The sequence below is a fragment of the Streptomyces sp. NPDC057280 genome, assembly GCF_042668605.1.
In the GTDB taxonomy this organism is placed as follows: Bacteria; Actinomycetota; Actinomycetes; order Streptomycetales; family Streptomycetaceae; genus Streptomyces.
Map to the genome: position 1 here is coordinate 415,902 of NZ_JBHUYR010000004.1, position 56,592 is coordinate 472,493.

At 72.9% G+C, this 56,592-nt stretch carries 48 protein-coding genes (2 of these 48 running past the window's edge); 22 read left to right on the forward strand and 26 right to left on the reverse strand.

The window, feature by feature from the left end; translation table 11 throughout:
- Positions 1–769: the 5' portion of a molybdate ABC transporter substrate-binding protein gene (gene modA, locus ACFUO4_RS25800; protein ID WP_383488824.1), read on the reverse strand. 59 nt of this gene lie to the left of the window's left edge; the window shows 769 of its 828 coding nt (coding positions 1–769); the start codon lies at positions 767–769; the stop codon falls past the left edge of the window.
- Between the two features lie 202 nt (positions 770–971).
- A complete protein-coding gene (locus tag ACFUO4_RS25805) occupies positions 972–4,175 on the reverse strand; it encodes a CHAT domain-containing protein (RefSeq protein WP_383488827.1) in 3,204 nt (1,067 codons plus the stop codon).
- 113 nt (positions 4,176–4,288) lie between these two features.
- Between ACFUO4_RS25805 and ACFUO4_RS25810 the strand changes: the two genes are divergently transcribed.
- Entirely contained in the window at positions 4,289–4,771 is a 483-nt protein-coding gene (locus ACFUO4_RS25810; RefSeq protein ID WP_079310208.1) for a hypothetical protein, read from the forward strand.
- 35 nt (positions 4,772–4,806) lie between these two features.
- On the opposite strand, the gene ACFUO4_RS25815 is transcribed toward ACFUO4_RS25810, so the two are convergent.
- Together ACFUO4_RS25815 and ACFUO4_RS25820 are read right to left on the reverse strand one after the other, a co-directional pair.
- Positions 4,807–5,661, reverse strand: coding sequence for a hypothetical protein (locus ACFUO4_RS25815; protein ID WP_383488830.1), 855 nt, complete (start codon positions 5,659–5,661; stop codon positions 4,807–4,809).
- Positions 5,662–5,786: 125 nt separating this feature from the next.
- Positions 5,787–7,838, reverse strand: a complete 2,052-nt coding sequence (locus ACFUO4_RS25820) for a helix-turn-helix domain-containing protein (RefSeq protein WP_383488833.1) — start codon at positions 7,836–7,838, stop codon at positions 5,787–5,789.
- Between the two features lie 304 nt (positions 7,839–8,142).
- Between ACFUO4_RS25820 and ACFUO4_RS25825 the strand changes: the two genes are divergently transcribed.
- The gene (locus tag ACFUO4_RS25825; protein ID WP_383488836.1) at positions 8,143–9,054 is read left to right on the forward strand and encodes a YceI family protein; all 912 of its coding nucleotides are present in this window, start codon (positions 8,143–8,145) and stop codon (positions 9,052–9,054) included.
- Between the two features lie 6 nt (positions 9,055–9,060).
- Here ACFUO4_RS25825 and ACFUO4_RS25830 read toward each other — a convergent pair whose 3' ends face one another.
- The 3 genes from ACFUO4_RS25830 to ACFUO4_RS25840 form a co-directional block, all read right to left on the reverse strand.
- Positions 9,061–10,269 carry an MFS transporter gene (locus ACFUO4_RS25830; protein WP_383488838.1) on the reverse strand — a complete coding sequence of 403 codons (1,209 nt, stop codon included), beginning with the start codon at positions 10,267–10,269 and terminating at the stop codon, positions 9,061–9,063.
- A gap of 75 nt (positions 10,270–10,344) precedes the next feature.
- Positions 10,345–11,802, reverse strand: a complete 1,458-nt coding sequence (locus ACFUO4_RS25835; RefSeq protein ID WP_383488841.1) for a tryptophan 7-halogenase — start codon at positions 11,800–11,802, stop codon at positions 10,345–10,347.
- A 37-nt stretch (positions 11,803–11,839) separates the two neighbouring features.
- A complete protein-coding gene (locus tag ACFUO4_RS25840) occupies positions 11,840–19,471 on the reverse strand; it encodes an SDR family NAD(P)-dependent oxidoreductase (protein ID WP_383488844.1) in 7,632 nt (2,543 codons plus the stop codon).
- 256 nt (positions 19,472–19,727) lie between these two features.
- On the opposite strand from ACFUO4_RS25840, the gene ACFUO4_RS25845 reads away from it, so the two are divergent.
- Together ACFUO4_RS25845 and ACFUO4_RS25850 are read left to right on the forward strand one after the other, a co-directional pair.
- A complete protein-coding gene (locus tag ACFUO4_RS25845; protein ID WP_383488847.1) occupies positions 19,728–20,888 on the forward strand; it encodes a S1 family peptidase in 1,161 nt (386 codons plus the stop codon).
- 153 nt (positions 20,889–21,041) lie between these two features.
- Positions 21,042–22,097 carry a glycoside hydrolase family 5 protein gene (locus ACFUO4_RS25850; RefSeq protein ID WP_383488850.1) on the forward strand — a complete coding sequence of 352 codons (1,056 nt, stop codon included), beginning with the start codon at positions 21,042–21,044 and terminating at the stop codon, positions 22,095–22,097.
- Between the two features lie 23 nt (positions 22,098–22,120).
- Here the strand turns inward: ACFUO4_RS25850 and ACFUO4_RS25855 are convergent, their stop codons facing one another.
- Positions 22,121–22,651 carry a CGNR zinc finger domain-containing protein gene (locus ACFUO4_RS25855; protein ID WP_383488853.1) on the reverse strand — a complete coding sequence of 177 codons (531 nt, stop codon included), beginning with the start codon at positions 22,649–22,651 and terminating at the stop codon, positions 22,121–22,123.
- Between the two features lie 26 nt (positions 22,652–22,677).
- On the opposite strand from ACFUO4_RS25855, the gene ACFUO4_RS25860 reads away from it, so the two are divergent.
- A complete protein-coding gene (locus tag ACFUO4_RS25860) occupies positions 22,678–23,172 on the forward strand; it encodes a GNAT family N-acetyltransferase (RefSeq protein WP_383488857.1) in 495 nt (164 codons plus the stop codon).
- Positions 23,173–23,213: 41 nt separating this feature from the next.
- Here ACFUO4_RS25860 and ACFUO4_RS25865 read toward each other — a convergent pair whose 3' ends face one another.
- The 6 genes from ACFUO4_RS25865 to ACFUO4_RS25890 form a co-directional block, all read right to left on the reverse strand.
- Positions 23,214–24,305 carry an acyltransferase family protein gene (locus tag ACFUO4_RS25865; protein ID WP_383488860.1) on the reverse strand — a complete coding sequence of 364 codons (1,092 nt, stop codon included), beginning with the start codon at positions 24,303–24,305 and terminating at the stop codon, positions 23,214–23,216.
- Between the two features lie 145 nt (positions 24,306–24,450).
- Complete coding sequence (locus ACFUO4_RS25870) at positions 24,451–25,149, reverse strand: LuxR C-terminal-related transcriptional regulator (RefSeq protein WP_383488863.1); 699 nt, start codon at positions 25,147–25,149, stop codon at positions 24,451–24,453.
- Between the two features lie 128 nt (positions 25,150–25,277).
- Positions 25,278–26,450: an acyl-CoA dehydrogenase family protein gene (locus tag ACFUO4_RS25875; protein ID WP_383488866.1), complete on the reverse strand. Its 1,173-nt coding sequence runs from the start codon at positions 26,448–26,450 to the stop codon at positions 25,278–25,280.
- A 30-nt stretch (positions 26,451–26,480) separates the two neighbouring features.
- Positions 26,481–27,029, reverse strand: coding sequence for a DUF2269 family protein (locus ACFUO4_RS25880; RefSeq protein WP_383488869.1), 549 nt, complete (start codon positions 27,027–27,029; stop codon positions 26,481–26,483).
- A 112-nt stretch (positions 27,030–27,141) separates the two neighbouring features.
- The gene (locus ACFUO4_RS25885) at positions 27,142–27,681 is read right to left on the reverse strand and encodes a hypothetical protein (protein WP_383488871.1); all 540 of its coding nucleotides are present in this window, start codon (positions 27,679–27,681) and stop codon (positions 27,142–27,144) included.
- On the reverse strand, positions 27,671–28,006 hold the full coding sequence (locus tag ACFUO4_RS25890) for a hypothetical protein (RefSeq protein ID WP_383488874.1): 336 nt from the start codon (positions 28,004–28,006) through the stop codon (positions 27,671–27,673). Before ACFUO4_RS25890 ends, ACFUO4_RS25885 begins: the two co-directional genes overlap by 11 nt.
- A gap of 200 nt (positions 28,007–28,206) precedes the next feature.
- Between ACFUO4_RS25890 and ACFUO4_RS25895 the strand changes: the two genes are divergently transcribed.
- Entirely contained in the window at positions 28,207–29,163 is a 957-nt protein-coding gene (locus ACFUO4_RS25895) for a zinc metalloprotease (protein ID WP_383488877.1), read from the forward strand.
- 47 nt (positions 29,164–29,210) lie between these two features.
- On the opposite strand, the gene ACFUO4_RS25900 is transcribed toward ACFUO4_RS25895, so the two are convergent.
- The gene (locus tag ACFUO4_RS25900; protein WP_383488880.1) at positions 29,211–30,140 is read right to left on the reverse strand and encodes a LysR family transcriptional regulator; all 930 of its coding nucleotides are present in this window, start codon (positions 30,138–30,140) and stop codon (positions 29,211–29,213) included.
- A 50-nt stretch (positions 30,141–30,190) separates the two neighbouring features.
- Between ACFUO4_RS25900 and ACFUO4_RS25905 the strand changes: the two genes are divergently transcribed.
- Entirely contained in the window at positions 30,191–30,886 is a 696-nt protein-coding gene (locus ACFUO4_RS25905; protein ID WP_383488883.1) for a type 1 glutamine amidotransferase domain-containing protein, read from the forward strand.
- A gap of 67 nt (positions 30,887–30,953) precedes the next feature.
- On the opposite strand, the gene ACFUO4_RS25910 is transcribed toward ACFUO4_RS25905, so the two are convergent.
- Complete coding sequence (locus ACFUO4_RS25910) at positions 30,954–33,206, reverse strand: heavy metal translocating P-type ATPase (protein ID WP_383488886.1); 2,253 nt, start codon at positions 33,204–33,206, stop codon at positions 30,954–30,956.
- 182 nt (positions 33,207–33,388) lie between these two features.
- Between ACFUO4_RS25910 and ACFUO4_RS25915 the strand changes: the two genes are divergently transcribed.
- A complete protein-coding gene (locus ACFUO4_RS25915; protein WP_383488889.1) occupies positions 33,389–34,318 on the forward strand; it encodes a hypothetical protein in 930 nt (309 codons plus the stop codon).
- Between the two features lie 62 nt (positions 34,319–34,380).
- Here the strand turns inward: ACFUO4_RS25915 and ACFUO4_RS25920 are convergent, their stop codons facing one another.
- The 3 genes from ACFUO4_RS25920 to ACFUO4_RS25930 all read right to left on the reverse strand — a co-directional run bounded on the left by ACFUO4_RS25920 (position 34,381) and on the right by ACFUO4_RS25930 (position 38,196).
- Positions 34,381–35,469: an alpha/beta hydrolase-fold protein gene (locus ACFUO4_RS25920; protein ID WP_383488892.1), complete on the reverse strand. Its 1,089-nt coding sequence runs from the start codon at positions 35,467–35,469 to the stop codon at positions 34,381–34,383.
- 36 nt (positions 35,470–35,505) lie between these two features.
- A complete protein-coding gene (locus ACFUO4_RS25925; RefSeq protein ID WP_383488895.1) occupies positions 35,506–37,323 on the reverse strand; it encodes a glycoside hydrolase family 15 protein in 1,818 nt (605 codons plus the stop codon).
- 93 nt (positions 37,324–37,416) lie between these two features.
- Positions 37,417–38,196, reverse strand: coding sequence for a DeoR/GlpR family DNA-binding transcription regulator (locus ACFUO4_RS25930; protein ID WP_383488899.1), 780 nt, complete (start codon positions 38,194–38,196; stop codon positions 37,417–37,419).
- Between the two features lie 130 nt (positions 38,197–38,326).
- Here ACFUO4_RS25930 and ACFUO4_RS25935 point away from each other — a divergent pair, with 130 nt between their 5' ends.
- Together ACFUO4_RS25935 and ACFUO4_RS25940 are read left to right on the forward strand one after the other, a co-directional pair.
- Positions 38,327–39,217 (forward strand): SIS domain-containing protein, encoded by an 891-nt coding sequence (locus tag ACFUO4_RS25935; protein WP_383488902.1) that lies wholly within the window; start codon positions 38,327–38,329, stop codon positions 39,215–39,217.
- A 2-nt stretch (positions 39,218–39,219) separates the two neighbouring features.
- Positions 39,220–40,080 carry a ketose-bisphosphate aldolase gene (locus ACFUO4_RS25940; protein WP_383488905.1) on the forward strand — a complete coding sequence of 287 codons (861 nt, stop codon included), beginning with the start codon at positions 39,220–39,222 and terminating at the stop codon, positions 40,078–40,080.
- Here the strand turns inward: ACFUO4_RS25940 and ACFUO4_RS25945 are convergent.
- Positions 40,070–41,197, reverse strand: a complete 1,128-nt coding sequence (locus ACFUO4_RS25945; RefSeq protein ID WP_383488908.1) for a methyltransferase — start codon at positions 41,195–41,197, stop codon at positions 40,070–40,072. The genes ACFUO4_RS25940 and ACFUO4_RS25945 overlap by 11 nt on opposite strands.
- Positions 41,198–41,247: 50 nt before the next feature.
- Between ACFUO4_RS25945 and ACFUO4_RS25950 the strand changes: the two genes are divergently transcribed.
- Together ACFUO4_RS25950 and ACFUO4_RS25955 are read left to right on the forward strand one after the other, a co-directional pair.
- Complete coding sequence (locus ACFUO4_RS25950) at positions 41,248–41,889, forward strand: alpha-ketoglutarate-dependent dioxygenase AlkB family protein (protein WP_383488910.1); 642 nt, start codon at positions 41,248–41,250, stop codon at positions 41,887–41,889.
- 36 nt (positions 41,890–41,925) lie between these two features.
- Positions 41,926–43,170 carry an ROK family protein gene (locus ACFUO4_RS25955; RefSeq protein WP_383488913.1) on the forward strand — a complete coding sequence of 415 codons (1,245 nt, stop codon included), beginning with the start codon at positions 41,926–41,928 and terminating at the stop codon, positions 43,168–43,170.
- Positions 43,171–43,204: 34 nt separating this feature from the next.
- Here the strand turns inward: ACFUO4_RS25955 and ACFUO4_RS25960 are convergent, their stop codons facing one another.
- A complete protein-coding gene (locus ACFUO4_RS25960) occupies positions 43,205–44,044 on the reverse strand; it encodes a helix-turn-helix transcriptional regulator (RefSeq protein WP_383488916.1) in 840 nt (279 codons plus the stop codon).
- 101 nt (positions 44,045–44,145) lie between these two features.
- Here ACFUO4_RS25960 and ACFUO4_RS25965 point away from each other — a divergent pair, with 101 nt between their 5' ends.
- Both ACFUO4_RS25965 and ACFUO4_RS25970 read left to right on the forward strand, forming a co-directional pair.
- A complete protein-coding gene (locus ACFUO4_RS25965; protein ID WP_383488919.1) occupies positions 44,146–44,853 on the forward strand; it encodes an SDR family oxidoreductase in 708 nt (235 codons plus the stop codon).
- Positions 44,854–44,895: 42 nt separating this feature from the next.
- Positions 44,896–45,330: an RpiB/LacA/LacB family sugar-phosphate isomerase gene (locus ACFUO4_RS25970; protein ID WP_383488922.1), complete on the forward strand. Its 435-nt coding sequence runs from the start codon at positions 44,896–44,898 to the stop codon at positions 45,328–45,330.
- Here the strand turns inward: ACFUO4_RS25970 and ilvY are convergent.
- Entirely contained in the window at positions 45,317–46,168 is an 852-nt protein-coding gene (ilvY, locus tag ACFUO4_RS25975) for an HTH-type transcriptional activator IlvY (protein ID WP_383489785.1), read from the reverse strand. The genes ACFUO4_RS25970 and ilvY overlap by 14 nt on opposite strands.
- An 88-nt stretch (positions 46,169–46,256) precedes the next feature.
- Between ilvY and ACFUO4_RS25980 the strand changes: the two genes are divergently transcribed.
- The gene (locus ACFUO4_RS25980; RefSeq protein ID WP_383488925.1) at positions 46,257–47,726 is read left to right on the forward strand and encodes a ketol-acid reductoisomerase; all 1,470 of its coding nucleotides are present in this window, start codon (positions 46,257–46,259) and stop codon (positions 47,724–47,726) included.
- 10 nt (positions 47,727–47,736) lie between these two features.
- Here the strand turns inward: ACFUO4_RS25980 and ACFUO4_RS25985 are convergent, their stop codons facing one another.
- The 4 genes from ACFUO4_RS25985 to ACFUO4_RS26000 are packed head-to-tail and all read right to left on the reverse strand — an operon-like array spanning position 47,737 to position 50,056.
- Entirely contained in the window at positions 47,737–47,928 is a 192-nt protein-coding gene (locus ACFUO4_RS25985) for a DUF1272 domain-containing protein (RefSeq protein ID WP_383488929.1), read from the reverse strand.
- A 40-nt stretch (positions 47,929–47,968) separates the two neighbouring features.
- The gene (locus ACFUO4_RS25990) at positions 47,969–48,880 is read right to left on the reverse strand and encodes a phosphotriesterase (RefSeq protein WP_383488932.1); all 912 of its coding nucleotides are present in this window, start codon (positions 48,878–48,880) and stop codon (positions 47,969–47,971) included.
- Positions 48,877–49,461: a DUF4865 family protein gene (locus ACFUO4_RS25995; RefSeq protein ID WP_383488935.1), complete on the reverse strand. Its 585-nt coding sequence runs from the start codon at positions 49,459–49,461 to the stop codon at positions 48,877–48,879. The genes ACFUO4_RS25990 and ACFUO4_RS25995 overlap by 4 nt, the downstream gene beginning before the upstream one ends.
- Before the next feature lie 16 nt (positions 49,462–49,477).
- Positions 49,478–50,056: a TetR/AcrR family transcriptional regulator gene (locus ACFUO4_RS26000; protein WP_383488939.1), complete on the reverse strand. Its 579-nt coding sequence runs from the start codon at positions 50,054–50,056 to the stop codon at positions 49,478–49,480.
- Positions 50,057–50,220: 164 nt separating this feature from the next.
- Between ACFUO4_RS26000 and ACFUO4_RS26005 the strand changes: the two genes are divergently transcribed.
- The 7 genes from ACFUO4_RS26005 to ACFUO4_RS26035 form a co-directional block, all read left to right on the forward strand.
- A complete protein-coding gene (locus ACFUO4_RS26005; RefSeq protein WP_383488942.1) occupies positions 50,221–50,502 on the forward strand; it encodes an SHOCT domain-containing protein in 282 nt (93 codons plus the stop codon).
- The gene (locus ACFUO4_RS26010; protein WP_383488944.1) at positions 50,499–51,302 is read left to right on the forward strand and encodes an ABC transporter ATP-binding protein; all 804 of its coding nucleotides are present in this window, start codon (positions 50,499–50,501) and stop codon (positions 51,300–51,302) included. The genes ACFUO4_RS26005 and ACFUO4_RS26010 overlap by 4 nt, the downstream gene beginning before the upstream one ends.
- On the forward strand, positions 51,299–53,860 hold the full coding sequence (locus tag ACFUO4_RS26015) for an ABC transporter permease (RefSeq protein ID WP_383488947.1): 2,562 nt from the start codon (positions 51,299–51,301) through the stop codon (positions 53,858–53,860). Before ACFUO4_RS26010 ends, ACFUO4_RS26015 begins: the two co-directional genes overlap by 4 nt.
- Before the next feature lie 148 nt (positions 53,861–54,008).
- Positions 54,009–55,097 carry an S-(hydroxymethyl)mycothiol dehydrogenase gene (locus ACFUO4_RS26020; protein WP_383488949.1) on the forward strand — a complete coding sequence of 363 codons (1,089 nt, stop codon included), beginning with the start codon at positions 54,009–54,011 and terminating at the stop codon, positions 55,095–55,097.
- Positions 55,097–55,726, forward strand: a complete 630-nt coding sequence (locus ACFUO4_RS26025) for an MBL fold metallo-hydrolase (protein ID WP_383488952.1) — start codon at positions 55,097–55,099, stop codon at positions 55,724–55,726. Before ACFUO4_RS26020 ends, ACFUO4_RS26025 begins: the two co-directional genes overlap by 1 nt.
- Positions 55,727–55,922: 196 nt before the next feature.
- Positions 55,923–56,285, forward strand: coding sequence for a bifunctional 3-phenylpropionate/cinnamic acid dioxygenase ferredoxin subunit (locus tag ACFUO4_RS26030; protein WP_059196854.1), 363 nt, complete (start codon positions 55,923–55,925; stop codon positions 56,283–56,285).
- Positions 56,282–56,592, forward strand: the 5' end (the start) of a protein-coding gene (locus ACFUO4_RS26035) for an NAD(P)/FAD-dependent oxidoreductase (RefSeq protein ID WP_383488955.1). The gene runs 850 nt beyond the window's last position; the window shows 311 of its 1,161 coding nt (coding positions 1–311); its start codon is at positions 56,282–56,284; the stop codon falls past the right edge of the window. Before ACFUO4_RS26030 ends, ACFUO4_RS26035 begins: the two co-directional genes overlap by 4 nt.

Here is a 56,592-nt window from a genome sequence, read left to right on the forward strand (position 1 = left end):
GCGCGATGAACGCCTTGGCGGTGGCGGTGTTCTGCGACTCCTTCAGCAGGGTGATCGGATAGTCGTTGATCGCGTCGGCGGACTCGGGGAACTCCACGCCCTCCACCTTGTCACCCGCGGCCTTCACATCGGTCTTGTAGACGAGCGCGGCGTCGGCCTCCTTCAGCACCACCTTGTTGAGCGCGGACTTGACGTCCTCCTCGTAGGACACCGGGGTGAGCTTCAGCCTGCTCGCCGTCAGGGCCTTCTCGGCGGCCGCGCCGCACGGCACCGTCCGGTCGCACAGGACGACCTTCAGGTCCGAGCCGGTGAGGTCCTTGAGGGAGGCGACCTTGTCGGGGTTGCCCGGCAGGGTGGCGATCTCCAGTTGGTTGCGGACGAACGTGGCCGGCTCGCCGGCGTTGTCGCCCGCGTCCGTCACGATCTTCATGGTCTTGGGGCTGGCGGAGGCGAAGACGTCCGCCGGGGCGCCACCGGTGATGCTCGCGGCGAGCGCGTCGCTGCCGCCGAAGCTGAAGGTGACCTTCGTACCGGGGTGTGCCTTCTCGAACTGCTTGCCCAGCGTCTCGAAGCTCTCCTTCAGCGAGGCCGCCGCGAACACGGTGACCTCGCCGGACAGCTTGCCGGAGGCCGAGGCGGAGCCGGAGGGGTCGGACGAGCCGGCGGAGTCGTCGTCGGAGGACGAACAGGCGGTCAGGGCCAGCAGGGCGGCGGCGCCGACGCCGGTCACCTGCATCATCCGACGGGTCCGACGCACGGAACGGGTCATCACGGGTCCAACTCCCTCTGGTCCTCATGAACACGATCGCACCGGCCCTGGCGGACCGGTCACGGTGTGCATACGCCGATCATAGTGCCGCAGGTGCAAGGTGAAAGTCTCCTGTCACATCGCATGAGCAGGCCCTACTCCGCGATGGCGTGGCATGTGCGTTCGTACGGGGAGGATGGTGGCGCTGTGCCCCCCTCACCCTCTAGCCGCCGAAGTGAACATGTGCCGCCCAGCGGGACGGCCTGGCGGGATCGTCCTCGCGGAGGTCCAGCACCGCGCGGTGCAGGGTTCTCGCCACGTCACCCGTATCGAGGGATGCGGCCAGGCCCGTGTAGAAGTCGTCCGCGATGCGCCCGGCGGCGCTGTCGGCGACGGGCCAGAGCGTGCCGATGACATGGCGGTAGCCGGCCAGCTGGAAGGCGGTGGCGATGTGGATCGCCTCGTCGGCGAGACGCTCGTCGGACGTGGCCGTCTCGCAGGCCGACAGGTAGGCCAGCGTGCCGTTCGGGACGCGCACCGACGACAGCTCGACGGCGGTGAGGGGGGCCGACCCGTGGTCGTGCAGCAGCAGCCGGGCCAGGGACGGGGAGCGGGGGTCGGTCACGGCGTGGCAGGCGAAGTGGGCGAGGGCATGGGCGGGCAGCTCCCGCAGGACGGCCTCCCGGGTGGCCGCGCGACCGGACAGGACGGTCGGGTGCGCGGCCAGCTCGGCCAGCCGCTCGGCCTCGAGACGGGCACCGGGCAGCGGACCCGCCCCGGGAGTCTCGCTCATCTCGACCACCAGCAGGCCGTTCAGAGACCTCCCGGGCGGCGGCCCGTGGAGTTGCTTGCCCGGGAACGCCCCGTGGTGGTCCGTCGCGCCCGTGCCGGCCCGGCCGAGCGCGTGCACGGTCGAGGTGTACGACGACACCACGTGATCCATGACCGCGGAGGCCCCGGCCGGATCGGCGGCGTACTGGCCCGCCGCATGCAGGGGCAGGGACGCGGCCACGCCGATCGGACACCACCAGATCCTGGGCGCCGACTCCGCGGGGAGCGGCACCGGGGACAGCAGACCCAGCTCCGACAGGACCGGCCTGCCGATGCAGTCCCACAGCCAGGCCAGGTGGCCCAGCAGCTCGGCCTCGTCCGGCGGCACGCCCGCCGCGGAGCGCGGCAGCCGCCGGAACGCTCGCGCCCGCTCGCGCAGCTCGGCGTGGTCGCAGTCGAGGCGCAGGGCGCGGACGTCACCGTCCGGCGTGAGCATCAGCGCGTCGCACCGGGACGGGCCGGGGTTGACCAGGACGACCGGACCGTCCACGGTACGGCGCCGCAGCGACTCGATCGTCGGCGGCAGCAGAAAGCCCTCCAGCCCGGGACGCGAGCGGATACGGGCGAGCAACTGCTCCCACTCCATGGCCAGTTCACGGTGCCGTCGGGTCCTTGTGCCGTGCCGGGCCCCTGGCACGGGCACGCTCCCCACTTGGTTTCCGCCCCCGCGATAGAGGTCCACCCCTCCCTGATCGGAGGCGTCGAGCAGGTCTCTGAGGCGTACGACATCCTCGGCGGCCCCCGGGTCGGCGCGGCGCACCTCGGCGAGGTCGTCGCGGCCGCTCATGCCCTCCCGCAGGAGCAGGCCCCGGGCGTGTTCCAGCAACACCAGCGCGTGCTCGGGGCGGCCGAGGTGCAGGGCGGCGGAGGCGGCCTCGGCGGGCAGACCGGCCAGCTCGCCCAGGCCGTACTCCCGGTCGGGGCGCAGCAGTTGGCGCGGGGCGATCTCCGGAAGCCACGCCACGGCCTTCTCGTACGCCGCGAGGGCGGTCCCGGCTTCGGGAGGGGCGGCCGACATCGCGGTACGGCCGAGGAGCAGGTGGGCGATGACCCGGGTGCGGGGCGTGGTCGTGGCCGTCGCGAGGTCCGTGCAGCGGTTCTGCATCTCGCGCAGGACGTCCGGTGCGGCGGGGCGCTGGGCGAGGGCCCGTACCAGGGCCATGAGCGCCGTCGCACGGTTCGTGGTGTCCGCCGCCGAGGCGGCGACGCCCGCGCGGGCGGCCCGGACTGCTTCGTCCAACGCCGCGCTTTCGCCGGTCAGTTCGTACAGGGTGCGGGTGGCCACGCTGAGATTGCTGAGCCGTCCGCCGAGGTCGGGGTCGTCGCGGGCGCCCGCCACGGCGGCCCGGGCCACCTCGACCGCCTCCCGCAGATACGGCAGGTCGCCGGGCCGGGCGGCTCCCGTGGCCGTCGTGAGGACCTCCTCGTCCCCCGGCGCGGCGAAGTACAGGCCCGTGGACAGGATGTGCAGTGCGTTGCCGAGGTCGCTCAGCCGGCCGGCCCGCTGCGGAGTGTCGTGGGGGCTCAGCCGTACGGCCTCCCGGGAGGCCTCCACGGCCGACCGGATCGCCGGCATCTCCCCGGTCCGCTTGAACAGTTCCTGCTGCACGGCACTGAGGTTGCCGAGGTAACGGGCGCGGCGGGCGGGCTCGTCCGGGCGGACCTCGGTGACGGCCTCCTTGAGGACCTGCGCCGCCTCGTGCAGGGCGTCGAGCTCCCGGGCCTCCTCGAACACCGAACGCAGGCCGATACCGAGGCCGTTGAGGGCGGCGGGCCGGTCCGGGTGCCCGGGCGGCGCCGCCGCGACCGCCTGCCGTGCGACCGTGACCGACTCGCGCAGCGTCTGCATCGACCGGTCCAGCTGGACGAACCGGGCGTGCAGCGAGTTGGCGAGCAGGGCGAGGCAGGAGGCCCGGTTCTCATGGCCGTCCGGGCACTTCTCGACGGCCTGCCGACCGACGTCGACGGCCTCCGGCAGGTCTTCCGGGCGGTCCCGCAGCAGGGCGAGCGTGCGCAGCCCGGCGCCCAGGTCGGCGAGGATCGGCCCCACTTCGGGGTCGTCGGGGTGGCGCGCGGCCACCCGTTCCCGGTCCAGCGCGATCAGTTCGACCATGACGTCCTCGTCCTCGGTCTGCTCGAACAGCTCGTCCAGGCAGGCGACGAGCGCCTCCAGGAACAGCGTCCGCTCGCCCGGGTCGGCCGCGGCCTCCCTGGCGAGCGGGACCGCCCGCGCGGGCAGGCCCGGCCGGCGCGGGCCGGTCATGAGGTGCACCATGACGTTCCGCAGGTTGTGCCGGTGCAGGCCGCGCTGCGGATGGTCCGGGCCGAGGCTCCATCGGATCGACTCGTCGACCTCGACGAGCCGTTCGACGGCCGAGACGTCGTGAGTCCATTCGTACTGGAGGCGCAGGGCGGTGCTCAGATTGCCGAGGCAGGCGGGCCGGTCCGGGTGCGCGGGTGACATGACGTCCAGGACGTCCGTGAACGCGTCCCTGGCCGCCGCCAGCCTCTTCACGTTGCGCTTCTTGACCGCCCGTTGCAGCTGCCACAGGGCCCGGCGAGCGAGTTGATGGTGTTTCAGGAATCCGTCGCTCACCGGCACTCCCTACCCTGCGGGCTGCCGCGGCCGTACGCGCGCCGCCTTGCGGTGATCGCGTCCTCGGTGCACGCTGACGCGACGATCCCGGCCGTCCCGCGAGCGAGGTGAGGATGACAGGCGACCTGGCGAAGTTCCCGTGCCCGGTCTGCGGCCACCGCAGAACGGCCGCGCGCTGCTGGGAATGCGATGTGCGCGACCCCGGCGCGCGTATCGGGCTGCTCGACCTGGTGACGACGGTCGTGGTCACCGCGGCGGTGCAGCCCTTCGTGCAGGCCATCGCGAGCAAGGCCGGCGAGGAGGTCTGGCCCAAGATCGCGGGCCTGGTCCGGCCGGGCCGGCGCGAGGAGCTCGGACAGGGCGTCGAGGAGACCGACCTCCTCGAAATCGCCGCGCTCGACGGCCGGTTGGCCATCAGCATGCCCAAACGGCTGCCTCCGGAGGCCGCCCGCGACCTGCGGGACGTGGTGGCCACCTTGCAGGAGGCCGACGGGCGCTATCGGATCTCGTACGACGCCCCGTCCCGGTCGTGGCAGATAACTCAGGCCGATCCGGACCAGGCTCCCCGCACCGAGGACCGGCCGCCGGACACCTGACCGCTGCTGCCGCCGTCGCACCGACGCGCCCTCGGTCAGACCACGCCGGCGATCCGGCGCGCGAGCCGGCCCGAGACCACCGACCCGACGACGATCCCCACCGTCAACAGCACCGGACCGCTCCACAGGGCATGCGCGGCCCAGGCGAACCCGCCCACGACCAACGGCCCGAACCAGACCACCGACCGCTGCCGGAACGGCTCCATGCTGAACCGCGTGGCCAGGAGGGCCAGGACGAACGCCGCCGACGCCGTGCCCAGGAAGACGCCACGCGCTCGCTCGAAGCCCCCGTCGCCGATCGCGTAACCGCCGACGGCTCCCGCGACCGTTCCCGCGGCGAGCAGCAGGATCGCCCAAGTGTCGTGGATCTCCACATAGTTGCGGGGGCTGTCGCGGTGCACGAGCTGCCAACCGCCCATGAACAGGTCCGGGAACGTGGACACCCCGACGAACGCCCCGATCACCGCGCCGGACCAGCCCGCCAGCAGCAGTCCGACGAGCAGCCCGCTCACCAGCCCCACGACGACACCGGGCCCGATCATGCCGGTGCCGCCCTGTTCCTCCTCCGGGGCCGTGGCCGGGAAGAGCGCCGGGCCGGTGGAGCCGGGGCCGCCGCCCAGTGAGAGGTGGTCGGCTGAGTGCACGATGCGCTGCGCCTCACGGGGCGGCACCTGGAGCGTGGTCAGCACCTTCATCAGGAACGTGTCGCGCTCCTCGGCCGTGTCCGGACCGGTGTGCGTCATGCCGTTCCAGGCGGTCACGCCCCGCAGTCGGACGTAGCCCAGGGTCTGGAAGGTGCCGGATTCCGGCAGATACAGGTAGTTCAGCGGCAGGTCGGCGTCGCGGTCGATGTGCAGCACCGATATCCGGTGCAGATCCCCGAACGGCATGCGGCACCACCCCCTCCGACAGCCTCAGGCGCCCACCCGGTCCTTGTACCCATCCCCTGACAGAACCTCAAACCCCGCCCGCCGCACGGATGTTCGCGTGCGCGTCCCCTCCGGTCTCCCCGGTCTCAGTCTCGGTAACCCCGCAGTTTCCGGTAGAGCGTGGCGCGGGCGATGCCCAGGGAGGCCGCCGCTCGCGCCTTGTTGCCGCCGTGGAGGTGGAGGGCGTCGAGGATGGCGGACCGTTCGGCACGTTCCATCGGGGTCAGGGGCCGGGGCGCCGGGCCCTCACGTACGGCGTCCGGGAGTTCACCGCGGCGGACGGGACCGGTCGTGCGGCGGTGCTCGGCCAACGTCCCCACCAGGTGGGCGAGTTCGGTCACGTTGCCGGGCCAGGGGTGCCGTTCCAGGGCGCGCAGTGCGTCGAGGGACCAGGTGAGCGGAGGGTGCCCGGGCTGCGGGCTCGGGGTCAGGGAGGTGAGCAACTCCCGGATGTCCTCGGGGCGTTCGCGGAGGGCGGGGAGCGTGACCGAGCGGGCGGCGAGGGTGTCCAGCAGACGCTGGAGGCAGGGGCCCGGCGATGCTCCGGGGGTGTAGGTGAGGAGGAGCGGGGCGTTCGGGTGAGCCGCGAGCAGGGAGTTGAGGGTCGCCGTGTCGGGCGGGGCGAGCCGTTCGACGTGGCGGACCAGAAGGGGGCGGCCGGTGCGCAACACGTCCGCATGGGTGCCCAGTTCGGCCTCGGCCGCGTCCACGAGCAGGGCGTCGGCGACCAGTGCGCGGGCCAGCGAGGTCTTCCCGGTGCCGCGTTCGCCGACCAGCAGCAGCGGCTCACCGGACGCGGTCAGCTCCAGCGCACGCCCGACCGCATGCCGCCACGGCACGGACCCTCCGGCCAGACCGAGGTCACGCCGGTCGGCCGCGACCGGCGCCGGCCCCGCAGACGACTCCAGCACCGCGACCACACCGATGACGGAACCCTGGTGAGAGACGGGGGTGAGGGAGGCGGCGCTGTCGGGGTGGGCGGGGTGTGTTGTCTGGTGCGGGGTGTCGTGGGGGTGGGCGGGGTGTGTTGTCTGGTGCGCGGTGCCGTCGGGGTGGGCGGGGAGCGTTGTCTGGTGCGCGGTGCCGTCCGGGCCAGTGGGGAGCGTTGTCTGGTGCGCGGTGCCGTCCGGGCCAGTGGGGAGCGTTGCCGGAGGCACGGAACCGTCCGGGCCGTCCGCGGGCTCTGCCGGATGCCCGGAATCGGACTCCCGTATCAGCGCGACCGCCCGCCGCTCCAGCGCCTCCAACGCCTCCGGCGACAGCATCCGCCCCGCGGCCTCGCTGACGAGCCGGTTGCGGCCGTCCAGGGCGACGACGGCGCGCCCCCGCTCTCCCGCGGCCCGGGCGTACGCGTCCAGCAGCACCCGCTCGGCCGTCCGCGACCGTGAGAGAAGCTCGGCCTCGACAGCCGTCGCGACGGCCTCGACCAGCGGAGCCCCGGGATGCGGCCCGCCCCCGGCCCCTTTCCCGCACCCAGCCCCTTCGCGGAGCCCGGCCCCTTTCCCGCACCCAGCCCCCTCGCGGAGCCCGGCCCCTTCCCCTGACCCGCCCCTCTCGCGGAGCCCGGCCCCCGCCGCGCACCCGCCACCGTCCCCACACGCCACCCGCTCCCCGCCCCCGCCGCACAGCCCGGTAGCCACCGTCACCGTCCCCACCGGCTGCCCCGTCTCCGGCGCACGTACCGGCACGCTCACCGCCGATACGTCCTGCCAGCGGTCGAGGAAGTGCTCGGGGCCGTGCACCTCGGCCCGGCGGTGCGTGTGCAGGGCGAGGGCCGCGCTGTTGTGGCCGACCAGTTCCTCGGAGAGGTCACGGCAGCGGTGGTCCGGCGTGGACCCGGCCGCCCACAGCACCCGCAGCCGCGCGTCGGTGAGCACGAGGGCGGTGTCCGCGCTGCCGAGCGTCCCGGCGATCCGGTCGAGCACCGGGCGGGCCGCGGTCAGCAGGGGGGAGTCGACCGGCCCGGCCGCCTCCGGCGTGGGGGCGCCCACGTCGTGGCGTACGCCGAAGAACCGGGCACGCTTCCACGCGGCGAGGACGTCGTCCGGCACTCCGTCCGGCAGTTGCTGTCCGCGCAGGAACTGCTCCCGGGCGCGGCGCAGCGAGGTGAGGGCGGTGGGGCGCTGTGCGGTGGTCATGGCATCGCTCAGCCTACGGGGAACGGTTGAACGCAAAACAACCGACCTTCTGTCATGCTTTGACCCATTTCCGTGCTCCGACTGCCGCATTGCGAGGCACCTCGCGCTTCGGGTGTCGCATTTTGAGACACCCGCGCTTCGGCCACTCCGTTCATGATCTTGAGGAGGCAGTGCCTGTTCCCCTTCCCTGGAGCGTCCTCCGTGTCCCGCGTCCCCACGGCGGATTCGCGGGCATCGCTGCCCCCCTTGCTCCCCTCACACGCACACCTCCCCCCGACTTGACCCCCACTGAAAGGTGAGACCCATGCCCCTCGGACTGCTCCGGCGGCGACTCAGGAGTGCCTCCGGAGGCGCCGCGGGCCACACGCTTCCCGTGCCGGCCGGTGCCGGTGTCCTCGTCCGCGAGGTCCTCGACCCGGTGAACCAGCCCCTGGGTGCCGCCGAGGTGACCGTGACCGAACTCCGCAGCCACCAGGTCGTGGCGCGCGGCACCACGGACCCGTACGGAACGTTCCTCGCCGTGCTGCCGCCCGCCAGCTACAGCCTCATGGTCATGGCGGAGGGTCTGGAGCCGCACCGCGAGACCGTCGAGGTCGTCGCCGACGCCGGGGTGTCCTCGCAGCGCGTCTGGCTCCAGCCCGCCCGCCAGGCCGAGCTCCCGGTCCCCGGCACCTGGCTCTTCGACCCGCCGCACACCGCGATCCGTTTCATCGCCAAGCACGTCGGCATGGCCCATGTGCACGGCCGGTTCGAACGCTTCGAGGGCGGCATCCAGGTCACCCAGGACATCGCCGACTCCCGCGTCCATGTCCGCATCGACGCCGCCAGCATCACCACCGGCAACAACACCCGTGACGCTCACCTGCGTTCGGCCGACTTCCTGGACGTCGAGAACTTCCCGTACATCGACTTCCGCAGCACCCGCTTCGCCTACCGAGGTGGCAGCAAGTGGTCCCTGCTGGGCACCCTGACCATGCACGGGGTGAGCCGTTCGGTGTCGCTGGACACGACCTATCTGGGCATGGTCAACGGCGGTTACGGCGAGGAACTGCGCTGCGCCGCCCTGGCGAAGGCGGAGCTGCACCGGGAGGACTTCACGCTCAACTGGCGTTCGATGCTGGCCCGGGGCATCGCGGTCGTCGGCCCCACGGTCCAGCTGGAGTTGGACGTCCAGGCCATGTACCGCACCCACGACACACCGACTCCGCCGGAGTAACGGCCCTCACGCTGCCCGGTGTCGCCTGAAGGCGGGGAAGAACAGCAGCAGCGCCAGCCCGGCCGTCACCGTCAGCACCCCGCCGCCGGTGACGGCCCAGGTCGCCCCGAAGGACGCGCCGGCCACGCCGTGCACGAGGTCGCCCAGCCGGGGGCCGCCCGCGGCGATCACGGTGTCGACGCCCTGGAGACGGCCCCGCATCCCGTCCGGCACCGCGGACTGCAGGACGGACTTGCGGAACACCCCCAGCGTCAGCAGCGCACCGCCCGCCACCACCAGCCAACCGGCCGCCACCGCGAGCGAGTCGGCCACCCCGAACGCGGTGAGTGCGAGCCCCCACACGCACACCGACACCGCGACCGCGACACCGTGGCGGGAGGCGCGGGTGAAGCCGCCGGAGAACAGCGCAGCGAGCACGCCCCCGGCGGAGACCGCCGCGTACAGCACCCCGACGTTCGCCCCCGGGTACGTCTCCCTCGCCATCTGGGGGAACAGTGCGGCGGGCATGCCCAGGAACAGCGCCGCGAAGTCGGCGAGGTAGACGACCAGCAGCACCTGCCGGGTGGCGAGCAGCCGGAGGCCGGCGGCGAACTGCCGCGCTCCGGGGCCCTGTTCGGTGGTGGGCGGGAGCGACGGCAGGCGCCACACGGCCCACAGCGTGGCGCCGAGCGTCGCCGCGTCCGCGAGATACAGCGACTCGGCCCCGACCGCCGGCAGCAGTGCCCCGGCCAGGAGCGGGCCGGCGATCCCGGCCGACCAGGACACCAGCGACTGCAACGTGTTCGCGGCGGGCAGCAACTCGCGCGGCACGAGGCGCGGGACGACCGCACCGCTCACCGCCGCGTGGGCGCCGAACAGGGCCTGCTGCACCCCCACCAGCGCCAGCAGCGCCCCCGCCGACTCCAGCCGCACCCACGCCTGCGCCCACAGCAGCAGCGACGTCAGGGCGATCCCGGCCGTGGTCGCCAGCAGCACCCGCCGCCGGTCCCGTACGTCCGCCAGCGTGCCGCCCCACAGCGCCGCGAGGGCCATCGGCGCGAAGCCCACGAACCCGGCCAGCCCCACGTACGCCGAGGAGCCGGTGAGGTCGTACAGCTGCATCGGCACGGCGATCGCGGTCAGCTGGGCGCCCAGCGTGGTCACCGTGCCGCTCGCCCACAGCCGCCGGAACTCGGCCCGCCGCAACGGCCGTACGTCGATCATCAGCCCGCGCACCCTCGCCCCTCCCGCAGCCATCGGTACGCCGATGCTGCGGGTTCCCCTTCGGGCAAGGTCAACAGGCCGCGGCGGTCACTCCTTGACCCAGGACAGGCCGTCCGGCGTGACGGCCAGCCCGCCCGGGGCCGCCGGGCCGGGGTCGTCGAGCGGGCCGCCGTAAAGGGCCTGCTCCTGAAGGTCGTTGCCGGTGCGGAAGGTCTCGCCGACGACCGGGGCGGACAGGAGGGGGTTCATGCGGCCGTCCGATGCCGCCAACTCGCCTATTGCACCGTCCAGTTGCGCGGCGGCCGTGTGCCAGTCCATGCGGACCACCGCCGCGTCCCGGGAGGCCAGCCCGCCCGCCAGCTCGGCGAACGCGGCCGCCTCGCCGAGATCCACATGGGTGATCTTCTTCGCGGCCCAGAAGTACGAGTCCTCGTTGCGCTCCATGTCGTAGAAGGCGATGAGGAACTCGTAGAACACGCGGTACTCGCGCCGGTAGCGCGCCTCGAACTCGGCGAAGCCCCGCTCCTCGGACACACTGCCGTCCAGGGCCGCGTTCACCGAGCGGGCCGCCAACAGGGCGCCGTAGGTGGCCAGATGGACACCGGAGGACAGCACCGGGTCCACGAAGCATGCCGCGTCGCCGACCAGCGCCATGCCCGGTTTCCAGAAGGACTGCTTCCAGTACGACCAGTCCCTGCGCACCCGTACCTGGTCGTACGGCGCCTCGGTCGCCTCGGGGACGCCCGCCACCAGCCGGCTCACCTCCGGGCACGCCTCGATCATGTCCCGCCAGGCGCCCGGCGCGTCCCGCTGCACCGCCTGCGTGTGCTCGGGCGAGATCACCGCGCCGACACTCGTCAGGTCGTCGCGCAGCGGGATGTACCAGAGCCAGCCCGCGTCGAACGCGGCGCAGAAGATGTTGCCGCTGTTGGGCTCGGGGAGCCGGGCGCCGCCCGCGAAGTAGCCGAACACGGCGAGGTTGCGGAAGAAGTCGGAGTAGACGCGCCCGCCGCCGACCCCGGTGTGGATGCGACTGGTGTTGCCGGACGCGTCGATGACGTACCGGCCGTACGCCGTACGGGTGTTGCCGTCCGCGTCGGTGAACTCCACACCCCGCACCCGCTCTTCGTCGGCGACGACCCGCCGCACCGTGCTGCCCTCGCGCACCTCGGCGCCGGCCCGCCGGGCGCCCCGCAGCAGGATCTCGTCGAAGCGTGAGCGCTCCACCTGGAAAGCGGTCGCGGTGGGTTCGGGGACCCGCGGTGTCATGGCGAAGGAGAACTGCCACGGCTCCGGATCGCGGCCCCAGCGCAGGGTGCCTCCGCGTTTGAGGGTGAAGCCGGCCTGCTGGACCTCGTCGGCGACGCCGAGGATGCGGCACAGGCCGTGCACGGTCGCGGGCAGCAGCGACTCGCCGATCTGGTAGCGCGGGAACGTCTCGCGTTCCAGCAGCAGGACCCGGTGCCCGCGCAGGGCCACGGTGGTCGCGGCCGTCGAACCGGCCGGTCCGCCGCCGACGACGATCAGGTCGTACTCCGGGGTCATGCGTCAACTCCTGGGCTGCGATGGTCGCTTCGGTCGCTCACGCCGGCAGCCAGGCGCGCATCGCCGCGGCCGTGGTGTCGGCGTCGTGGTGGACGAGGGTGTAGTGGTCGCCGGGGACGTCGACGGTCTCGTGGGGGAGCGGCCAGCGCGGCTGCCAGTCGCCGTCGGGGTCGATGCGGAGCATCTGCGCGGTCGGGCGGCCGCGTACGAGCAGGGCCGGGACGGGCGAGGGCTCCGGTTCCCAGTTCTCCAGCACGCGTGCGTAGCCTCCGCCCGCGATGAGCAGCGAGTCGTCGAACTCGGCGACGACGTCGTCGGGGAGTTCGGCACCGGCGGCCATCAGCGCCAACGCCCGCTCGTCGTCCCGGCGCAGCACACCGGCGTGCGCGTCGAGCAGGATGAGCCCCGCCGGTGGCTGCCCGGCCCGGGCGAGCTCCCGCGCCACGGCGTGCGCGATCGCGCCGCCCGCGCAATAGCCGACGAGGACGACCGGGCCGTTCGCCGACAGGCTCCGCACGCTGTCGACATGCGTGGTGACGATCGCGTCCACGCCGTCCGGAACCGCCCGCCGGGCGCCGAAGCCCGGATGCTCCAGCAGGAACAGGTCGCGCTCACCGTCGAACTGCTTGGCCAGACCGGCGGGAACGCGGTGGTACGGCGTGAGGTAGTCCGGGATGTAGGCCAGAGGTGTGCCCGCACCCTGGGCCAGCCGGACCGGCGCGACGGCATGCCGGGCGCGGTCGGCGACGGAGAAGGAGGGGAGGGCGTGAGAGGCCAGGTAGCGCAGGCCCATGGCCTCCAACGGACCGCGTTCGCGCAGGACGTGGTGGTAGAGGGGGCCGAAGCGGTAGGAGGCCGGCTCGTCCGCCGTGACCTCCGCCTCGGCGTCCGGCAGCACCTGACGCAGCGCCTCGTGCACATGCGCGGCCAGTGCGGGCAGCGTCGGATGGTCGAACACGATCGACGGCGCCAACCGCACCCGGGTGAACGCGCTGAGCCGGTTGCGGAACTGCACCGCCGTCAGCGAGTCGAAGCCGAGTTCGGTGAAGGCCCGCTCGGCGGGGAAGGCGGCGGCGTCCGCGAAGCCCAGCACCAGGGCCAGTTCGGCGCGCATCAACTCCACGAGCACGGCCTCGCGTTCACCCGCCGGCACGGCGGCGAGCCGCTCACGCCAGGCGCCCGGTGCCTGCGCGGGCGCGGTGGTGGCGGGGGCGGCAGCGGGACGGCGCGGCAGCAGGTCCGTGAGCACGGGTGGCGCGGTCGGCGCGGGGAGCGCCGCGAGGTCCAGCGCGATCGGCACGAGCACCGGCTCCGACGTCCGCAACGCCCGGTCGAGCAGGTCGATGCTCTCCTCCTCGCCGACGGACAGCACACCCCCGTCGGTGAGCCGCTGCGGAGCGACCTGGGCCGCCATGCCGTCGTCGTCGGCCGTGGTCCACGGTCCCCAGGCCAGGGACCGCGCGGGCAGCCCCTGGGCGGTGCGACGGCGGGCCAGGGCGTCCAGGAACCCGTTGGCGGCCGCGTAGTTGGCCTGTCCGGGGCGGCCCAGCACACCCGCCGCCGACGAGTAGAGCACGAACGCGGACAGCCCGAGATCCTTGGTGGCCTCGTGCAGATGCCAGGCCCCGTCCGCCTTCGGCGCGAGCACGGCCGCCAGCCGCTCCGGCGTCAGACCGTCCACCACACCGTCGTCCACGACGCCGGCGAGATGGAACACCGCGGTCAACGCCGCCCCACAGGACGCCACCAGGGCATCGACGGCGGCTCGGTCACTCACGTCGCACGCCATCACCCGCACCGCCGCGCCGAGTTCGCCGACCCACGCGGGCGGACGACCGCTCCGCCCGGCCAACACCACCTGACGCACCCCGTGTCGGTCGACGAGGTACCGGGCGAGGCTCGCCCCGAGCGCCCCGGTGCCGCCGGTGATCAGCACCGTGCCGCCGGGATCGAGAACGGGCGCCTCGGTCCCGGCGGTGGACGGCACGGCGGCCAGCCGCGGCACGAGCACGGCACCGTCGCGCAGGGCGACCTGCGGTTCGCCGGTGCGCAGCGCCGCCTCCAGGTCGGCCGGGGACGCCGGGCCCCCGCGCCGGTCGACCAGCACGATCCGGCCGGGATGCTCGGACTGGGCACTGCGGACGAGCCCGGCCACCGCCGCCTCGGCCGGGTCGGGATCGTCGCCGGTCGCGTTGTGGGTGAGGATCAGCAGCCGACCCGGACGGGAGTCGCCGACCCACTGCTGAATCCGGGCGAGTGTGCCGTCGAGCAGGCTCCGGACGCGGGCGGGCGGGTCCGTGTCCACGCCCGGCCCTGGCAGGTCGAACACCTCGTGACGCGTGTCGGCGTCGCCGCCCGCCGTCGCCGGAAGCCATGCCGGGCGGTACAACTCGGCGTGTGCAACCGGACGTTGGGGCGGCAGCTCCCGCGTGACAAGAGACTCGACCGCGGCGAGCGGCTGCCCGGAGGGGTCGGTGAGCGTCACCCGGAACTCGTCCGGGCCGAGCCGTTCGAGGTGGGCCCGGGCCGTCGTGGCTCCGGTGGCGTACACCGTGAGCCCGGCGCAGGTGAGCGGGACCCGTGCCGTGCCGGGACCTTCGGCCAGGAGCGCCGCGTGCAGAGCCGCGTCGAGCAGCGCGGGATGGAGCGTGTAGGACCCCGCCGTGGCCGCTTCCCTTGGCGGCAGGGCCAGTTCGACGTACAGGGAGGTGCCCCGGCGCCACAGCCCGGTCACCGCGCGGAAAGCCGGTCCGTAGTCGTGGCCGTGGTCGGCGAGGCGGTCGTAGTCGACCGGGAGTCGCTCGGCACCGGCGGGCGGCCACACCCGGAGCGGTACGACGGGCGCCGCGCCCACCGGGGCGATCGTCGCCGTGGCGTGCCGCGTCCACGTCTCACCCGTCTGCGCCCAGACGGCGACCGGCCGGTTCCCCGCCTCGTCCGGGCCGCCGGTGACGACCTGCACCCGCACCGGCTCGGACTCCGGCAGCACCAGCGGCTCCCGGAAGGCCAGTTCGGACAGGCGTACGGGCCCGGCCGCCCCGGCCGCATGACAGGCCAGCTCGGCGAACGCTGCCGCGGGCAGCAACACCCGGCCGCCGATCACATGGTCGGCGAGCCAGGACTGCCGTAGGGCGGACAGCACCCCGGTGTGCCGGACGCCGGGCCCGTCGGCGTCCGGCTGAGCCTCGCCCAGCAGCGGATGCCCGGTCGCGACCGGGTGCCGTACCGCGTGCAGCCAGTAGCGCTGCCGCTGGAACGGGTACGTCGGCAACGCGCGCCGCCGCGCGCCACTGCCCGCGTACACCGACCGCCAGTCGACCAGCACCCCGTGCACGTGCAGGGCGGCCAGCGCCCGGAGCGCTTCCCGGGTGTCGGCGCACGAAGCGAACACCGCGCCCGCGTCCGGCGCGACACACTCTTCCGTCGCCACGCTGAGCGCGGCGGCGGGACCGGCCTCGACGAACGCCGTCACGCCCGCCCGCGCCAGCCAGTCCACCGCGTCGGCGAAGCGGACGGTCTCGCGCACCTGCCGTACCCAGTGGTCGGCGGTGGCGAGGGCGTCCGGCTCGGGGCGGCCGGTGACCGTGGAGACCACCGGCACGGACGGCCGCCGGTAGGTCACGGTCTGGGCGACCGCGCGGAACTCGGCCAGCATTGGGTCGAGCAGCGGCGAGTGGAAGGCGTGGCTCACGCGCAGCCGGGTGCTCCGCCCGCCGAGGGATGCAGCCAGCGCGGTCACCGCGTCCTCGTCGCCGGAGACCACGACCGACGTCGGCCCGTTGACCGCCGCGATCGCCACCCGTCCGGGTGCCGCGGCGAGCCTGCTCGCGACCTCCGCCTCCGGGGCCCGCACCGAGATCATCGCGCCGCCCTCCGGCAGGGCCGCCATCAGCCGGCCGCGCGCGGCCACGAGCCGGACTGCGTCGGCGAGCGAGAACACGCCCGCGAGATGGGCGGCGGCCAACTCGCCGACGGAGTGGCCGACCAGGTAGTCCGGCCGCACCCCCCATGCGGCGAGCAGCCGGTGCAGGGCGACCTCGAAGGCGAACAGGGCGGCCTGCGCGTAGTCCGTACGGTCCAGCAGAGCGCCGTCGGGGTCGTCGATCACCTCGCGCAGCGGCCGGTCGAGCAACGGCCCGAACCGCTCGCACACGTCGGTGAAAGCGGCATCGAACTCCGGGAAGGCGGCGGCCAGTTCGCGCCCCATCCCGGCCCGCTGCGTGCCCTGACCCGCGCAGAGCAGCGCCAGTTTCGGGGTGCCGCGCACCACCGTGCCGTTCAGCACCCCGGGGGCGTCCTCGCCTGCCGCCAAACGACGCAGTCCCGCGAGGAGTCCGGTAGCGTCGTCGGCCAGGACGGCCGCTCGGTGGGGGAGAGGAGTCCTCGTGGTCGCCAGCGAGTACGCCACGTCGAGCGCCGTGTCGTTGTCCGTGACGTCCGCCAGTGCCTCCGCCAACGTCCTGGCGTGCGCCCGCAGTCCGGCCTCGTCGCCGCCGCTGACCAGCCAAGGGGCGGCCGCCTCAAGACGGCTCCCGGTCCCGGCCGTGGGCTGCGACGGGGGTTCCTCGATGATGAGATGGGCGTTCGTGCCGCCGATGCCGAACGACGACACCGCCGCCCGGCGCGGCCGGTCGCGGTGCGGCCACGGGCGTGGGCCGTCGAGGAGTCGTACCGCCCCCTCCGACCAGTCCACGTGCGGCGACGGCTCTTCCGCGTACAGGGAGCGGGGGAGTTCGCCGTGGCGCATCGCCTCGATCATCTTGATCACTCCGGCCACTCCGGCGGCGGCCTGTGAGTGTCCGAGGTTGGACTTGACCGAGCCCAGCCATACCGGGTCGGCCGGGTCGCGGTCCTGGCCGTAGGTGGCCAGCAGGGCGCCGGCCTCGATCGGGTCGCCGAGGGCCGTGCCCGTGCCGTGGCCCTCGACCACGTCGACGTCGGCCGGGCCCAGGCCCGCGTCGGCCAGCGCCAGGCGGATGAGGTCGCGCTGGGCCTCGCCGTTGGGGGCGGTGAGGCCGTTGGACGCGCCGTCGGAGTTCACCGCGGACCCGCGCAGCACCGCCAGCACCGGGTGGCCGTGGCGCCGGGCGTCCGACAGCTTCTCCAGCAGCACCAGGCCGACGCCCTCGGCCCACGCGGTGCCCTCCGCGCCCGCCGCGAACGACCGGCACCGGCCGTCCGCCGACAGCCCGCGCTGCCTGCTGAACGCGATGAACGGCTGCGGACTCGACAGCACCGTCACCCCGCCGGCCAGCGCGAGCGTGCACTCACCCGCCCGCAGCGCCTTCGCGGCCAGGTCCATCGCGACCAGCGACGACGAACACGCCGTGTCCACGGTCAGGGCCGGACCGCGCAGGCCGAGGACGTACGAGATCCGGCCCGAGGCGACACTGCCCGAGGAGCCGATGCCGATGTGCGACTCCAGCTCGTGCGGCGAGAGCCCGGTGCCGTACCCGGCGTGCATCAGGCCCACGAACACACCGGTCGCGCTGCCGCGCAGCGAGGGCGCGGGGATGCCGGCGCGCTCCAGCGTCTCCCACGCGACCTCCAGGAGCAGCCGGTGCTGCGGGTCCATCGCCAGGGCCTCACGTGGGGAGATCCCGAAGAACAGCGGGTCGAAGTCGGCCGCGCCGTCGAGGAAACCGCCGCGGCGGGTGTACGTCGTGCCGAGCCGGTCCGGGTCGGGATCGTGCAGGGCGTCGACGTCCCAGCCGCGGTCGGCGGGGAAGTCGCCGGTGGCATCGACACCGTCGCGGACCAGCCGCCACAGGTCCTCCGGGGAGCTCACCCCGCCCGGGTAGCGGCAGCCGACGGCCACGATCGCCACCGGCTCGGCCTCCGGGCCGCGCGGCGGCACGGCCGTCGCCGGGGCCTCGCCGGTCATCCGGGTGTCCAGGTGCGCGGCGACCGCGGCCGGGGTCGGGTGGTCCCAGACCAGGGTCGCCGGCAGCCGCAGTCCGGTGCGCAGGCTGAGCCGGTGCCACAGCGTCATGGCGTCCATCGAGGTCAGCCCGAGATCCGCGAACGCGGTGCCGGGACCGGCGACCGTGCCCCGGATCGCCTCGGCCTCCCGGCACACCAACTCCGTGAGCGCGGCCCGTCGTTCACCGGCGGTCAGACCGCCAAGGCCCGCGAGGTCCGGCGCCGGGGGCCGCTCGGCGAGCGTCTCGCGCAGCACCGCCCGGCGCGGCTTTCCCGCCGCCGTGCGCGGGACGGCCGGCGTGAACAGGACCTCCTCGGGCACCTTGTGCGCGGACAGCACCGCGGCGCACCCGCGCAGCAGACCGGCGGGGTCCAGCGACTCCTCCGCCGGGACCACGAACGCCACCGGGACCTCGCCCAGCAGCGGATGCGCCCGCGCCACCACGGCCGCGTCCCGCACCCCGGGCAGAGCCCGCAGCACCTGCTCCACCTCGGCCGGGTCGACGTTCTCGCCGCCCCGCACGATCCGGTCGTTGAGCCGCCCGGTGACGGTCAGCGTGCCGCCCGCACCGAACCGCCCCAGGTCCCCCGTGCGGTACCAGCCCTCGCGCAGGGCGCCGGCGTCCGCCTCGGGCCGGTTGCGGTACCCGAGCATGACTCCGGGGCCGCGCACCCAGATCTCGCCCTCGCCACCGACGACGTCCAGGCCGCTGTCCGGGTCGACCAGCCGGACGTCCATGCCGGGCACCGGCGTGCCACTGCTCCCCGGCACCCGCGGCCCGTCGAGCGACTCCATGGCGATCTTGCCGCAGGTCTCGGTGGAGCCGTACCCGTCGAGCAGCGGCGCCCCGAACCGCCGCTCCACCTGCTCCCGCAGCTCCGGGTCGCTCGGCGCGCCCGCGGTGACGCACACCCGTAGCGAGGGCGCCGCGCCGAGGCCGCTGTCGAGGAACTGCCGGAAGGTGAGCGGCACCCCGCCGAGCACGGTCGGCTCGAACTCGCCGATCAGCCGGGTGAGGTGGGAGGGGCCCGAGGCGGAGGTGATGCGTGCGCTCGCGCCGGCCACGGTCGTGCCCAGCACGCACAGGGAGTGGGCGTAGCTGTGGGCGAGCGGCAGGGGCCAGAGCACCCGGTCCGTGGCGGTCAGTCCGAGCCGGGGCAGATAGCAGGCGAACGAGGACCAGAGCGCGGAGCGTTGACTGGACACGGCCGCCGTGGGGGTGCCCGAGGTGCCGGACGTGTAGAGCAGCCAGGCGGGTTCGTCCAGTCCCAGGTCGTCGCGTGGAGCCGGCGCGGGTCCGGTCACGAGGTCTTCGAAGCGCTCGGCCCCGTCCGGTACCGCCCCCTCGCCGATCACCACCAGTCGCACCGGCCGTTCCGCGAGCATCCCCGCGACCCGTGGCAGCCGCCGCTGGTCGGTGACCACCACGGCCGGGTCGCAGTCCGCCAGCAGGTGCGCCAGCTCGGTGTGGGTGGCACGCGGTGGCAACGGCACCCCGACCGCCGCCGCGCGCACGGTCGCCAGGAGTCCCTCGACCAGTTCCACGCCGTTGGCGAGGAAGAACGCCACCCGGGTCCCGCGCGCGACAGCGAGTCCGGTCGCCAACCGTGCGGTCCTGCGGTCGAGTTCGGCCCAGCTCACCCCGCGCCGGTCGTCGGCGAACGCGAGCTTCTCGCCATACCGTACGGCGTTCTCCGCGAGGAGCTCCGGCACCGGCCGAACCCTGATCGCATCCGCCACACCCATCGGGCCTCCTGTCGAGGGGAGTCCGCTCCGCTGCGGATCTTGGATCAGCCTATGCCGGGCGGTCCCAACGACGCGTCGGACCCAGGCCAGTTGAGCCAAGGTGCGCGAACCTTCGACAGAAAGGCCGAATTGGTATGGACCTGACAGGCATCAGTCGCTAAGCTCTGCCCGGCCACACCCTTGAGAGCGCTCTCAGTATCTGCTGTTCCCCGCTGTTCCAACCCCCACTCCACTGGAACGACGAAGGGCAACCCCCATGAGACGCAACAGACTTACGCATGCCGCCCTGGCCGTGCTGCTCACCCTCGGCGCCGGCTTCGCGGCGGGCACCGCGCCCGCCTCCGCCTCCTCCGACGGTGCACGTGCGGCGAAGGCACCCGCCTCCGCCGGTCTCCTCACCGCCATGCAGCACGACCTGCACCTCACCGCGGCGCAGGCCGAGCGGCGGCTCGCCGCCGAACAGCGGGCCACGGCCGCCGAGCCCAAGGCCCGCAAGGCCGCCGGGGCTTCACTCGGCGGCACCTGGTACGACGCCGCTGCCGGCACCCTGACCGTGGGCCTCACCCCGGACGCGTCACGGGTGACCGTCCGGGCGGTGCGGGCCACCGGTGCGGACGTCCGCACCGTCGCCCACACGGCCCGCGAACTCGCCGCCACCCAGGCACGGCTGGACCGGCTCAACGCCCCCTCAGGCATCGCCAGTTGGCACGTCGATCCGCGGGCGAGCACGGTCGTGGTCAACGTCGTCGCGGGCGAGAAGGACGACAACGATGTCCGGCGCTTCGTGGAGCGGGCCCACCGCGCCGGCCCCGTCACCGTCCGGCACATCTCCACCGCACCGCAGACCTTCGCCGCCGGGACCGTCGGCGGCGATCCCTTCTACACCGGCAACGTCCGCTGTTCCATAGGCTTCTCCGTGTACGGCGGGTTCATCACGGCCGGGCACTGCGACCAGCACACCGGCGCCGTCTACGGCTGGGACCGCAGCTACGTCGGCAACTTCCAGGGCTCGTCGTTCCCCGACAACGACTACGCCTGGGTCAACGTGGGCAGCGGCTGGTGGACGGTACCGGTCGTGCTCGGCTGGGGCACCGTCTCCGACCAGCTGGTGCGAGGCTCGAACGTGGCGCCCGTGGGCTCCTCCGTCTGCCGGTCCGGCTCGACCACGCACTGGCACTGCGGCACGGTCCTGGCGACGAACGAGACCGTCAACTACAGCCAGGGCGCGGTGCATCAGATGACCAAGACCAGCGTGTGCGCCGAACCGGGTGACTCCGGCGGCTCGTTCATCAGCGGCGACCAGGCCCAGGGCGTCACCTCCGGTGGCTGGGGCAACTGTTCCGGCGGAGGCGAGACCTGGTTCCAGCCCGTCAACGAGATCCTCAACCGGTACGGCCTCACCCTCCACACCGCCTGAACCCGCCTGGGCCCGGCCGTGCTCCTCCCGGCCGGGCCCACGCGCGCAACGGATGTTACGTGTGGGAAACCTTGACGGTCGTGGGGGCGGATGCCACGATTCCGGCGCCGTGATGTTTACGTAAACATCCTGTCGCTCCGGAAGGGTACGTCGATGCGCAAGACCCCTGTCAGCACCCGTCTCAAGCCACGCACCCGGGCCTCCCTCGCCGCGGTCGCGATCGCCGCCGTCACCGCCGCCGGCCTCGCGGGCAGCCCCGCGGCCGCCACGCCGAGCATCGACACCACCCAGTTCAAGGGCGTCAACTGGGCCGACCCGCGCGACAACTTCGCCGACGACACGCTCCAGCTGTCCGGCCTGTTGACCAAGGACACCTACGCCCAGACCTACGTCAAGGCCGGCCGGATCATCTCGGCGTTCCGCGCCAACCTCGGCGCCAACACGGTCCGGCTGCCGATCAACCCGTACACGGTCAACGGCGCCTACTGGAAGTCGTACCGCGGGGTCATCGACGCCGCGACGGCCCACGGCTTCAAGGTGATCGTGTCCTACTGGGAGGGCACGGGTGACCGCAAGGACGGCTACATCGACGACGAGGCCACCTACTGGCCGATGTGGAACACCGTGGTCAAGGCGTACAAGGGCAACTCGAAGGTCTACTTCGAGCCGATGAACGAGCCGCACGGCTACACCGACACCGAGTGGGCCGACATCGCGGCGAAGTGGCTCGACACCTACAAGTCCGTGCCGCGCAACCGCGTCTTCGTCAGCGGCGCCGGCTACAACGACCACGTCACGTCCGTCTGCGCCGACCCGCGCCTGAAGGGCACATACCTCTCCCTGCACCACTACGGCTTCTGGAAGTCGTACGCCACCTACGACGAGTGGGTCGCCGACCTGAAGGCGCGCATCGGCGACTGCGCGAACCGGACCGTCGCCGACGAGTTCGGGGCGCCGATGACCACGGGCCTGAACTACAACGTGAAGACGCCGGACGACAACTACGTCAACTTCATCCAGGCCGTCACCGACACCTTCCGCGAGCTGAAGATGGGCTCGGTGTACTGGCCGGGCCTGCGCACCGACGACATCTACTCGATACAGGAGCTGACCGGTGACCCGGCCAGGCCCTGGCTGAAGACCACCAACCAGTCCGGCGCGGACCGCCTGGCCTGGGCCTGGCAGCGCGGCAAGCCGGTCGGCGAGTGAGCTGATCCCGAGGGTGCCGTTCGCTAGCCGGTGGGCGGCACCCCGCGGGCGCGGTGGCGGCGGACCGCGTCGCGGTTGGCGCAGCGCTGGGAGCAGTAGCGCTGTCTTCCGGTGCGGGAGGTGTCGGCGAAGATCGTGGTGCACTCGGTCACCGCGCAGCGGCTGAGGCGGTGCATGCCCCGGCCCGCCAGGTGCAGTGCCGTGCCGACCGAGATCAGTGAGGAGACGACCGCGCCGAGCGGCTGGTCCTCGTCGCGGTAGTGGAGGTGCCAGCCGGTGCCGACGTGGTTCGTCATCCGGGGGTGGGCGGCGGCCGCGGCCAGCATCGCGTTGACCAGCGCGGCACGCTCGTGCTCGGCGGTCGCGTCGACGACCTTCTCCCAGGCGTCCAGCGAGGCCGCGACCCGGTCGAGGTCGTCCGGCGTCACAGGCCCCTCCACCGCCACCCCGGCGGCCCGGCAGCGGTCCGCGAGCTCACCGGCGTCGGCCGGGCGGCGGTTGGCCAGGTCGGCGGCGAGATTCACGGCGTCCTCGCCGTAAGGGTTGAGGTGCACAAGGTCATTACATCAGGCTCGTCGGCATGGGACAACGCACCGCGATCCGTGCCGCCGTACGCCAGGCGGGGCAGTACGACCTCGTCGAGCTCCTGCGCCTCCGGGCGCTGCTGTTCGACGAGTTGACGGACTCCTTCTTCAACCCCGGCCCGGCCGAGGACGGTTGGCTCGACGCCCTGGCCGTGGTGCTGACGGAGCAGCTGACCTCGGACTCCGTCCGCATCCTCGTCGTCGACGCGGAGGGCGGCCGGCTCGCCGCCTGCGGCATCGGTGTCGTCGAGCAACGGCTGCCGGGGCCGCACCTTCTGAACGGCCGGATCGGCCAGGTCATCGGCGTCGTCACCGACCCCGCGCACCGGCGGCGCGGTCACAGCCGGGCGATCATGCGAGAGTTGCTGGACTGGTTCCGGGAGCGTGAGGTGTCCCGCGTGGACCTGTACGCCTCCGCCGAAGGCGAACCCCTCTACCGCGACCTGGGGTTCACCGACCACCCCGATCCCGCGCTGTACTGGCGTCCCTGAGAGGTGCGTGCACACTCTCGTCCTCGTGACGACACGCCGGCTCATCCGGGCGCGGCCACCCGCTCCCGTCGCCCGTCACGTCCGAAGAGCCATGACAGGTCCGGCTCCACGGCGAAGCGGAACACCCGGCGCACGGGCGGGGTGCACAGCAGCGTCACGGTCACCGCGGCGACGGCCGTGACGACGAGCACGCCGAGCGGCTGGTGGACCCAGGCGGGCTCGTACCAGCCCCAGGGCTCGGAGCCCTGCGCGACGAACCCGTGCAGCAGATAGCCGTACAACGTGCCCGCGCCCAGCGTGGTGAACCACGTCCGTCTCCCGGGCACCCAGGCGAGGAAGCACGCGACCAGCAGCACCGAGCAGCCGAACAGCACCGGCGTCATCACCAGTCCTGACCAGCCGGGCGCACCGAGCTCCTGCACGCTGTCCCGGTGGTAGAACCAGGCACCGCTCAGCCGCGGCACCGCCCAGTAGGCCACCCCGAGCGCACCCGCGAACACCGGCACCGCCAGCAGCCGCGCCGACCGGCGGCGCACCAGCCGGAAGTGCTCCGGCTGCAGACACAGGCCCAGCACGAAGTACGGCAGGAACTGCAGGGTGCGCTGGAGATCGAGGTCCTCGCCGATCGACGGTGTCACGCTCGCCAGGACCGCGACACCGAGCGCGAGGGGCAGCGGCCACCGGACGTGCCGCCACACCGGGGTGGTCAGCCGCCACATGAACAACGTGGCCAGGAACCACGTCAGATACAGCGGTTCCAGGAGGCTGACCGGGCGGTCCGGGACCCCGTCGGTCCAGCGCGTCCAGAGGGTGTACGCCGTCTCGAAGACAACATAGGGAAGGGCGACCCCGGTCACCAGCCGTCTCAACCGCCGCGGGCTCGCGTCGAAGTTCCGGGAGAAGTAGCCGGCGACGACGATGAACGCCGGCATGTGGAAGGCGTACACGAGCATGTAGAGCGCGCTGACCGTCCGGCTGCCGTCGCGCAGCGGCTCCCACGCGTGCCCGGTCGCGACCAGCACGATCGCCAGGTACTTGGCGTTGTCGAAGAACGCGTCGCGGTCCTCGGCGGGGCGGCCGGGGCCGGGCGCCGGGTCCTGGACCGGCGGGCGGTCCGCGAGGGGCCCGCTCATCGCGCCGCCCCCGGTGCACCGCGCGAGAGACGCGCGGCGCCCGGGGCCGGTCCGGCGGACGTGGGGGACGGGGCCGCGGGAGCGGGGAGCTGGAACATCCCCCGCGCCTGACCGGTTCTCGCGGACTCAAACGTCCGCGGCGCCCTCAGGCGGCGGGCCGCACCAGGCCCGTCTCGTAGGCGAAGACCACCGCGTGCACGCGGGCACGCGCTCCGATCTTGGCGAGGATGTGGCTGACGTGGGACTTCACGGTCGTCGGGGCGATGTTCAGCCGCGCCGCGATCTCCGCGTTGGACCAGCCGGAGGCGATGGCGGTCAGCACGTCGCGTTCCCGTTCGGTGAGCGTGTCCAGGCCGACCCCGGCCGTGGCCGGACGCAGCGGTTGCTGCTGCCGGACGGTGTCGATGAGGGCGCGGGTCAGGTTGGGGGTGATGACAGCGTCCCCGACGGCCACCACCCGGATCGCCGCGACCAGTTCCTCGGGGGCGGCGCTCTCCAGGACGAACCCGCCGGCCCCGGCCCGCAGCCCGGCGTAGGCGTGCTGCTCATGGGTGTCGGGCGCGAGGACGAGGACGCGCGGAGGGCGGGCCGCCGCTTCGGAGAGGCCGGGGGCGGCGGCGAAGGCCGGGGGATGGGTGATCCGGCGGATGACATCGATGCCATCGGTGTCCTGGACGCGGCCGTCGAGCAGGACGACGTCCGGGCGCAGCGCGGCGCTCAGGCGGACCGCTTCGGCGCCGGTGGTGGCCTCGCCGGGGACGGTCAGGTCGGGCTGGTCCGCCAGGAGCATGCGCAGGCCGAGACGCTGGAGCGACTGGCTGCTGACGATGAGTACAGAGGTCATGGGGGCGACCCTCCTGAACGAAACGGTTTCGTTCGCGTGGACTCAGCATAGCCCCGCGGCCAGGGGAACGACATCGTTTCCTTCGTGGTCTGGATCACCCCTCCAGCGAAGCGCGAGCGCCCCGGGGATCAGAGGAAGAGCGTCCCCGGGTCCAGCCCGGACAGCACCCGCCCGTACAGCTCCAGATTGGTCGCCGGATTGACGAATGAGTGCAGGTTGAGGGCGTGCAGATCGCGCACCGCCCGCTGCACCGGCACGTCCAGACGCAGCGAGGACGCGCCGGACGCGGAGGCGATCAGATCGACGGCCTCCTTGCACAGCCGCGCCGCATAACCGCTCTGCGCCCGGATCTTCGCCCGCTCCTCCCGGGTGAACGGCTCCCCGGCCTCGATGCGTGCCACGAACTCGTCCGCCAGCAGCTCGGCACAGGAGATCTTCATCGCCGCCTCGGCGGCCTGGAGGTGCGTCACGGCCGCCTCGTGCTGCTGCGCGTGAAAGGTGTACGTGATGCCCCGCCGGTGGATGCGCTCCGTGAACCCCGCCAGGGACGCCCGTGCCAGACCGAGCGCGTGCGGCGCCGTCCACGCGCAGAACAGCAGCAGGACGGGCATCCGGTAGAAGGGGTCGTCGGCGTTCGCCTTCGAGGGGAACTCGCCCGCCAGCAGCGGCCCGACGGGCAGGACGCGGTGCGCCGGCACCAGGACGTCATGGGCGACGACGCTGTTGCTGCCGGAGCCGGCCAGCCCGGAGACGTGCCAGTCGTCCAGGATCTCCAGCTCCGACACGGGTACGGCCGTCCACAGCACCTCGGGCGGCCCCTCGGCGGACTCGACCCGGACGGTCAGCAGATGCCAGTCGGCGTCCTGGCAGCCGGTGGCGAAGCCCGAGGTGCCGTTGACCAGATAGCCCCCGTCCACCGCGACCGCCGTGGCGTCCGGTACGAGCGTGCCGCCGACCCGCACGTCCGGGCTCGCGAAGATCTCGTCCTGCGCCTCGTCGGGGAAGAGCGCGGCGATGAACGCGCAGCCCGCCTGGATCAGGGCCGTGAAACCGGCCGACCCGCACGCTCCGGCCACCTCGGCCAGCACGTCGACCTGGGTGCGCAACCGCGTCTGGAGGCCGCCGTACCGCCGGGGGACGTTCATCCGGTGGACGCCGGCCTCGGTGAGCGCCGCGACGACCTCGCCGGTCACCCGTCTCTCCCGCTCGGTCCGCAGCGCGTGTTCGGCGATCAGCGGACGGATCTCCCGTACCCGCGCGAGGAGTTCGGAGTCGGAGCGGGGTGCCGACGCTGAAGTCATGGACGCCCTCCGGAGATGCCTGACGGACCATCACCGTGACGCGGCCCGGGCGGGGACGTCAATGGCGCGTCGGACGGGGCGAGTTGAGGCTGCCCGGTGCGTGCGCCCGCGTCGGGTCGGTCCCCATGGCTTGAGGACCGAGATCACCGTCATGAAGACGTACGCGCTCGACGAGACGATCGGACCGAACAGGACGTCCCCGGTGTCCGGCAGTGGGTGCCCCGCGGCGACGGCGGCGACCGCGGCGTTCACGGCCGGGCGCAGGACGAACGCCGTCGCGGTGAGCGTGGCCAGGGACAGCCAGAACTTCGTGTAGACCCACTTGTGCCGCGCCAGCCCCCAGGGCGTGCCCAGCGAGAGGAGCATGCCGCTGAGGAAGGTGAGGAACGCGAGGGGGAGGAGGAGCCAGTCGGCGAACACCTTCATCGCCCGGACCGAGGACTCCACGATCACCGGGTCGCCGGTGGTGGCCGCGGTGATCCCGAGCGCCAGCAGGCCGAGGCTGAGTCCCAGCCAGCCGGCGGAGGCGACGACATGGACGACGAGGGAGCCCTTGCGGGCCGGGCAGCTGAGTTTCATGGGTTCCACGGTGCCGGGCGGGCGCGGCGAGGTCGTCTCACTGCGGGAGTAAGCCGGTGTACTGAGGGGGGAGTACGCCGTCGGTTCCTTCTGCGGGACGCACTCAGGGGCGTCAGCTCTTCGGCAGGAACGTGCTCAGCGCGTCGATGAGACGGTCGAGGGCGGGGTGCGCCACGGAGCGGTCGGTCATGACCGTGCGGCCGTCGAAGCGGAGTCGGAACTGGAAGAGGTCGGCGGCGCCCGTGTCGACCGTGACGTCGGGGACCTCGTCGAGCGCCGGATCGCCGAGCAGCGTCCGCAACTCCGTGAACTCGGCCGCGGCGAGGTGACGCGTCGCGGACCTGCCCTGGTCACGGGCGTGGACGGTGCCGTCGCCGCGCAGGACCACCTGCTGGGAGACACCGGCGAAACCGCCGCTGATGCTCAGGGACACGAGCTTGTGGGCGGGGTCGGCGGTGGGGACCGGGGTCGGCGTCGGTGAGGGCGCCGGCGTCGTGGCACCGGCCGTCACCTCCGGCGTCGGGGCCCCGGCCTCCTCCGTGCCGGAGGCGAGGGAGGACCCCGGCGTCGCGCCGCCGGAGTCCGCGGCGCCGCAGCCCGTCAGCGCGAGCGCACGGACCGCCGTCATCGCCACGGCACCGCTACGGAACACGCCGCTCCCCGTCCGGCGCCCGCACCGTGAGGATCTCGTCGTCGACGTGCAGAACCTCCAACTGGCGTTCCGTGTCGGGAAGGCTGAGCGCGAGTCGTCGGCCCTCCTGGTCCGCCGGTGCCCAGCTGCCGGTCCGGCGCCCCGGTGCGTCGCCGCGTCCGATGGGCCGCTCGGTGAAGGTGCCGTCCGCGGCGAACTCCAGTGCGCGGCGGCCCCGCGCGGGCGGCAGCGGGTACCCGGCCCGGCGGTAGACCGTCACGCCGGGCGAGTCCTCCTCGTACGAATGCACCCATGCGCCGATCAGCTCCGGCGGCGGACCGCTCATGGTCGGACACCTCCCGCTCCCTGGCGGTTCAGCCGGAAACCTGTCCGGTTGACCCGATACGGAATGCAACGCCGTACTTACCGTGAATTCGGTGATTCTGCTGACCGTGTCCGTACGGTCGCCCTACGGTAAACCTCAACGGGCCCGTTCCACCCTCAACTCCGCGTCGCACGGACGCGGCCATCGTCAGGCGGTGCAGCGTGCCCGAGAACGACATCGAGATCGACGAGACCACCCCCACCCGCCGCGTCTGCGGCACCATGCCGGTGCACCGGCGGCTGCTGACCGAGAACGCGTCCTACGCCCTGGCGCGGGACGCGGTGGAGAACAGGGCCTTCGCCTTCGAGACCGGCCTGGAGACCCCGGCCCGGACCGGGGTGACGGTCATCCCGGTGGTCGTGCACGTCGTCCACCGCACGCCCGAGCAGAACATCAGCGACGCGCAGATCGCCAGCCAGATCGAGGTCCTGAACCAGGACTACCGGATGCTCAACCCGGACATCTCGAAGGTCCCCGAGGTCTGGCAGCCCCTCACCGCCGACTGCCGCATCGAGTTCGCGCTCGCCACCGAGGACCCCTTCGGCGCGCCCACCGACGGCATCACCCGTACCGAGACCGCGGCGGACCTCTTCCGCACGGACGACGGGGTGAAGTCCGCGGCGAGCGGCGGCCATGACGCCTGGCCCGCCGACCGGTACCTCAACCTCTGGGTCGCCCCACGCATCGAGGACCCCGACCCCACCCTCGGGGAGATCCTCGGCTACGCCCAGTTCCCGGGCGGCCCGCCCGAGACCGACGGTGTGGTCATCGGCCATCGCTTCTTCGGTACGACGGGCACGGCCCAGGCACCCTTCGACCTCGGCCGGACCGCCACCCACGAAGTGGGCCACTGGCTGAACCTCTTCCACATCTGGGGCGACGACGGCCAGGGGTGCAGCGGCAGCGACTTCGTCGCGGACACCCCCAACGCGGGCGGCCCCAACTTCGGCACCCCCACGTTCCCGCACGTGACCTGCAACAACGCGCCCGACGGGGACATGTTCGTGAACTACATGGACTACACCGACGACATCGCGATGTTCATGTTCACCCAGGGGCAGGCGGCCCGCATCGACGCGACCCTGGAGGGCGCCCGCTCCTCGTTCCTCAAGCCCTGAGTTCCTCGTACGCCGCGTCCCTGGGACCCTGAGTTCCGCAGGCCCGACTACCACTCCCGGGCCGCGCGCAGCACATGGTCGCGTACGACGGCCACATGCGGGTTGCCCGAGACACCGGGGCGCTGCACCAGGAAGCCGGTGTTGATGGGCGGGTCGTCCGGATCGTGCAGCAGGACCAGCGCGCCGGACGCCAGCTCGTCGACGCAGAGATAGCGCGGCAGCACCGAGAACCCCGCACCGCCCGCGACCGCCGCCCTGACCGCGTTCAGGTCGGGCATCGTCACCGCGGGCTGGCACACCAGACGCTTGCCGAACACATGCCGCCAGTAGCGGCGCACGATCGGCAGGTCCTCGGCGTACGCGACCAGGGGAACGCCGTGCAGCGCGGCTGCCCCTTCCGTCGCGATCCGGCCCGCGCCACCGATCCGCTCCGCCCACGCGGGCCCGGCGACCAGCACGAACTCCTCGTCGTTCAGCGGCACCGCCGTCAGGGTCCGGCCGCGCGGCCGGAAGCTGGCGATCACCAGGTCGTGCCGGCCCGCGCGCAGATCCTCCAGCAGCGGCTCGGTCAGCCCGGGCGTGACCCGCAGTCGTACGCCCTTCTCCACGAGCGGCGCGATGCCCGGCAGGACGGAACGCGTCAGGAACTCGGCCGGACCGGCGAGATGCACGGGCTCGGCGGGGGAGTCCTCCGGCCGCGCCGCCGAGGCGAGGGCGTCCAGGGGCTCGACGATCCGGGCGGCCAGCTCGTCCGCGTAGGGAGCGGGCGCCACCCCGCGTGCCAGCCGCTCGAACAGCTCCCGGTCCAGCTGCCGCTCCAGGGCACGGATCTGGGTCGTCACCGTGGGCTGCGACAGGCCGAGGAGGCGGGCGGCAGCGGTGAAGGAGCCGGTGCGGTACACGGTCAGGAACGTGCGCAGCTGGTTCAGGTCCAGGGGGCCTCCGGCCGGGTGGTCATTGGATTCCCTATCTCTCATATATGTGAGCCTATTGGATTTCTATGGGTGTGCTCGCCTACGTTCGACACATGTCAAAGATCCTCTTCGTCATGACCGGCGCCGACCACTGGACCCTCGCCGACGGCACCCTGCACCCCACCGGCTTCTGGGCCGAGGAGGCCGTCGCCCCGTACCAGGCCTTCAAGGCCGCCGGGCACGAGATCGTCGTGGCCACCCCCGGCGGGGTCGCCCCCACCGTCGACCAGGGCAGCCTCGCGCCCGAGTTCAACGGCGGCCAGGAGGGCGCCGACCGCACCGCCGCCGCGCTCGCCGCGATGACCGAGCTCCAGCACCCGGTCAAGCTCACGGACGTCGACCTCGACGACTACGCCGCCGTCTTCTACCCCGGCGGCCACGGCCCCATGGAGGACCTGGCCGTCGACGCCGCCTCCGGCAGGCTGCTCACCCTCGCCCTGGAGTCCGGCAAGCCGCTCGGCGTCGTCTGCCACGGCCCGGCCGCGCTGCTCGCCGCGGTGAAGGACGACGGCACCAATGCCTTCGCCGGCTACCGGGTGGCCGCGTTCACCAACGACGAGGAGATCCAGGGCGGCCTCGCCGACAAGGCCAAGTGGCTGCTCCAGGACCGGCTGACCGAGGCGGGCGTCGACGTCCAGGTGGGCCAGCCGTGGGCGCCGAAGACTGTCGTCGACCGCAACCTCGTCACCGGCCAGAACCCGGCGTCGTCGGCGCCGCTCGCCGACGAGCTGCTGAAGAAGCTGGGCTGATCGCGACGGCACAGCGCCCGCCGGTGTCGTCCGGCGGGCGCTGTGCCGCTCCTCGGCGTCAGGGCGCTCAGTCCGCCGCCTTGAACGACCGCAGCCGCAGCGAGTTGCCCACCACGAACACCGACGAGAAGGCCATCGCCGCCCCCGCGAGCATCGGGTTGAGCAGGCCGGCCGCGGCGAGCGGCAGCGCGGCCACGTTGTAGGCGAAGGCCCAGAACAGGTTGGACCGGATCGTGCCGAGGGTGCGCCGGGCCAGCCGGATGGCGTCCGCCGCCGCGCGCAGGTCACCGCGGACGAGGGTCAGGTCGCCGGCCTCGATGGCGGCGTCCGTGCCCGTCCCCATGGCGAGCCCCAGATCGGCCTGGGCCAGGGCGGCCGCGTCGTTGACGCCGTCGCCGACCATCGCCACCGAACGCCCCTCGCTCTGAAGGCGCTTGACGACGTCGACCTTGTCCTGCGGCAGCACCTCGGCGACGACGTCCTCGGGCGCGATGCCGACCTCGCGGGCGACGGACTGCGCCACCGCCGCGTTGTCACCGGTCAGCAGGATCGGCGTCAGGCCCAGCGCCCGCAGCCGCGTGATCGCCTCGGCGCTGGTCTCCTTGACGGCGTCGGCGACCTCGAGGACGGCCCGTGCCCCGCCGTCCCAGGCGACCGCGATCGCCGTACGGCCGGACGCCTCGGCCTCGGACTTCAACCGGGCGAGCGCCGGAGGAAGTTCCATCGCCCACTCTCCGAGCAACTGCTCCCGGCCGACCAGCACCGCGTGGCCGTCGACGATCCCCTGCACGCCCAGCCCGGGCACGTTCGCGAAGTCCTCCGGCGTGGGCAGCGAACCCAGCTTCGCCAGCGCGCCGTCGGCGACGGCACGGGCGATCGGGTGCTCGGAGGCGTGCTCCAACGCGCCCGCCAGCCGCAGGACTTCGGCCTCGTCGGTGCCGTCGGCGGTGTGGACGGTCAGGAGCGTCATGCGGCCCGTGGTGACCGTGCCGGTCTTGTCGAGGACGATCGTGTCGACCTTGCGGGTGGACTCCAGGACCTCGGGACCCTTGATGAGAATGCCGAGCTGGGCACCCCGGCCCGTGCCCACCAGCAGCGCGGTCGGCGTGGCCAGCCCCAGGGCGCACGGGCAGGCGATGATCAGCACGGCGACCGCGGCGGTGAACGCGGCCGTCAGCCCGGCGCCGTTGCCGAGCCAGAAGCCGAGGGTGCCGAGCGCGAGGGCGATCACGACCGGGACGAACACCGCGGAGATCCGGTCCGCGAGCCGCTGCGCCGCCGCCTTGCCGTTCTGCGCGTCCTCCACCAGCTCGGCCATGCGGGCGAGTTGGGTGTCGGCGCCGACCCGGGTGGCCTCGACGACGAGCCGTCCGCCGGCGTTGACGGTGGCGCCGGTGACCGCGTCGCCCTGGGCGACCTCCACCGGCACGGACTCGCCGGTCAGCATCGAGGCGTCGACGGCCGAGGAGCCTTCGATCACCGTGCCGTCGGTGGCGATCTTCTCGCCGGGCCGGACCAGGAAACGGTCGCCGACCTTCAACTGGCCGACGGGAACGGTCTGTTCACGCCCGTCGGCGCCCAGCACGGTCACGTCCTTGGCGCCCAGTTCCAGCAGCGCCCGCAGGGCGGCACCCGCCTTGCGCTTGGAGCGCGCCTCGAAGAACCGCCCGGCGAGGATGAACGCGGTGACGCCGGCCGCGGCCTCCAGATAGATGTTCCCGGCGCCGTCGCCGCGGGCGATCGTCAGCTCGAAGGGGTGCGTCATGCCCGGCTCGCCCGCGGTGCCGAGGAACAGTGCCCACAGCGACCAGCCGAACGCGGCCAGCGTGCCCACCGAGATCAACGTGTCCATGGTCGCGGCTCCGTGCCGCGCGTTGGTGAACGCCGCCTTGTGGAAGGGCCATCCGGCGTACGTCACGACCGGCGCCGCCAGCGTGAGCGACAGCCACTGCCAGTACTCGAACTGCAAGGCAGGGATCATGGCCATCGCGACGACGGGCACGGCGAGCAGCACGGCGGTCGTCAACCGCTGCCGCAGCGTACGCAGTTCGTCGTCCACCGGCTCGTCCTCGCCAGGGTCCTCCGGTGGTGACGGCTCCTGCGCGGTGTATCCGGTCTTCTCGACGGTCGCTATCAGGTCCTGGACGGAGACGTCACCGGCGAAGCTGACCTTCGCCTTCTCGGTGGCGTAGTTGACCGTGGCGGTGACCCCGTCCATGCGGTTGAGCTTCTTCTCGACGCGTGCGGCGCAGGAGGCGCAGGTCATGCCGCCGATGGCGAGTTCGACCTCGGAACGTGCTCCGGTCGCGGTGGTGGTCATCGCTGCTCTCCTCGTGGGCTGGACAGGGGGCGGGGTAGCGCCGCCGAGGCTCAAGATATACCCATGGGGGGTATCCGGTGCAAGCGCCGAGACGGCTTGACTTTATACCCCCTGGGGGTATCGTCAACTGCATCGAGGCCCTCCGCGACCGAGGCGGTGGCCATGATCCCGAGGAGCTGGCCATGCATGCCGGACTCAAGATCTCCGCGTTCGCCGCCGCGCTCGCCGCGACCTTCGGCACCGCCTACGGCGTGGGGAAGGCCGTCGACCCGGTGGTCACGGAGAGCGCGCCCGCCTCGCATGAGAGTCATGACCGTCAGGAGGGAGGGGGTGGCGAGGGCGGTCACCCGGCGTCTCCGGCCGGTGGGCTGCAGATCTCCGAGGGCGGCTACACCCTGGACCTGGAGACTCCGCGGGTGACGGCCGGGCAGCGGGCCGAGCTGCGGTTCGCGGTACGCGACTCCGCGGGGCGGGCCGTCACCGCGTACCAGCGCGAGCACGACAAGGAACTGCACCTCATCGTCGCCTCACGCGACCTCGTCACCTACCGCCATCTGCACCCCACTCGCGCCGCCGACGGCACCTGGAGCATCCCGGTCGAACTGCCCCGCGCGGGCGGCTACCGCGTCTTCGCCGACTTCACCCCGGCGAAGAAGGGTGCCGAGAACCTCGTCCTCGGCGCGGACCTGGCGGCCTCGGGCAGCTATACGGCCCAGAAGCTCCCGACGCCGGCCGGCACCGCGACCGTCGACGGTTACAAGGTCGAGCTGAGCGGCGGACTGACCCCGAACAGCGCGACCGAACTCAAACTGAGGGTCTTCCGCGACGGCCGCCCCGTCACCGACCTCCAGCCCTACCTCGGCGCCTACGGCCACCTCGTCGCCCTGCGCTCCGGCGACCTGGCCTACCTCCACGTCCACCCCAACGGCGCACCGGGCGACGCCACGACCGAGCCCGGCCCGGACATCTCCTTCACGGCCACCGCGCCCAGTGCCGGGACGTACCGCCTGTTCCTCGACTTCAAGCACCAGGGACAGGTCCACACGGCGGCGTTCACCGTGACGACCGGTGAGGGAGGGCACGCGGGCGTGGAGGGCGAGCACGGTCACTGACCCGGACACGCACCGCCGCCGCTGAACCCGCAGCGGCGGCGGTGGCGCGGTGGACCGGCCGGTCAGCCCAGTGCCCAGGCGACGTCCCTGAGCAGCGCGTGCCGCCATCCCGCCCGGTCGTGCTCGGAAGCCGACCGGGACACCCGTACGGTCGCACCGCACCGCTCGGTCAGTGACTCGACGAGACCGCAGTGCGCCAGCATCGGCGTCTCGTGTTCCCCCACGTCGAAGGCGACCCGCAGCCCGGACAGATCGGGAAGCTCGCGCAGGCGCTCGGCGATGCCGCCGCCCACCGGGCCGCCGAACAGGTCCGCCGACTCCATCGCGCCCGGCGCCCACCAGAACGACCCCGACTGACAGGCGACGCGCGACACCAGCTCGGGGAACTCCAGCGCCGCGTACAGGGCGCTGAGCCCGCCGAGGCTCTGCCCGGCGACCACCAGCCGGTCCGGGTCGCCCGGCACGCCCGACTCCGCGACGAGCGGCAGCAGTTCGTCCCGGACGCCCTGCCACAGCTCGGGCCGGCAGGCGTACTCGGTCCGGCGGTCCCTGGCCGGGAGGAAGACCAGGGTGACGGGAGGCATGTCGCCGGCGGCGACCGCCGACTCGAAGGCGGTCATGGCCGGTTGCAGACGCAGCCAGTCGTCGCCGTCCAGCAGCAGTACCAACGGCCCCCCGCCGCCCACCGGATGGACCGGTACGGTACGGCGTCCACCGCTTCGTCCCCCGGTCCAGCGCAGCCGGGCGCGGGGCAGCGGCAGGACGTCGTCGGCACCGATGTCCGGCCAGTGCGGCTGCGGCGGCGCGTCCGGCGTCGCGGCGATGGACCGGTCGCCGCCCGCTCCGACCGGGTTGAACGGGTCGGCGTACGCGGTGCCGTCGACGAGGAACCGGTAGGTGACCCGAAGTCGTTCGGGCATGCGCACCCGCGCGTACCAGCAGTCCGTGCCGGCCCACCGGCGCAACGGCACCGGGCCCGACCAGCTTTCGAACTCGACGCATGCCTCGGACCCGCGCCACAGGAACAGGGTCACCCAGCCGTCCGCACCGGCGGGCACGGAGAGCGGCCCGCGCGCCGATGCCCAGAACCCGTCGGAGCCGGGCACCTCCGTCAACCCGAACTCGCCGAAGCCGAGGGCCTTCTGAGCCATCAACGTCTCCCTGTGGGTGGGAAGGCGAAAACCTGGTCAGCCCAGCGCCCGGTCCAGGTTGAACGCCGCGCTGATCAGCGCGAGATGGGTGAACGCCTGCGGGAAATTACCCTGTTGCTCACCGGTGTGGCTGATCTCCTCGGCGTACAGGCCGAGATGGTTGGCGTACGTCAGCATCTTCTCGAAGGCGAGCCGTGCCTCGTCGACCCGGCCGGCGTGCACCATCGCCTCGACGTACCAGAACGAGCAGATCGAGAACGTGCCCTCGTCGCCGCGCAGTCCGTCCGGGCTGGCCAGCGGGTCGTAACGGTAGACCAGCGAGTCGGAGACCAGCTCCTGGGTCAACGCGTCCAGCGTGGACAGCCACTTGGGGTCGGTCGGCGCGATGAACTTGGACAGCGGCATCATCAGCACGGCCGCGTCCAGCACATCGCCGTCCTCGTGCTGCACGAACGCCTGCCGCGCCTGCGACCAGCCCCGGCTCATGATCCGCCGGTAGATGGTGTCCCGGCACTCCCGCCAGCGGGGCAGATCGGCGGGCAGGCCGCGCCGGTTGGCCATCCGGATCGCGCGCTCGATCGCCACCCAGCACATCAGGCGCGAGTACAGGAAGTTCTTCCGGCCGCCGCGGGTCTCCCAGATGCCCTCGTCGGGCTGGTCCCAGTGCGCGCACACCCACTCCACCAGCGCGCACACATCGTCCCACTGGGCGCTCGAAATCGGCTTGGCCCATTTGTCGTAGAGGTAGATGGAGTCGATCAGGGCGCCGTAGATGTCGAGTTGCAGCTGGTCGGAGGCCGCGTTGCCGATCCGGACCGGGGCGGAGCCCTGATGCCCTTCCAGGTGCGGGAGTTCGGACTCGGTGAGATCGGTGCGGCCGTCGATGCCGTACATGATCTGCAACGGCCCCGACGGCTTGCCGTCGCCCGGACTGATGTGCTTGGTCACGAAGTTCATGAACGCCTCGGCCTCCTCGGTGAAGCCGAGGCGCAGCAGCGCGTAGACGCAGAAGGCGGCGTCGCGCACCCACACGTACCGGTAGTCCCAGTTGCGTTCGCCGCCCAGCTGCTCGGGCAGGCTCGTGGTCGGCGCGGCGACGATCGCGCCGGTCGGCGCGTAGGTGAGGAGCTTGAGGGTGAGCGCCGAGCGGTGCACCATCTCCCGCCAGCGGCCCCGGTACTTGGACTGCGACAGCCAGCGCCGCCAATAGGCCACCGTGGTCCCGAACTGCTCCTCGGCCTCGGTGCGCGCGCACCGACGCGGCGACACCTCCCCACCGACCTGGTCCAGCGCGAACACCGCCGACTCGCCCTCCGCGAGCTTGAAGTCGGCGCGCGCGTCCAGGCCGTCCGTCTCCAGCGGCACGGTCGCGGTCAGGCCCAGCGACAGCTTCTCCGACTCGAAGAGCGCCACGTCGCCGACCATGCGCAGCCGGTGCTGCTGCCGGCCGTAGTCGAAGCGCGGGGCGACCCGGGTCCGGAACGGGATCGAACCCCGTACGCACACCACCCGCCGGATCAGCCGGTGCCGCTCCACCTCGGCCTTCTCGCCGTCCACGGGCATGAAGTCCTGGACCTCGCCGACCCCGTCCTCGGTGAAGAAGCGGGTGATCAGGACGTTGGTGTCGGGGAAGTAGAACTGCTTGGTCCGGGCCGGCACGGACGCCGCCAGCTCGAACGCGCCGCCCCGCTCCGCGTCCAGGATCGCCGCGAACACGCTCGGCGCGTCGAAGGACGGGCAGCAGTACCAGTCGATGGTGCCGTCCGTGCCCACCAGGGCCACGCTGCGCAGATCGCCGATCAGGCCGTGCTCGGCGATCGGCAGATAGGGCTGGTCAGTCGATGGTCCGCTCATGGCAGCCTCCATGGAACCCAGCCTAGGTCGATCCGGTGGGGCCGGTGTCCAGAACGAGTCGGACGGCGGGGCGCGGGGTCTTCGCCGGCCGTCTCAGACCGCGAGCACCCTGATCCCGGCCTCCTCGAAGCGCCGCAGCGTCTCCGCGGTCACGGCCGTGTCCGTGACCAGGATGTCCACCGACTCGGCCGCGCAGATCCGGGCGAACGCCCGCTGCCCCAGCTTGCTGGAGTCGGCGGCCACGACCACCCGCTCGGCCCGCTCGCACAGCAGCCGGTTGATCGCCGCCTCCGCCTCGTCGGCCGCGGCGGCCCCGTGCGTCACATCGAAGGCGACCACGCCGAGCACGGCCACATCGAGGGTGATCTGGCTCAGCACCCCGTCCGCGAGCGGCCCGATGAGCTCGTACGACTGCGCCCGCGCGACCCCGCCGGTCACCACGATCTTGAACTGGGGGCGTACGGCCAGCTCGTTGGCGATGTTGAGCGCGTTGGTGACGACGGTCAGCGCGGGCGAGCCGGACGTGAGGTCGCTGCGCACGGCCAGGGCACGCGCTACCTCGGTGGTGGTCGTACCGCCGGTGAGTCCCACCGCCTCGCCGGGTGCGAGGAGATCCGCGACCGCCTTGGCGATGCGCTGCTTCTCGGAGGCGTGCCGGGCGGTCTTGTACCGCAGCGGCAGCTCGTACGACACCCCGTGCACGACCGCCCCGCCCCGCGTGCGCACCAGCATCTGCTGCTCGGCCAGCTGGTCGAAGTCGCGCCGGATCGTCGCGGCCGACACCTCCAGCTCGGCGGCGGCCTCCTCGACCTCCAGCCGGCCGCGCTCGACGAGCAGTTCCAGCAGCGCCTTCCAGCGGGCGTCGCGGGACATGCGCACCCTCCCATCCTCGATCACCCGGCGACCCTAGCGCACCCCACACCCGTCCGAATGCTTGATTCTGCTCGAAAGCTCGCTATATCTTGCACAAACAATCAGGCATTCATGGGGGAGGGGTAACGCCATGACGCATGTCGAGGACGAGCTGACGAGCCAGCCCGAGTGCTGGACCCGCGCCGCGGCCGAGGCGGACGGACACCGCGGGGTACTGCCGGTGCCGGGGGAGCGGGTCGCGATCGTGGGGTGCGGCACGTCGTACTTCATGGCGCAGTCCGTGGCCGCGCTGCGCGAGGGCGCGGGCCAGGGCGAGACCGACGCCTTCGCCGCGTCGGAGTTCCCGCCCGGGCGGTCGTACGACCGGGTCATCGCCCTGACCCGGTCCGGCACCACCACCGAAGTCCTCGACCTGCTGGGGCAGTTGAAGGGGCGTATACGCACCACGGCGATCACCGCCGACCCGCGCACACCCGTCATGGCGGCCGCGGACGACGTCGTCGTGCTCGACTACGCGGACGAACGGTCCGTCGTGCAGACCAGGTTCGCGACGACCGCGCTGACCCTGCTCCGCGCCCACCTGGGACTGCACACCGAGGAAGCCGTCGCCGACGCCCGCACCGCGCTCGCCGACCCGCTGCCCCAAGGCCTCGTCGACTGCGCGCAGTTCACCTTCCTGGGCCGCGGCTGGACCGTGGGCCTGGCCAACGAGGCCGGACTGAAGATGCGCGAGGCCTCGCTGTCCTGGACCGAGGCCTACCCGGCGATGGAGTACCGGCACGGCCCCATCAGCATCACGACCCAGGGCACCGCGACCTGGATGTTCGGCGAGGCGCCCGAGGGGCTGGCCGAACAGGTGCGGGGCACCGGGGCCCTGTGGGTGGACGGCGGCCTCGACCCGCTCGCCGAACTGGTCCGCGCCCAGCGGCTCGCCGTCGCCGTCGCGGCCGCCCGGGGCCTCGACCCGGACCGGCCGCGCCACCTCACCCGCTCCGTGATCCTCGCCGGCGCACAGGAGTAGCCGTGCCTCTTGTCCCCACCGGCGACCTGGTCGCCGCTGCCGCCGCCGCGCACCGCGCCGTCGCCGCCTTCAACGTCGTCACGCTCGAACACGTCGAGGCGGTCGTCGCCGGCGCCGAGTCGGCGGACGCCCCCGTCGTCCTCCAAGTGAGCGAGAACGCCGTCAAGTTCAGGCGGGGGCGGCTGCACCCCCTGGCCCGCGCCGCCGTCGCGGCGGCCGAACGCGCCGCCGTGCCCGTCGGATTGCACCTCGACCACGTCCAGAGCGACGCCCTGCTGCGGCAGGCGGCGGACGCCGGGTTCAGCTCCGTGATGTACGACGCCGCCCGGCTGCCCTACGCCGAGAACCTCGCCGCCACCCGTGCCGCGGCCGACTGGGCACACGCCCAAGGCCTGTGGATCGAGGCCGAGTTGGGACAGGTGGGCGGCAAGAACGGCGAACCACCGCTGGACGCCCATGCCCCCGGCGCCCGCACCGACCCCGCCGAGGCACGCGCCTTCGTCACGGACTCCGGCGTGGACGCCCTGGCGGTGGCCGTCGGCAGCACGCACGCGATGACGACCCGCACCGCCGCCCTCGACCACGACCTCATCAAGCGCCTGGCCGCGGCCCTCGACGTCCCGCTCGTCCTGCACGGCTCGTCCGGCGTGCCCGACGACGAACTGACCGCGGCCGTCACCGGCGGCATCACCAAGGTCAACATCGGCACCGCCCTCAACATCGCCCTGACCGGCGCCGTACGGGAGTACCTCGGCGCCCACCCCGAGGCGGTCGACGCCCGCACGTACCTGGCCGTGGGCCGGGAGGCGATGGCGGGGGAGGTGGAGCGCACCGTCCGCCTGCTCGGCCGCGCTACTTCCTGACGGCCCTGAGCACCACGAACTTCGGGTCACTGGCCACCAGTTCGCTGTTCCCGAACAGCCGCCGCAGCGTCACGTGGTACCCCAGATGACGGTTGCCGACCACCCACAGCTCGCCGCCCGGCCGCAACGCGCGCCGGGCGTCGGCGAACATCCGGCGCGCGGTGGCGTCGGTCGTGGCCTGATGGGAGTGGAACGGCGGATTGTTGAGCACGAGGTCCACACTCCCGTCCGGCACTCCGCTCAACCCGTCCCCGACCCGGAACTCGGCATGCCCCGGCACACCGTTCGCCTTGTACGTCGCCTCGGCCGAGGCCACCGCCTGGAACGACTCGTCGACGAACAGCACCTCTGCCTCGGGGTTGGCCAGCGCCACCGCCGTCCCCACCACTCCGTTGCCGCAGCCGAGGTCCACGACGCGCCGGCCGCCCCCGCTGTCCGGCAGATGGCCCAGGAAGAACCGGGTGCCGATGTCGAGCCGGTCGGCACAGAAGACGCCCGCGTGATTGACGACCGTGCGCCCGGAGACCGGCCCGACACCCTCGGGCAGGGCGTAGCTGTACGGCCACGGGTTGGCGGCGTTCTTGCCCGACGCGTCCGGGGTGCTGAAGATCAGCCGTGCCTTCTTCTCGGCGAGGGAGGTTCGGGTCGGGCCGATGATCCGCTCGAAGAGCCTCAGCGTGGAGGTGTGGATCTCCTTCACCATGCCCGTGCCGACGACGACCGTGCCCTCGTGCACCCCGGGCGCGAGGCGCAGCAGCTGGTCCTCCAGCAGAGCCAGGCTCTTCGGCACCCGCACCAGCAGCACGTCGATCCGCTCCGGCGGCGGGTCCTGGGTCGTGAGCAGCCGCACCGCGCCGGTCCCGACGCCGTTGCGGGCGAGATTCGCCCGGGTCGCCTCCTGGCTCAGGTACGAGTCCGTGATCTGCGTCGGCCCGTGCGCGGCCAGCGCCGTGACCAGGGCGCCCCAGCGGTCGCCGAGGACCACGACCGTGCCCGACAGGGGGACCTCCTGGAGGTGCCGCAGCAGATACTCGTCGGAGGCGTCCCAGGCACGCAGCCGGTCACGCGGGTCCTCGGGAAAACGGGCCAGCGTCAGCTCGCCCCAGGGCGTCGTCATACAGTCGTTCATCGTGTGTCCAGGCTAAGCGACCCAGGGAAAATGGGTTCATGGACGCCGAGCTGTTCCCCAGGTCCCGTACCGAGGTCGCGCCGGGCGCGGTGCACGTACCGGACTGGCTCGACGCCGGGCGGCAGCGCGAGCTGCTGGAGGCCTGCCGGGAGTGGGCCCGTCCGCCCGCCGGACTGCGGACGGTACACACACCCGGCGGCGGCACGATGACCGCCCGGCAGGTGTGTCTGGGGTGGCACTGGTACCCGTACGGCTATGCCCGCACGGTCGTCGACGGCGACGGCTCCCCGGTGAAGCCGTTCCCGGCGTGGCTCGGGGAGCTGGGACGCGACGCGGCGCGGGAGGCGCTCGGGGAGACACCCCCGCCGTACGACATCGCCCTGATCAACTTCTACGACGGTGACGCCCGCATGGGCATGCACCGCGACAGCGACGAGCAGTCGGACGCGCCGGTCGTGTCCTTCAGCCTCGGTGACAGCTGTCTCTTCCGGTTCGGCAACCCTGAGACGCGGACCCGGCCCTACACGGACGTGGAGCTGCGCAGCGGGGACCTGTTCGTCTTCGGCGGGCCCGCACGGCTCGCCTACCACGGCGTGCCCAAGGTGTACCCGGGCAGCGCGCCGCCGGAGTTGGGGCTGACCGGGCGGCTGAACATCACGCTCCGCGTCAGTGGCCGGTAGACGGCCCGCGCAGCGGATCATGGGAGACTCGCCCTCATGAGCGGCAAGGCGGACCCCCGGCCGGCGGGGGAAGGGACCACCTCGAGGACGCGGTTGGACCGGGGGCGCGGTGCGCTCGGGCCCGCACTGGAGCTCGTGCACACCGGACGCGCCCCGACCCGGGCCGTGCTCACCGCCGAGCTCGGCGTGACCCGGGCCACGGCCGGAGCCGTGGCCGCCGAGCTGGAGGCGCTCGGTCTGATCAGGGTCGACGCCCGGCCCGGCGCGGCCGCGGGTTCCCAGGGCCGGCCCTCGCACCGGCTCGCGGTCGCCGAGGACGGACCCGTCGTCCTCGCCGCCCAGGTGCACGCCGACGGATTCCGCGCGGCGCTGGTCGGGCTCGGCGGCCGTATCGCCGCCACCGCGCCCGCCCGCGAGACCGTCGACGCCGACCCGGCGAAGATCATCGGCTCGGTCGTCGAGGCGGGCGCCGACCTGCTGCGCACCACCGGCCTCCGCTGCGTCGGAGCCGGTCTCGCCGTGCCGTCCGCCGTCGCCGAACCCGACGGCACCGCGCTCAACCCGCTCCACCTGGCCTGGCCCGTCGGCGCCCCCGTACGCCGGATCTTCGCCGAGTGCGTGCGCGAGGCAGGCATCGCCGGGCCGGCGTTCGCCGGCAACGACGTCAACCTCGCCGCACTCGCCGAGCACCGGCACGGTGCCGGGCGCGGCGCCCGCGACCTGCTCTGCGTGGCCACCGGACACCGGGGCGTCGGCGGCGCGCTCGTCCTCGACGGCCGTCTGCACACGGGCAGTTCGGGTCTCGCCCTGGAGGTCGGCCACCTCACGGTCAACCCCGAGGGCCGCCCCTGCCACTGCGGCAGCCGTGGCTGCCTCGACGTCGAGGCCGACCCGCTGGCGCTCCTCACGGCCGCCGGGCGCGAGCCGGGCCCCGTGGTGTCGCTGCTCCAACAGGCCAACGAACTCATCCGCGACCACTACGACGACCCCACCGTCCGCGCCGCCGCCGAGACCCTCATCGACCGGCTGGGACTGGGCCTGGCCGGGCTGGTCAACATCCTCAACCCCGACCGCATCATCCTCGGCGGCCTGCACCGCACCCTCCTCGCCGCCGATCCCGACCGGCTGCGCGCGGTCGTCGCCGACCGCAGTCTGTGGGGGCAGAGCGGCGGCGTACCGATCCTGGCGTGCACCCTGGATCACAACAGCCTGGTCGGCGCCGCCGAGGTGGCGTGGCAGCCGGTGCTGGACGACCCGCTCAGGGCCCTGGGGCGGGCCTGACAGTTCCCGCCTGCTCCGAGGCGTCCGGCACGCCCTAGCCGACCAGTGACTGCGTACCGAGGACGGAGAGCAGCGCCAGCTTCTCGGCCTCCTCGGTGCCCGGCTCCGCCGAATACACCAGGATGTGCAGGTCGTTGCCCTCCACCCGGAGCAGATCGCAGTCCAGCGTCAGCGGTCCCACGTGGGGGTGCTCGATCGTCTTGCGCGAGCCCTCCAGCCGGCCGACGACTCCCGCGTCCCACAGCTCGGCGAACCGCTCACTGTTCGCCCTCAACTCCGCGACCAGCCGCCGCAGTTGCCGGTCGGCGGGATACCGGGCGTACGTCGCCCGCAGCTCCGCGACCATCCCCACCTCGAAGTCGCGCCGCTCCTCGGGAGTGTGCCGGACCCGGGTGGGCGCGCCGGTGAAGTTGCGCCACACCCCGTTGCGGTCGAGGCCGCGCAAGCCCGACGGATCACCCATCAGCGCCGCGTACATCGGGTTGGCCACGAGCAGCGTCATCGCCGCGTCCGACACCCCGACGGGCGTGTCCACCAGCCGGTCCAGCAGCCGCTGCACGCTCGGCGTGATGTACCCGGGCACCGTCTCGGGCCCCGGCGGCACCAGCCCGGCCAGCCGGAACAGATACTCCCGCTCGTCCCCCGACAGCCGCAGCGCCCGCGCCAGCGCCTCGACCACCTGCCCGGACGGGTTCGCCGCCCGGCCCTGTTCGAGCCGGGTGACGTAGTCGACCGAGATCCCCGCGAGCAGCGCCAGCTCCTCGCGCCGCAGGCCCGCCGCCCGCCGCTGACCGCCGGCCGGCAGTCCCGCGGTCTGCGGCGCGACCCGGTCCCGCCAGCGGCGCAGCGCCTGCCCGAGTTCCGTCGTCGTCATGCACCCAGTGAACCGCGTCGGCCGGGCGGGTGCCTGGTACTGGGAGTCCCAGGAAGAAGGGTCTTCTGGCTGTCCCGTGGCTCCGGCGCGACCGTGGAGCCATGACGATCACACTCATCACCGGAGCGAACAAGGGCCTCGGCTACGAGACTGCCCGACAGCTCATCGACGCGGGTCACACCGTCTACGTCGGTGCCCGCGACGCCGAACGCGGCCGTCGTGCCGCCGAACAGCTCGGCGCCCGCTTCGTCCAGCTCGACGTCACCGACGACGCCTCCGTCCAGGCCGCCGCGAAGACCATCGAGGCCGAGGGCGGCCTGGACGTCCTGGTCAACAACGCCGGCATCGAGGTGCGCGGCCCGGACAACGCCATCCCGACCGCCGCCGGCACCACCGCCGACGAGATGCGCACGGTGTTCGAGACCAACGTCTTCGGCGTCGTCCGCGTCACCCACGCCTTCCTCCCGCTGCTCCAGCGGTCCGCGGCGCCCGTCGTGGTGAACGTGAGCAGCGGCCTGGCCTCCCTGACCGCGATGTCGGACCCGAAGTTCTTGGGGCACTTCTACCCGGCCATCACCTACCCGGCGTCCAAGACCGCGGTCAACATGATCACCGTCCAGTACGCGAAGGCCTTCCCCGAGATGCGGATCAACGCGGTCGAACCGGGCTTCACCGCGACCGATCTCAACGGTCGCACGGGCCACCAGAGCGTCGAGGAAGGCGCCGGGATCATCGTCCGCATGGCCCGGACCGGCCCCGACGGACCGACCGGCGGCTACTTCGACGCCAAGGGCTCGCTGCCCTGGTGATCCGCTGATCCGCTGATCCGCTGATCCGCGTAGGCTCGCGACATGCGGATCTCAGTCTCCTCCGACATGGACGAACCCGTGGCGCGAGCCCTGGTCGCCGAGCTGCGCGCACGCGGCCACGAGGTGACCACCCATGGGGCCCTCGAACCCGGGGCCGACCCCCAGTGGGCCGTCTGCTCGGAGGCGGCGGCCCGGGAGGTCGCCGACGGGACGGCGGATCTGGCGGTCGTGTGCTGCTGGACCGGCACGGGCGCGTCGATCGCCGCGAACAAGGTCCCCGGCGTGCGGGCCGCCCTGTGCACCGACGCCTACACCGCGGACGGCGCCCGCCGCTGGAACGACGCCAATGTCCTCGCCCTCGGCCTGCGCCTGACGTCCGAGCCGCTGATGAAGGAGATCCTCGACGCGTGGTTCGCGGCCGAGGTCAGCGAGGACGCGGAGGACCGGGCCAACGTGGAGCGTCTCAGGGGGCGGTGAGGCTCCACAGCACGGCCACCGAGGGCCGCCGCAGATCGGCCCGCCGTACGCACAACCCGATCGGGAACGGCTCCGGCGGAGGGTCCGCCGGAAGCACCGCCAGCCGGTCCCGTACCGCACTGTGCTCCAGCACCAGCCGCGGCACCACCCCCGTACCGCAGCCGAGCGCGACCAGCGTCAACAGCCCTTCATGGCCGTCCGGTTCGCAGGCGACCTCGGGCGAGACGCCGCGAGCCCGGAACCAGCGGTCGGCGGCGTCCCGGACGAGCCCGCGGTGGGGGAGGACGAAGGGCCCGTCGAGGCCGGGGTCGGGCCGGTCCCGGGCGGTGACCAGGACCAGCTCGGTCACCGCCACGGTCCGCCCCACCAGGGACTCGGGCAGCCGCGCCGGGATGCCCGCCACGGCGACGTCGACCTCGCCCTCGTCCAGCCGCGCCAGCGCCGCCGCCGCGTCACCGGTGCGCAGGTCGAGCCGCACCTGGGGGTGGGCGGCCCGGAACCGGGCCAACAGGTCGGGCAGCAGCGCCTGGCAGGCGGTCACCGTCGCGAACACGGCGAGCCGACCGGTCAGTTCGGCCGGGTCGGGATGCTCCTCGCGGTAGGAGCGCCACAACTCCAGTGCCTGGACGGCGTATTCACGGAACCGGTGCCCCTCGGCCGTCAGCGACACCCCGCGCGGCCCCCGGTCGAACAACCGGTGCCCCAGATCCGCCTCCAGCCGCTGCACGGTCCGCGTCAGCGTCGCGGGGCTGACATGACAGTCGAGGCTGGTCCGTCCAAAGTTCAGCGACTGCGCCAGATGTAGAAAAAGACGCAGCTCCCGATGGTCGTCACGCATCATCTCACCTGCGCCTTTCAAATCCTGCAAGAGGGCGCTGCACAGGTTGCGCTTGCCGCAACGCCCGCCGTGAGCCTACAACTCGACCATGACCTCGACCACGCACACCTCCCGTGTCTTCAGCCTCGAGACGATGGACGTGCCGGGCGGCACGGAGACCATCCTGCGCGGCGGCCGGCATCTGTTCCCGCTGCTGCCGCAGGCCTTCGCCGGCGTCCGCCGCATCGGTGTCCTCGGCTGGGGCCCGCAGGGCCGCGCCCAGGCCCTCAACCTGCGTGACTCCCTCGCCGGCACCGGCATCACGGTGGCCGTCGGACTGCGCCCCGGATCGGCGTCGGCCGCCGACGCCCGTACCCACGGCTTCACCGAGGAGGACGGCACCCTCGGCGACTGGCTGGCCGTCGCCGCCGACAGCGACCTGGTGATCCTGCTGATCGCCGACGCGGCCCTGGCCGCCCACCACACCGAGATCTTCGCGGTGTTGAAGCCGGGCGCCGCCATCGGCCTCTCGCACGGCTTCCTGCTCGGGCACCTCCGTGAGACCGGCGGCGACTTCCCGCCCGGGCACCCCGTGGTCGCCGTCTGCCCCAAGGGCATGGGCGACTCCGTGCGACGGCTGTACCAGCAGGGCGCGGAGGTCAACGGTGCCGGGATCAACAGCAGTTACGCGGTTCACGCCGACCCCGACGGCCGGGCCGCCGACCTCGCCCTCGGCTGGTCGGTCGCGCTCGGGTCGCCGTACACCTTCCGCACCACCCTCGACAGCGAGTACCGCTCGGACATCGTCGGCGAACGCGCGATCCTGCTCGGCGCCGTCCACGGCATCGTCGAGACCCTGTTCACGCGCTACCGCCTCGCCGGGGACGACGAGGTGACGGCGTACGAACGCTCCTGCGAGAACGTGACGGGCCCGATCGCCCGCACCATCTCCCGGGCCGGGCTGCGCGCGGTCCGCGAGGGTCTCGGCCCGTCCGCCCGGGACGTCTTCGACCGCGCGTACACGGCGACGTACGGCCCCGCGCGGGAGATCGTCGCCGAGATCTACGACGAGGTCGCCGACGGCACCGAGCTGCGCAGCGTGATCCTCGCCGAACGCCGCCTGGGCGCCCGTCCGATGAGCGAGATCGGCGGCTCGCCCATGTGGTCCGTCGCGGAGCGGGTGCGGGCCCGGCGCGGTGCGCGCGAGCTTCCCGTCGACCCGTTCACGGCAGGAGTCTTCGTCGCCACCATGCTCGCCCAGATCGACGAGTTCGCCGACCGCGGCCACCCTTGGTCCGAGATCGTCAACGAGTCCGTCATCGAGGCCGTCGACTCCCTGCTGCCCTACATGCACGCCCGCGACGTGGCCCACATGGTCGACAACTGCTCCCGCACGGCCCGGCTCGGCGCCCGCCGCTGGGGCCCGCGATTCCAGGCCGCGTACGAGCAGATCGCCTACCCTGCGGCAGAACGCCCGGCAGACCAGGGCCTGTTGGACGCCTTCGACACCCATCCGGCCCACGAGGCCCTGGCCGCGGCGGCGAAGCTGCGTCCGCCGGTGGACATCTCGGTGGCCTGACGCAGGTGTGTCAGGCCCCGTCCTTTCGAGCGGGGCGGGGTCTGGGGACCAGTTCGCCGCCGCAGTTCGGGCAGATGTCGTGCATCGCCGCGCTGCACGCGACGCAGTAGGTGCACTCGTAGACGCAGATGCGCGCGGCGGCGTCGGGCGGCAGTTCGGCCGTCCCGCAGCGTTCGCAGCGGTCACGCATTTCCAGTGCCATGTACTCCCTCTCGGCTTCGCCCGGTGCCGATCATGCCTGTTCACCGCCACTCGACGGCGAAGGCCCGGCCGGGGTTCACCGTCATCATGCGCTCCACCGTCTCGGTGCCGACGGCCGCCACCAGCCGCGGCCGTACCCGGCGCAGCAGATACGGCATCCCCGGCCCGCCGTCGACCGAGCGGGCCGACGCGGTCGTGGTGTCGCCGCCCAGCAGCAGCCGGTCGCCGAACCCCGCCTCGGCCAGGGCCCGCACCGCGTCCGGCATCCGCCAGTCGGTGGCGTGGTTCGCGCGCGACGGCCCGTCGAAGGCGAGCCAGCAGCCGGAAGCCGCGGCCTGGAGATGGGTGACCGAGTCGGGGAAGCGGTTGAGGTGCCCCAGGATCACCCGGTGCGGGGGTACGCCGCACTCGCCGCACAGGAGGTCCAGTACGTCCAGTGCGCCGGTGCCCAGTTCCAGGTGCACCGCGATCGGCGCGCCCGTCGCGTGGTGGGCCTCGGCCGCCGCCGTCATCGTCCAGCGCGCGTGCGCGTCGAGCGCGTGGAAACCGCCCGCCACCTTGATCAGCCCGGCCCGCACGCCCGATGTGCCGATGCCGCCGGTGAGTTCGGCGACGAAGAGCTCCGCGAGCCGGGGACCCCGCAGCCCCTCCAGGACCCGCTCGTCGTAGTGGACGGCCTGATGCAGCCCGGTCGATGCGACCACGGCGACCCCCGTCTCCCGGGACAGCGGCGGCAGATCGGCGGCCCGCCGCCCCAGGCCGTACGGCGTCCACTGCACCACCGCGCCGCCGCCCTCGGCCCGGAAGGCGAGCAGCTCGGCGCGGGCCGCGGACACGTCCCGCAGTTCCTGGCCCGGTAGCTGAGGGCTGCCGAAGAACAGGTGGTCGTGCGCGTCGCACACCCCGAGACCCGCGGGGTCCACGTCGCCGAGGACCGTGCGGACCGCGCTCACCACTGGCGCCCGCGGGGCACTCGGTCCAGGCCCGGCGCCGACAGGTGCAGGACCTGGAAGACGTCGCCTTCCGCCTTGGGGGTGTCGTGCGCCCACAGCGAGAAGTGGACGAGTTCCCAGCGGGAGGTGTCGACGGCGGCCGCCGCGAGCAGCGCCCCGTCCTCACCCGCCAACCGCCTCGCCTCACCCGCCGCGTGGGCCGTGAACGCCCCCAACTCCACGCCGTCCGGCACAGGTTGACGCCGCCGCACCGCGACCCGCGCGCGCAAGCCGGCGGCGCCGCCCTCCTCGTACGCCAGACCGGTCCACTGCCGCACCGACGGCCGCCCGAAGTCGTCGCTCAGGCCCTGGAAACCACCGCCCCAGAGAAAGGAGTTCATGCCCTCGACCGTGTTCCAGAGGTAGAACGGCGCGTACTGGTTCACGGGGGAGTCGTGCCCGCCGCGCTCCCGCATCAGATACGCCTTCAGGCCCATGCCCTCCCAGTCGTCGAGGAGATGTCCCTTGGCGGCGACGCGGGCCCGGATGACGTCCATGTCATAGGCGGCGGGCAGCGTGATCTCGTACTGCATGGCGTGCATGAAGAATGCCTCCCGGCTATCGCTGTCGGGGTGCGAGGAGCGACAGCAGCCCCCTGACACCCGCGTCGAACGCTTCCGGCGACCCGGCCGCGCGGGCCAGGACGTAGCCGCCCTGGACGGTGGCGACGACGGTGGCCGCGATGGCCTCGCCGTCCAGCGCGGGCGCGAACTGGCCCTGTTCCTTGCCCTCTTCGACGATCCCGGCGATCCGTTCCCGGAGCCAGTCGAGCGTCTCGTCGACCGGCGCGCGCAGCTCGTCGCTCGCGACGACGTCCGGATCCATGGTCAGCCGGCCGACCGGGCAGCCGCGCAGCACGTCGCGCTCGCGCAGCAGATAGGCCTCGATGCGCTCGTACGGCGTCCCCGGCCCGTCCAGTACTCCCTCCGCGGTGGCCCGCATCTCCTCGGCCGTCCGCCGGATCGCGGCCAGCGCGAGGTCGGGCTTGCCTTTGAAGTGGTGGTACATGCTGCCCTGTCCGGCGCCCGAGCGCTCCAGGATGGCCTTGGGGCTCGTGCCCACGTAGCCGCGCTCCCACAGCAGCTCGCGGGTGGACTCGATCAGTCGCTCCGGGGTGCTCATGAACCTACTGTACATACTAGTAGTTACAGAAGGCCGGAAGGCGCGGGAAGCAGGTCCCTGCGCCTCCCGTACTCCCGGGGAGGTACCCGGACTGCCGCTGGCTGTACGACGACCCGGACCCCCGGCCGAAGCCACTCTCGAGGCATCACCGCAACACCTCACTAGGGAGATGACCCGAGATGCAGACCCTGGCGCACTGGGACGGCGGGCCCGGCCCGTGGATCCTTCTCTTCCCGCTGATCTGGGCGGCCGTCGTCGTCGGCGCCGTCACCCTCCTGCGCCGCACGGTGTGGCGCGGCCGCGGCGGCCCCCGCCGGTTCGCCGTCGACGACAACTCGCCCCTGACCGTGCTCGGCCACCGCTTCGCCTCCGGCGAGATCGACGAGGACGAGTACTGGCGCCGGCTCTCCGTCCTGGACGAGCAGTTCGGCCGCCGCACGGGCAAGGGCGGTGCGGCATGACCGTCACGACCGAGGTGCGCACCGCCGCCCGCGTGGTCGACGCGGTGAAGGTGTACGGCGCCGGCGACACCGCCGTCCGCGCCCTGGACGGCGTCAGCGTCGCCTTCCCCGCCGGTCGCTTCACCGCGATCATGGGGCCCTCGGGCTCCGGCAAGTCCACCCTCATGCACTGCGCGGCCGGTCTCGACACGCTCAGCGCGGGCACCGCGTGCATCGGCGACACCGAACTGGGCTCCCTCGACGACCGCCGCCTGACCCTTCTGCGGCGCGAGCGGGTCGGATTCGTCTTCCAGGCGTTCAACCTGGTGCCGACGCTGACCGTGCGGGAGAACATCACGCTCCCGCTCGACCTGGCCGGCCGCAAGGGCGACCAGGAGTGGGTCGAGGCCCTGATCGACGTCGTCGGGCTGCGCGACCGCCTGCACCACCGCCCGTCCGAGCTGTCCGGCGGGCAGCAGCAACGCGTCGCCGTGGCGCGGGCGTTCGCCGGCCAGCCGGACGTCGTCTTCGCCGACGAACCGACCGGCAACCTCGACTCCCGCTCCGGCGGAGAGGTCCTCGGCCTCCTCGGCCGCACGGTGCGCCACACGGCCCGCACGGTCGTCATGGTCACCCACGACCCAGTGGCCGCCGCCCACGCCGACGAGGTCGTCTTCCTCGCCGACGGGCGCCTGGTGGACCGGATGACCGCACCGACCGCCGAACGGGTCCTGGACCGCATGAAGGCCTTCGACGCGGGGACCTCCCCGGCCACGGTCTTCGACGGCGGCACCTCCCCGGACGCGGAGGTGTCGTCATGAACGCCGCCGTACGCCTGAGCGCCTCTTCCCTGCGCGCCCACAAGCGCCGTTTCGCAGGGACCTTCCTGGCCGTGTTCCTGGGCGTCGCCTTCCTGGCGGGCACCCTCGTCATGGGCGACACCCTGCGCGCCAGCTTCGACACGATGTTCGGGCGGGCCACCAGCGGCACGGACGCCGTGGTCCGCAGCGCCGACGCCATCACCACCCCCGGCGAGAGCCAGGGCGTGCGGGCACCGGTCCCCGCGGACCTCGTGGACGCCATCGAGAAGGTTCCCGGCGTGGCCGCGGCCGCCCCCGACATCCAGGGCGCCGGCCAGCTCGTCGGCGCCGACGGGGACCCCATCGGCGGCAAGGGCCCGCCCACCCTCGCCGGCAACTGGATCACGGACCCCGAGCTCAACGCCTACCAGCTGGCCGAGGGCCGCGCCCCCGCCCGGTCCGGCGAGGTCGTCATCGACCGGGGCACCGCCGAGCGGGGCGGCCTGCACCTCGGCGACACGACGACCCTGCGCACCCCCGACCCCGTCAAGGTGACCGTCGTCGGCCTGGCCACCTTCGGCGGCGAGGACGGCATGGCCCAGGTGACCTTCACCGGCATGACCCGGGCGGACGCCGAGAAGTACCTGACGGCCCGGCCGGGCGAGGCGTCGACCATCAAGGTCCGGGCCGCCGCCGGGGTCGGTCAGCAGCAGCTGGTGGACCGGCTGACTCCCGTGCTTCCCCAGGGAGTCGAGGCCATCACCGGGCAGGAGTCGGCGGAGGAGAACACCGAGATGATCTCCAGCCAGTTCCTGACCGTCTTCACCCTCTTCCTCCTCGTCTTCTCGGGCGTCGCCCTGCTGGTCGCGACCTTCTCCATCCACAACACCTTCGCGATCGTCGTCGCCCAACGCACCCGCGAGAACGCCCTGCTGCGCGCCCTCGGCGCCTCCCGGCGCCAGGTCACGGCGGCGACGCTCGTGGAGGCCACCGCTGTCGCGGTGACCGCCTCGCTCGCGGGCCTGGCGGGCGGCATCGGCATCGCCGCCGGTCTCCAGGCCCTGTTCCCGGCCATCGGATTTCCCTTCCCCGAGGGCGACTTGGTGGTCGGCGCGCTGTCCCTGCTGCTGCCGCTGGCCGTGGGCACCGTCGTCTGCCTCGGCTCCGCGCTGCTGCCCGCCGTCCGCGCGGGCCGCACCGCCCCGATGGCGGCCCTGCGTGAGACGGCGGTCGACACCTCCGCCGCCTCCCGCGTCCGCGCCGTCACCGGTCTCGGCCTCGGCGCCCTCGCCCTGGGCCTGACGATCGGCGGCGTCCTGGTCACCCCGTCGCTGTGGCTCGCCGGTGCCGGAGCCGTGCTCGCCCTGGCCGCATTCGTGGTGCTCGGCCCGGTCGCCTCCACCACGGCGGTACGGGTCCTCGGCAGTCCCCTCGACCGGCTGCGCGGCGTCACCGGCGCCCTCGCCCGCCGCAACGCCCTGCGCAGCCCGCGGCGGACGGCCGCCACCGCGAGCGCGCTGATGATCGGCGTCGCCGTCGTGACCCTGTTCACCGTGTTCGCCGCCTCGCTGAAGGCGACCATGGACCAGACGGTCTCGCGCTCCTTCGCGGGCGACGTGGCCGTGAGCACCCCCTCGTTCGGCGCCGGAGGCAGCAGACTGAGCCCCCGGCTGGCGGACGCCGTGGCCCGGCTGCCCGAGGTGGACACCGCCGTCGGACTCGGCCGCGGGGTCGCCGAAGTCGACGGCAAGGGGCGGGCGTTGACCGTCACCGACCCGCTCGCCCTGGCACGCACCTTCGACCTGGGCGACGTGCGGGGCTCCCTGGCCGGCCTCGGCACCGACGGCATCGCCGTCACCGAGAGCGAGGCCGACGAGCAGGGCCTGAAGACCGGTGACAAGGCCCGCCTCACCTTCACCGACGGCGAGACCAGGACCTTCACGGTCCGTGCCGTCTACGGGCGCTCGGAACTGGCGGGGGACTACGTCATCACCCGCGCCGCCTGGGCACCGCACCGCACCCAGGACTCCGACACCCTGCTGGCGGTGTCGTTCAAGGACGGCGTCGGCACGGACACCGGCAAGGCCGCGGTCGAGAAGGTGGCGGAGCGCTACGGCAACCCCGAGGTGCAGACCCGGGACGAGTACGCCCAGTCGTCGGCGGGCGGCATCGACATGATGCTCACCCTCGTCTACGCCCTGCTGGCCCTCGCCGTCCTCATCGCGCTGCTCGGCATCGCCAACACCTTGACCCTGGCGATCCATGAACGCACTCGCGAACTGGGCCTGTTGCGGGCCGTCGGACAGACCCGCTCCCAGCTGCGCGCCATGGTCCGCTGGGAAGCGGTCCTGGTCGCCGCCTTCGGCACCGTCGGCGGTCTCGGCCTCGGCGCCTTCCTGGGCTGGGTCCTGGTCAAGGCCTCCGACGGCGCGAGCGACAGCGCGTTCGCCTTCGCGATGCCGCCGACTCAGCTGGCGGTCGTTGCTCTGGTCGGCCTCGCGGCGGGCGCCCTGGCGGGCCTGCGCCCGGCCGGCCGGGCCGCCCGCCTGGACGTACTGCGGGCCGTCGCCACGGAGTGACACGCCTGCCGACCGGTGGGTCGGGGCAACCCTGTCGAGTTCCTTGACCCCCGGTCCGCACTCCATGATGCTGTGTTGCGGCACATGAGATGCGTGCCGTAATGAGCAACATTCGCTGCGAGGCTCGATCATCACCGGAGGAGTGGCCATGTCGCACCAGGTCCGTGCTGTCGTCGCGCGGGGCAAGGGAGCCCCCGTCAGCCTGGAGACGATCATCGTGCCCGACCCGGGGCCGGGTGAGGCGCTGGTGAAGATCGAGGCCTGCGGGGTCTGCCACACCGATCTGCACTACCGCGAGGGCGGCATCAACGACGACTTCCCCTTCCTGCTCGGCCATGAGGCCGCGGGTGTCGTGGAGTCGGTGGGGGAGGGCGTCACCGACGTCGCCCCCGGTGACTTCGTGATCCTCAACTGGCGTGCGGTGTGCGGGCAGTGCCGGGCCTGTCTGCGCGGACGCCCCTGGTACTGCTTCGACACCCACAACGCCAAGCAGAAGATGACCTTGGCCGGCACCGGCGAGGAGCTGTCGCCGGCGCTGGGCATCGGCGCGTTCGCGGAGAAGACGCTGGTGGCGGCGGGGCAGTGCACCAAGGTCGACCGCTCGGCCTCGGCGGCGGCCGCCGGACTGCTGGGCTGCGGCGTGATGGCCGGCCTCGGCGCGGCCATCAACACCGGCGGCGTCGGACGCGGCGACTCGGTCGCCGTCATCGGCTGCGGCGGCGTCGGTGCCGCGGCGATCGCCGGGTCGAACCTCGCGGGCGCGGCGAAGGTCATCGCCGTCGACATCGACGACCGCAAGCTGGAGACCGCCAGGAAGCTGGGCGCCACCCACACGGTCAACTCGCGTGAGAGCGACGCGGTGGAGGCGATCCGCGAGCTGACCGGCGGCTTCGGCGCCGACGTCGTCATCGAGGCGGTGGGCCGCCCGGAGACCTACCAGCAGGCCTTCTACGCCCGCGACCTCGCCGGCACCGTCGTCCTCGTCGGCGTCCCCACCCCGGAGATGAAGCTCGAACTGCCGCTGCTGGACGTGTTCGGCCGCGGCGGCGCGCTGAAGTCCTCCTGGTACGGCGACTGCCTCCCGAGCCGCGACTTCCCCATGCTGATCGACCTCTACCTCCAGGGCCGGCTCGACCTCGACGCCTTCGTCACCCAGACCATCGCCCTGGACGAGGTCGAGAAGGCCTTCGAGCGGATGCACGACGGCGACGTCCTGCGCTCGGTGGTTGTCTTCTGATGACCGTCCGCACAGAACACCTCGTCACCTCGGGGACGTTCTCCCTGGACGGTGGCACCTGGGACGTCGACAACAACGTGTGGATCGTCGGCGACGACTCCGAGGTGATCGTCATCGACGCGGCCCACGACGCCGAGGCGATCGCGGTGGCGATCGGCGGGCGCACCCTCCGGGCCATCGTGTGCACCCACGCCCACAACGACCACATCGACGCCGCCCCCGCGCTCGCCGAACGCACGGGCGCCCCGGTGCTGCTCCACCCGGACGACCTCCCACTGTGGAAGCAGACCCATCCCGACCGGACGCCGGACGCCGAACTCACCGACGGGCAGCGCATCTCGGTCGCCGGCATCGAGCTCACGGTGCTGCACACACCCGGCCACGCGCCCGGAGCGGTCTGCCTGTACGCGCCGGCCCTGACCGCCCTCTTCAGTGGCGACACGCTGTTCAACGGCGGGCCGGGGGCGACGGGTCGGTCGTACAGCCACTTCCCGACGATCATCGGCTCCATCCGGGACCGGCTGCTGTCGCTGCCCGGCGACACCGTCGTGCACACCGGGCACGGGGAGACGACCACCCTCGGCGCGGAGGCCCCGCACCTCCAGGAGTGGATCGACCGCGGCTTCTGACCGCTCCCGCGGGAGCCTTCGCACGGCGCCCGTTCCGCCTGTTTCCGCAGGTGGAACGGGCGTTTCGAGCTGCCTGGAGCCCCGTCCGCGGAACCGTTCGAACCGGGCGTGGTGATGCCTTGACAAGGGTTCCGAGCGGCCCGCAGACTGGCGTTGCGTCAATCGCAATCCGTTTCGCTATACGCACCGAGGTGTCATGATGATTCCCGCGTGCCGTCTCGCGGATCTCCCGCGAGGTGAGGCCCACCGGCTCGACATCGATCCGCCGGTCTCGGTGTTCCACACCGACGACGGCGAGCTCTTCGCCATCGACGACACCTGCACCCACCAGGACGCGTCGCTCGCCGACGGCTGGCTGGAGGGCTGCGAGGTGGAATGCCCGCTGCACGCCTCGAAGTTCGACCTGCGCACCGGAGCGGTGGACGCCCCGCCGGCCAAGCTCCCGGTGCGGACCCACGAGGTCGTCGTCGAGGACGGCATGATCTACGTCCAGTTGTCCACGGCGGCCCCCAACCTGCCGCCCTGCATCTCGGCCCGGCTCGCCGGAGGTCCCGCGTGAGGACCGTCGCCGTGGTCGGCGCCTCACTGGCCGGCCTCTCGGCGGCACGTTCACTGCGCAAGCAGGGCTACGACGGCCGGCTGGTCGTCATCGGGGACGAACCGCACCGCCCCTACGACCGGCCCCCGCTGTCCAAGGAGTTCCTGGCCGGCACCCTCGCCGAGGCCGAACTCGCCCTGGAGAGCGACGACGAGGACCTGGCGGCGGAATGGCTGCTCGGCACCCGCGCCGTCGGCCTCGACCACCGCGGCCGTACGGTCCGGCTCGCCGACGGTCGCGAGGTGCGCGCCGACGGCTTCGTCCTCGC

Excerpts from the sequence above, each read along its gene's own strand:
- ACFUO4_RS25810 (WP_079310208.1), top strand. The coding sequence starts at position 4,289 with ATGACAGGCGACCTGGCGAAGTTCCCGTGCCCGGTCTGCGGCCACCGC.
- ACFUO4_RS25815 (WP_383488830.1), bottom strand. The coding sequence starts at position 5,661 with ATGCCGTTCGGGGATCTGCACCGGATATCGGTGCTGCACATCGACCGC.
- ACFUO4_RS25820 (WP_383488833.1), bottom strand. The coding sequence starts at position 7,838 with ATGACCACCGCACAGCGCCCCACCGCCCTCACCTCGCTGCGCCGCGCC.
- ACFUO4_RS25825 (WP_383488836.1), top strand. The coding sequence starts at position 8,143 with ATGCCCCTCGGACTGCTCCGGCGGCGACTCAGGAGTGCCTCCGGAGGC.
- ACFUO4_RS25835 (WP_383488841.1), bottom strand. The coding sequence starts at position 11,802 with ATGACCCCGGAGTACGACCTGATCGTCGTCGGCGGCGGACCGGCCGGT.
- ACFUO4_RS25840 (WP_383488844.1), bottom strand. The coding sequence starts at position 19,471 with ATGGGTGTGGCGGATGCGATCAGGGTTCGGCCGGTGCCGGAGCTCCTC.
- ACFUO4_RS25845 (WP_383488847.1), top strand. The coding sequence starts at position 19,728 with ATGAGACGCAACAGACTTACGCATGCCGCCCTGGCCGTGCTGCTCACC.
- ACFUO4_RS25850 (WP_383488850.1), top strand. The coding sequence starts at position 21,042 with ATGCGCAAGACCCCTGTCAGCACCCGTCTCAAGCCACGCACCCGGGCC.
- ACFUO4_RS25860 (WP_383488857.1), top strand. The coding sequence starts at position 22,678 with ATGGGACAACGCACCGCGATCCGTGCCGCCGTACGCCAGGCGGGGCAG.
- ACFUO4_RS25865 (WP_383488860.1), bottom strand. The coding sequence starts at position 24,305 with ATGAGCGGGCCCCTCGCGGACCGCCCGCCGGTCCAGGACCCGGCGCCC.
- ACFUO4_RS25870 (WP_383488863.1), bottom strand. The coding sequence starts at position 25,149 with ATGACCTCTGTACTCATCGTCAGCAGCCAGTCGCTCCAGCGTCTCGGC.
- ACFUO4_RS25875 (WP_383488866.1), bottom strand. The coding sequence starts at position 26,450 with ATGACTTCAGCGTCGGCACCCCGCTCCGACTCCGAACTCCTCGCGCGG.
- ACFUO4_RS25880 (WP_383488869.1), bottom strand. The coding sequence starts at position 27,029 with ATGAAACTCAGCTGCCCGGCCCGCAAGGGCTCCCTCGTCGTCCATGTC.
- ACFUO4_RS25890 (WP_383488874.1), bottom strand. The coding sequence starts at position 28,006 with ATGAGCGGTCCGCCGCCGGAGCTGATCGGCGCATGGGTGCATTCGTAC.
- ACFUO4_RS25900 (WP_383488880.1), bottom strand. The coding sequence starts at position 30,140 with ATGAGAGATAGGGAATCCAATGACCACCCGGCCGGAGGCCCCCTGGAC.
- ACFUO4_RS25905 (WP_383488883.1), top strand. The coding sequence starts at position 30,191 with ATGTCAAAGATCCTCTTCGTCATGACCGGCGCCGACCACTGGACCCTC.
- ACFUO4_RS25910 (WP_383488886.1), bottom strand. The coding sequence starts at position 33,206 with ATGACCACCACCGCGACCGGAGCACGTTCCGAGGTCGAACTCGCCATC.
- ACFUO4_RS25915 (WP_383488889.1), top strand. The coding sequence starts at position 33,389 with ATGCATGCCGGACTCAAGATCTCCGCGTTCGCCGCCGCGCTCGCCGCG.
- ACFUO4_RS25920 (WP_383488892.1), bottom strand. The coding sequence starts at position 35,469 with ATGGCTCAGAAGGCCCTCGGCTTCGGCGAGTTCGGGTTGACGGAGGTG.
- ACFUO4_RS25925 (WP_383488895.1), bottom strand. The coding sequence starts at position 37,323 with ATGAGCGGACCATCGACTGACCAGCCCTATCTGCCGATCGCCGAGCAC.
- ACFUO4_RS25930 (WP_383488899.1), bottom strand. The coding sequence starts at position 38,196 with ATGTCCCGCGACGCCCGCTGGAAGGCGCTGCTGGAACTGCTCGTCGAG.
- ACFUO4_RS25935 (WP_383488902.1), top strand. The coding sequence starts at position 38,327 with ATGACGCATGTCGAGGACGAGCTGACGAGCCAGCCCGAGTGCTGGACC.
- ACFUO4_RS25945 (WP_383488908.1), bottom strand. The coding sequence starts at position 41,197 with ATGACGACGCCCTGGGGCGAGCTGACGCTGGCCCGTTTTCCCGAGGAC.
- ACFUO4_RS25950 (WP_383488910.1), top strand. The coding sequence starts at position 41,248 with ATGGACGCCGAGCTGTTCCCCAGGTCCCGTACCGAGGTCGCGCCGGGC.
- ACFUO4_RS25955 (WP_383488913.1), top strand. The coding sequence starts at position 41,926 with ATGAGCGGCAAGGCGGACCCCCGGCCGGCGGGGGAAGGGACCACCTCG.
- ACFUO4_RS25960 (WP_383488916.1), bottom strand. The coding sequence starts at position 44,044 with ATGACGACGACGGAACTCGGGCAGGCGCTGCGCCGCTGGCGGGACCGG.
- ACFUO4_RS25965 (WP_383488919.1), top strand. The coding sequence starts at position 44,146 with ATGACGATCACACTCATCACCGGAGCGAACAAGGGCCTCGGCTACGAG.
- ACFUO4_RS25970 (WP_383488922.1), top strand. The coding sequence starts at position 44,896 with ATGCGGATCTCAGTCTCCTCCGACATGGACGAACCCGTGGCGCGAGCC.
- ilvY (WP_383489785.1), bottom strand. The coding sequence starts at position 46,168 with ATGCGTGACGACCATCGGGAGCTGCGTCTTTTTCTACATCTGGCGCAG.
- ACFUO4_RS25980 (WP_383488925.1), top strand. The coding sequence starts at position 46,257 with ATGACCTCGACCACGCACACCTCCCGTGTCTTCAGCCTCGAGACGATG.
- ACFUO4_RS25985 (WP_383488929.1), bottom strand. The coding sequence starts at position 47,928 with ATGGCACTGGAAATGCGTGACCGCTGCGAACGCTGCGGGACGGCCGAA.
- ACFUO4_RS25995 (WP_383488935.1), bottom strand. The coding sequence starts at position 49,461 with ATGCACGCCATGCAGTACGAGATCACGCTGCCCGCCGCCTATGACATG.
- ACFUO4_RS26000 (WP_383488939.1), bottom strand. The coding sequence starts at position 50,056 with ATGTACAGTAGGTTCATGAGCACCCCGGAGCGACTGATCGAGTCCACC.
- ACFUO4_RS26005 (WP_383488942.1), top strand. The coding sequence starts at position 50,221 with ATGCAGACCCTGGCGCACTGGGACGGCGGGCCCGGCCCGTGGATCCTT.
- ACFUO4_RS26010 (WP_383488944.1), top strand. The coding sequence starts at position 50,499 with ATGACCGTCACGACCGAGGTGCGCACCGCCGCCCGCGTGGTCGACGCG.
- ACFUO4_RS26015 (WP_383488947.1), top strand. The coding sequence starts at position 51,299 with ATGAACGCCGCCGTACGCCTGAGCGCCTCTTCCCTGCGCGCCCACAAG.
- ACFUO4_RS26020 (WP_383488949.1), top strand. The coding sequence starts at position 54,009 with ATGTCGCACCAGGTCCGTGCTGTCGTCGCGCGGGGCAAGGGAGCCCCC.
- ACFUO4_RS26025 (WP_383488952.1), top strand. The coding sequence starts at position 55,097 with ATGACCGTCCGCACAGAACACCTCGTCACCTCGGGGACGTTCTCCCTG.
- ACFUO4_RS26030 (WP_059196854.1), top strand. The coding sequence starts at position 55,923 with ATGATGATTCCCGCGTGCCGTCTCGCGGATCTCCCGCGAGGTGAGGCC.